Below are 57,671 nucleotides of genomic sequence, written 5' to 3'. Positions count from 1 at the left end.
CTTCCGTTGCGACATAGGCGAGAAAGTTACTCTCCCATAACTGGTAGAGCTCTCGAGCATCACGGTTACCTACGATAGGATTCCATCCGTGATAGGCGGTGAAGAAATCCCCACGCTGGAAATCAAAATCTAAGCAGCGTTCTAGCTCAGGAAAGTGGTTGCCGACATAAGCAAAATCCGTGATGTATTCAATGCTCCATTGGCCATCACTAGACTGACTCAGTGCAATTTCTACCGGATGAAAACCGCCATCTTCGGCACTGTAAGAACTGTCTCGAAAGTTCATGACAACCTCTTTGCTGGTGGCCTGAACTTCACTTTTTGCTTGATGTTCAGAAAGTATGTTAGCGAGTAGGGCATGAAACGGTGTGGAAATCGGAAGATAGGTGGGTTTGAACAAAATGTTAGACATGGTTATGCCTCCTACAAAAATAAGATTCGATTAAGAAGAATCGCCTTGGGTTAGCGAATCATGGTGAGTTGAATATCTTGCAACGCTTGTTTGGCAAGGTGGCGCTCAAATGCGGCGCACCAGCTATAAAACAGGTCTAGCACTGCTGGTTGAGCTAAATCAGCAGAACCGGCATCAGGCTGGTAACACCAACGGTTAGCAAGGTGAAAGTAGAGCTCGACATCCAACGAGTCATGCCTGTCATTCTGATAAGAAAAACTGGCGATAAACGCGATGGACCACAGGGACTCGTTGTTTTCTCTCTTGAACTGTATTTCGACCGGATGTAGGCCCTGGCGAGAGCGGTAATAGTTTGGATCTCGACAGTTGAGGACTATTCGCTCTGCCTCTTGTGGGATGTCAAAGCGGCGAAGTATCGCGCTCAGCGCATGACAAAAGCTGTCAGCTAACTGGATCGTTTGATAGCTTTCCACAATCATAGCCAGCCCCTTTCTGCAAATGACACACTGCTTTTGCCAACGACCACATGGTCCAGCACACGAATATCTACCAGTGATAAGGCGTCTTTTAAGCGCTGAGTAATACGCCTATCGGCTTGTGAAGGATCCGGATCGCCAGAGGGATGGTTATGGGCAAAGATCACCGCTGCTGCGTTAACGTTTAGTGCCTCCTTTAGTACCTCTCTTGGGAAGACACTGGCAGCGTCGACCGTACCGCGAAATAGCTCCTTAAATTCAATTAGCCGATGTTGGTTATCCAAAAACAGTACGGCAAACATTTCGTGCTCATATCCAGCAAGTTTACAGCGCAAGTATTCCGTAGTGTTTTCCGTACGTGCAAAGGTTTCACCGCGCACATAACGCTGTTCAAGGATCTCTGCTGCTTCTTCCAGTACTTGATGCTCATAAGCTCGTTGCGAGAGTAGATAGCGCTGGCGAGGGAAATGAGTCATAGCCTGCTCCTTAATAATAGTGGGAAGGTTCACAGTGATGACATATATCTAAATTGGCTTTGAATATAGGTAAGGGGCTGATTTAACTATTTTTTACAGAGTCAGTTCATCCCATGGGACAACAAGACATAGGAGAACATCCCATGAGATTTTTAAAGCTAAAAGAAGTAATGAAAAAGACCGCGCTAAGCCGTTCAGCAATTTACCGCAAAATGAATGATGGCGAGTTTCCACAGTCGGTGAGCTTGGGAGAAAGGGCTATTGCCTGGGTGGAAAGCGAAGTGGATGAGTGGATGGACTCTTGTCTTAAACAACGATGATGGCGTGATTATACTGCGTCATTTACTATAGCTGAGAGTGTAAGGTGCCTGATTTGTAAATGTGAGTTCTGGTTTGAAACGGTTGATGAGAAATAAGCTGATAACATTATTTGATATGCTATCAGCTTTAATAAGTTAAGCTGTCCTTAGTTTTGCGATAAGGTCAGCTTCTGTTTTAGTAATGTGATAGGTAGACGAAGAATTCGCATATTTGAATTATCCGTTTCAACTATGGCAATCGCGTTTTCCGAATCCAATTGATAAATATCAGAATATGCCGATGCACCATTAACAAGTTGAATTGGTCCTTTCCATGTCACCCCTTCATCGAAGCTAAACCATAAGCCTAGATTTTGCCTGCCATTGCTCCCTGCAGGATTTCCTTGTGGGTTAGTAAAGAGTAAAAAATGGCTACCGTCACTTTGCTCGAATCGAGTAATAGAAGCATCAACGGTACCAGTACTGATATTGCTAAAGACGTTAGCGTTGTTAGCCTCAAGTAGGCTCCACGTGATTCCGCCATCTTTACTCAAAAATTGCTGGCGTGGGCCATAGTTCAGACCATTAACGATCTGGTTAAAATCAAGGCGTGCAGTGAGGAGTAGATCACCGTTTTGGAGTTCAACCATATCAGCTTCACTAGGTTCGAGAGTTTCTAGGATACTCGAACTCTTCCAGCGAAAGGGGATAGGGAGTGTTGAACCGGTTTGCCAGTTTGAACCGCCATCATCACTGTAAATAGACATGACGTTCAAGAAGAAACGATCAAGTACAATGGCTGGATAGATCAAGCGGCCGTTTTGACTACCACTGATATTTTGTTGTCGAGTAAGGATGATGCCATGACCAGGTCCTGGGTTGACGCTGGCATTTCCATACAAACTCATGGTGTTGCCAGTTTTAATTTTTGTCCAACCAAGCTTTTCAAGATCTTTCTCTACTTCAGGTGTTTGCTGTGCCAAATAGAAAGCATCAAACTCTACGAGGTTTTGGCCTTGCTGTGTGAGAGTAATGTTTTGCACATGCAGCCTGCCGTCAATTTGGGCATCCGCATTACCAAACTGAATGTTGTTCTCCTGCGACACTTGACCAGCCCAAATTGTGATTTGCTGACCATCAACGAATAACGTTGTGGTGCGGTGTAACGCCGAATATTGAAGTTCGTAGTCATGGAAAGAGTGTACCTTCGCGCGTTCGGATTGCAGGATAATTGGATCACTAACACCATTTAGATTAGCGACCAGACTGCCTGATTCATCAATACTCAGTGTGAAAGCATATTTTCGGCTACCATCGGCGACTTGTATCTGGTTTGCTGCACCATCAACAATTCGGATCTTAGCGTTTGATTGCCAGTCTTGCTGGCTATTTAGGCTGGTATTTCGGCGATACAGCTCGGAACCACCCCAACCTGCGATCTGGAAACTGCGTTCTTTAACCTGATCGGTAACATCGATAGGCGCTCGCCAGTTCCCTGACGAAACATCATAGACGCTGTAAAAAATACCATTTGGCATCCATGGTTTTATTCGATCTCCGTTTTGAGCGGCATCGGTCGGCCATCGAGCATAAGAGACAAGTACCGTGTTGGTGGAAGGATCATATATAGGCCGAGGATCCGAGAAATCAAACTCATCACTGACATTGATTTGTTCAGTGAGGTTGAGCTCGGCATCCCAAGTTATTCCGCCATCTCGTGAGGTACGAGTGATAATGTCATTGGTATTACTCAGAGCACCGGGATCTCCACTGCCCACACGTTTCTCTGCAAATGCGGTTACCATCCCTGGTGTTACGCTACTTGCTACAATGGATGGTATACGGTCTGGGCCTCTGAAGATAACGTCGCCTTGAATTTCAAACTTAATATCACGATAGGCTGCGACACCATCCGTACTTGATGAGCCATTTCCCCATACAATCATATTTTGTTTTGATACAGTTGGCTGGATGTTGTCACGAATGAGTTTGTTATCAAAATAAAAGCTAGCGGATGGGTTACTTCCTGGATGGAATACCAATTCAAATTTATGGTATTCCGTTGCTGCAGCGCCAGTGGCCAAAACAGTACGCCCAGTTTGCCCTTCAAATTCAACAACCAAGTTACCACTAGTGTCTGATGAAATGATAGGTAAGACACGATGAGTGCCGTTGGCATAATAGTTTGTGATCATTCCACCACTGAGCACTTTCATTTCTGTCGTCATCCGCCAACCGAAACTTGATGCCTGGGCCTGTTGATTAGTAGAGAGAGAATATGTCCATTGAGCTCTCCCCCCATTACCTTGCACCAACCAAGCGGACATTCCATCTGTATTGATTAAAACGCCACTGCCATTATTCGTGTTGTCTTGCATCCATCCCTGTTTGGCAGGGCTGTCAAACTCAGTATCACCCGTTGCGTTATAGTCAAAAAGTGCTGCGTTTGAGCTTGTCGCCATACCGAACATAGCAAGCATTAAAGCGGTTTTCTTTACGTTTTTGAAACGCATATCTACTCCCTTTATATTAGAATCTGTTTCCTTGTGAATCGATACGCTTCTCTGTTGTGAAGTCATCTTGATTGACAAGTCTCCATCGAATGTAAGGCTTGGAAATGTTCACATCTCCAGTTGTAGATTCTCATTAAAAAATATTTTCTTCATTAACGGTGATCGAAAAAAAATAATTTCCACAAATGTTTTTGTGTGTTGTTTAATCGATGAGACATCAACACGTTGCGGTTCTGTTCGTACTTAGATGTTTGTAGTTGGGTTAGAGAAGGCTACTGAAGTCGGAATAGAAGTGACGAAAGTGCAGTTAATGCCTAAAGGTATATAGATTTTTGGGGAGAGCTATTCCAATTATCTCTGCTGAACATTGGAATAGTGAACGATCTGGTTAATAACGGATAGGCATGTATGATCGATAGCTCAGTTGTAGAGCACGCCTTCACTGACTACAGCCAAACTTTCATATTTGGAGTTTAATACAGTAGCGGCGGCGCGATAATTGGGTTTTAGTTGCCCTAAATCATCACAATGGATTGCTTGAGCCGGATAAGACGAGGCCATTCTTAGTGCTTCATCTTCCGCGATTCCCCAACGAATGACATTGGCAACCGATTCATCCATCCCGATGTGTGCTCCCGCAAGATTGCCTCTGCTATTAACCAGTTTATTATCGATGACGCGAATGGTTTCCCCATCCAGTTCAAACTGGTTAGTCACACTACCAAGGCTAGCCATGGCATCGGTAACAATAAGAAGTTTGTCTTTAGGTTTGATTCGCTTAGCGAGTAAAAAGCTTTGTGGATGCATATGAATTCCATCAGTTATGACCGAACACCAAGCATGATCGGTATTCAATGCTGTGCCGACAACTCCGGGTTCACGACTCTCAAAAGGCGACATGGCATTAAATAAGTGGGTAAATCCATCAATGAGAGCTAACTTCTCAGTGGTTAATTGGGCTGTAGTGGCATTACTGTGACCACACGAGAGAGTAACATGATGATCCTTTAACCACTTTAGAGAATCGATGGAGAGGTTTTCAGCCGCGACCGTTACAAGAACTTTGCCTTTGGTTGGCCAGTGAAACTGTGAAAGTTGTTCGGGTGTCGGGGAATAAAACAGATCTGAGTTATGAGCGCCTTTCTTTTCTGGGTTTAACCAAGGGCCTTCTAAGTGAATACCCAATACACCCGAGACTTGATTTTCGATTGCAGCTTGAATGGCATCAAGTGAATGGTTGATGTGTTCCGGTGTTGCACTGATTAAGGTTGGAAGCAGATAGGCGGTTCCGTGAGTTCTGTGCGCTCGGCAGATCGAATCGATACCCGCAAGAGTCATGTCATTATTGAACATGACATCGCCACCACCATTAACTTGTAAGTCAATAAATCCTGTAGCGATTAATGCGTCATCAAAATGTTGATGTTCAATATCCACCGTTAGAGACTCAATAGGAACAATGGAGTGAATGCGTGAGCCTTCCCAAATCATTGCCGCATTCTCATAATACTGAACACCATCAAAAAGCCGTGTAGCTGAAATTGCCTTTAATGTCATTGTTTACTCCTTAAACTGAAATGCTGCTCCGAGTAGGCAAGCATCATAATCGCCATGAGCAGGAGTAACAGGGACGTGAAATACAGACGGTCTAGATTGAATAGCCTTGTTGAGGCGTCCAAGGTAGCCTCCAGCTAGGCCTATTCCACCGCCTAAAACAATCATATCCAGATCTAAGCATGCTTTAAGATTACAGCACAATGTGGCTACTGCTTGTACACTTCTATTGATGATCGCTTCTGCTCTTGGGTTGAAAGCTGCTTGTTGAAATAACTCAATATTGCTCATTGCCTCGATAAAAATGGCTTCGCTTTCTTTTTGAATCGCGTTACCTGAAGCTATGGACTCAACACAACCTCGCTGACCACATCCGCATAATGGGCCTTCAATAGCGACCGACATGTGACCTATGTGTCCCGCTAACCCGCTGTTTCCTTTGTGCAGCTTGCCACCAATGATGATTCCACCGCCAACACCAGTGGAAACCGTAATAAAAGCCATATTTAAGGTAGGATCTTTTAACTGAACAAATTCAAACCACGCTGCTGCTTGGGCATCATTAAGAATTGATACCGGTTTATTAGTGAGTTGCTCTAGCGTTTTAGCTAATGGAAAAGGTACAGGGAAATTAAGAGTTTCTGGATTTATAGATGTGATACCTTCTGGCGTTACATAACCCGTCGTTGAAACACCTACATAATTGATAGAAGGGATCCATTCAGTGACTTTTTCGAGGATCGCCTGAACAAACTCAATGACGTCTTGTACCACAGGGGTTGCCATTTGGTAACGCTGAATAATTATATCATCTTCTACAATCGCTAATGCTATTTTTGTTCCGCCGATATCGATGGCTAGTGTGTGCATTTCCTTTCTCCCGCTGCTTGGGTTGCATTATTAAACCATTGAGTCACTACTTCCAACCGAGTTAGTGCAGAACCAACCGTTACGGCAACCGCACCAGACTCAATCGCTTTCGCTGCTAACTCAGGCGTATTGTATCGACCTTCCGCCATGGTAAAAAAACCTGCTTCAGAAAACGCTTTCACAAGTTGGAAATCTGGAACTGTGGGCTCAATATCTCCGACATAACCTGACAGTGTTGAGCTAATAATTTCAACACCTTGTGAATTAGCCCATAATCCATCCTCGAATGTGGAGCAATCGGCCATCGCAAAACATCCAGTGTTTTTTATGGCTTGCGCAATACATTCTCGGCTTTCAGGACGTGTTCTATTGGTGGCATCAAAAGCAATGACCGTTGCGCCAGCATTCGCTAAGCCATCAACATCTGATACAAAAGGAGTGATTCGAACTGGGCTATCAGGCAAATCACGTTTAACGATACCTATAATCGGAATTGTCACTGCGGCGGATACAGCAGCGACATTATTCACACCTTCAATGCGTAGCGCCTTTGCTCCGGTTTGTTCGACGGCGATCGCCATTGCCACAATGAAATCTATTTTATCGAGTGGGCTGCCTGTTACAGGTTGTATGGAAACGACAGTTTGGCCGTTTAAAAATAGCTTTAACTCTTCGATGTTCAAAAAATTCTTTCTCACGACGGGCCTCATTTTTCTTGTCTAAAAACGTTTTTGATTCCTGGCTTGATGAACAAAAGGGCTCTGGTAACCAAATTTTGTTCGCCATCACACTTTGGGAAAAGGTGGTTTGAAAATAATCTCCACTGCAATGATAATTCATAACGAATATTTTTTTCAAACTAAATAAAATTTTTTTTTGAAAATGGTGAGACAAGGCGTAACAGGGCAGAACAAAGGGAAAAATATGAAAACCATTAACAAGATTACTATCGGATTACTTACTTTGAGTATCGCTGCTTCTGTGAACGCGGCGACGACTTTAAAGATGGGTATGCAAGCCTCTGTGGGGTCTGTGGAGTATTACTCTGCAAAGATGCTCGCTGATACGTTAGAAGAAATGAGCCAAGGAGAGATCAAACTTGCTTTGTATCCAAGCGCCCAGCTTGGTGATGATCGTGCCATGCTTCAGCAATTGACGCTGGGGGATCTCGATATGACTTATGCTGAGTTTGGTCGCATGGGTCTTTGGATCCCACGAGCAGAAGCGGTCATGCTCCCTTATGTTGCGAAAGATTTTTACCATTTACGCCGTATGTTTGACTCTGATTTCGGATTAGGTATTCGTGAAGAGATGTTGACTAAGTTTAACTGGCGAGCGCTGGATACTTGGTATAACGGTACGCGTGAAACAACTTCTAACCGCCCACTTAACTCAATTGAAGACTTTAAAGGTCTGAAATTGCGTGTACCTAATGCAAAACCTAATCTGAACTATGCGAAGCTTTCCGGAGCGTCACCGACGCCTATGGCTTTCTCAGAAGTTTACCTAGCACTTCAAACTAACGCTGTAGATGGACAAGAAAATCCCCTACCAACGATCAAAACAATGAAGTTCTACGAAGTGCAAAAGAACTTGGCGATGACAAACCATATAGTGAACGACCAGATGGTAATTATTGCCGATGCAACTTGGCAGAAACTGTCTGACGAAGAGAAAGAACTGGTTCAAAAAGCTGTGAAGAAAGCGGGTGATGCGCATACTGCATCTGTGAAAAAGCAAGAAGAAGAACTGGTTTCATTCTTCCAAAGCGAAGGTGTAACCGTGACTTACCCAGATCTGGCTCCGTTCCGTGAAGCGATGCAACCCCTTTACAAAGAGTTTGAAAGCAAAATTGGCCAACCTATCGTTGAGAAACTTGCTGCAATGTAAATGGATTGATTAGTCTATGTCTCAATGTTTTAGCTGGCCTTGTTTGGCCAGCTATGGAGTTCAAGATGTTACGTAAGATTGTCAATAATATAGAAGAAATTATCACAGTACCTTTGATGGCCTCTCTGCTAGTTGTATTAACTTGGCAGATCGGTACTCGCTGGTTGCTGAATGATCCTTCCTTATGGAGTGAAGAGCTCGCTAGAGTTCTCTTTATGTATATGTCGTTAGTCGGGTGCGCAATCGCCATCAAGCGAAGTTCACACGTAAACATTACTTTCTTTTCAGACAAACTACCTGAGAAAGTGCGGTTGTGTCTGGTTTTATCATTGGAACTTGCCGTTCTAGTTTCTATTGCTGCCATCATTTACCTTGGGTATCAGCATGTTCAAAGAAATGCTTTCTTTGAATTGATTACTCTTGGGGTTTCAATCAGTTGGATGAACTACAGTCTGCCATTAGGTGGTGTGTTTATGGTGTTCAGACAACTGGAAAAAATATTCCATATTTTTAAAGAGTTGTGTGGTTGTGCAAAACCTGCATCGATGAATGACTCGCAAATCGCTGAGAGGTAGTGACTATGGTTGGTTCAATTTTTGGCTGGCTAGCTCTGCTATTTGCAGGTATGCCCGTTGGTTTCTCGTTAATTTTTGTCGCTCTTGTATTTTTAGTATTAACCAATAGCACAGGTATTAACTTTGCTGCTCAGCAGATGATCGGTGGTATCGATAACTTCACTTTATTAGCGGTTCCTTTTTTTGTGTTAACCGGACACCTAATGAACAGTGCTGGTATTACGGAACGTATTTTTAATTTCGCCAAGTCTCTTGTTGGTCATATTACGGGTAGTTTGGGCCACGTAAATATTATGGCGAGCTTGTTATTTTCAGGTATGTCCGGCTCAGCATTAGCTGATGCTGGTGGTTTAGGACAACTTGAGATTAAGTCAATGCGTGATGCAAAGTATGACGACGATTTTGCCGGTGGTTTGACGGCTGCATCTTGTATTATTGGTCCTTTAGTTCCCCCTTCAGTTCCTTTGGTTATTTACGGTGTTGTGTCAAATACATCCATCGGCGCCTTATTTTTAGCGGGTGCTATTCCGGGTCTTTTGTGTTGTGTCGCGTTGATGGTAATGAGTTACTTCATCTGTAAAAAGCGTGGGTACATGACGCTGCCAAAAGCGACTCGTCGTGAACAGCTAAAATCTTTTAAAGAAGCATTCTTGTCACTCTTAACGCCTGTGATCATCATCGGTGGTATTTTTTCTGGCAAGTTTACTCCAACAGAAGCCGCGGTAGTGTCATCTCTATATGCTTTATTCTTGGGTCTAGTGGTATATAAACAACTTACTCTAAGCAGCTTGGTCGACATTTTAAAAGAGACGGTAAACACTACGGCAGTTGTAGCGTTAATGGTTATGGGTGTAACCGTATTTGGTTGGATCGTTGCACGTGAGCAGTTGCCACAAATGCTTGCAGATTACTTCTTAACAATCAGCGATAACCCGTTGGTATTGTTACTACTAATCAACTTATTGTTGTTGTTCTTAGGTACCTTTATTGAGTCATTAGCCTTACTTCTACTCTTGGTTCCGTTCTTGGTTCCAGTGGCTGCAGCTGTAGGTATTGACCCGGTTCACTTTGGCGTTATGGCAATTCTTAACCTAATGATTGGCATCCTAACACCGCCTATGGGCATGGCTCTCTATGTTGTTTCACGTGTTGGTGACATTCCATTCCATACATTAACTAGAGGTGTAATGCCGTTGCTAGTGCCTTTGTTTATTGTTTTGGCTCTTGTTGCAATTTTCCCACAATTCACCCTACTACTACCTCAAATGTTCTTAGGTTATGGACAGTAGTTTGGCGACTGAAAATTAAATTATTAAGGTAAATGAAATGAAAAAATTAACAGGCCTGATTGCTGCTCCGCATACTCCATTTACAGTGGACAACAAGGTTAACTTTGGTGCGATTGATCAAATTGCTGAGTTACTAATTTCTCAAGGTGTTAAAGGTGCTTACATATGTGGTACCACGGGAGAAGGAATCCACTGTTCTGTTGAAGAGCGAAAAGCGATTGCTGAACGTTGGGTAAAAGCTGCGGACGGTAAACTGGATTTGGTTTTACACACTGGTGCTTTAAGCATTGTTGACTCAATCAACTTAACTGAACACGCGGAAACTCTCGATATTTTGGCAACATCTGCGATTGGCCCTTGTTTCTTTAGACCAGGAAGCGTTGACGATTTGGTAGAATATTGCGCGCAAATTGCTGCGGCAGCGCCTTCTAAAGGCTTCTACTACTATCATTCAGGAATGTCAGGTGTAAATCTGGACCTAGAGCAGTTCTTAATCAAAGGTGAGCAACGTATTCCGAATTTGTCCGGTGCGAAGTTCAACAATTCTGATTTGTACGAGTACCAACGTTGCGTTCGTGTTTCTAACGGAAAGTTTGATGTGCCATTTGGTGTTGATGAGTTTCTCCCTGCAGGCTTAGCCGTTGGTGCTGTGGGTGCAGTAGGTAGTACTTACAACTACGCTGCACCTTTATATCTCAAAATCATTGAAGCCTTTAATCAGGGTAAACATGATGAAGTCGCTTCTCTAATGGATAAAGTGATTGCTATCATTCGTGTCCTTGTTGAATATGGTGGCGTTGCGGCGGGTAAAGTTGCTATGCAACTGCATGGTATTGATGCGGGGAATCCTCGTCAGCCAATCCGCTCTTTAACGGATAAACAGAAAGCAGATGTTATTGCGAAAATGAAAGATGCGGGATTTATATCGTTATCTTGATTCTCATCAATGAGGGGAGCGATGCTCCCTTCATATTTAAGAATCTAGAAACAAATCATCGAGATAGTGTATTAATAGATTCAGGTCTTTGATACTTTATCAGTAGCCAAAATATTGTTAAGGATGCCCCGTGAATTTGCCTAAAAACTTACTGGTTCGGTTGCGATCAAATATTGAGCCGTTAAGTAAAAAACTAAGATTGGTTGCCGACTATGTGATGGAAAACGCACATGATGTTCAGTACCAAACCATTACTGATTTAGCGCGAAATACAAAAACGAGTGAAGCGACGGTTCTGCGTCTCTGTCGAGATATGGGGTACAAAGGCTATTCAGATTTTAGAATGGCATTGGCAGTTGATTTAAGTCAGGCAGCAAACAACTCTCAACCTAAAATTGATGGTGATATATGTGATGTATCAGCACAAAGCGCAGTAGAAAGTCTCCTTGATACAGCAAAGCTAATCGACAGAAAATCATTGAAACGTATTTGTGAACTTATCCATAAAGCTCAGTTTATTGGCTGTGTAGGTGTTGGTGCATCTAGCATAGTTGGACGTTACCTTGCTTACCGTCTCGTTCGAATCGGCAAAAAAGCGATTATGTATGAGGATACCCATCTTGCCTCAATGAGTGCTGGACAGAGTGTTGTAGGGGATGCATGGTTTGCGATATCGAGCTCAGGTTCTACAAAAGAGGTAGTTCATGCGGCAACACAGGCTCATCAACGCGGTGTTCCAGTCGTATCTCTCACGAATATTAGCCATAGCCCACTTTCTTCTATTTCTGATGAAATGTTAGTGGCTGCAAGGCCTGAAGGCCCTCTCACTGGCGGTGCATTTTCTTCCAAAGTCGGTGCATTGTTACTTGTTGATGTTTTGATTAACACACTTTTAGATGTTTATCCTGAATACTCGGCATCTGTATTTGGTACTGCGGAAGTGGTTTTACCTTTAATGGATAGCTAGCGGTTACTAAAGACGTTTTAAACCCATCAATACATCGATGGGTTTTTTTAGCAATATCAATGAAATTATTCTTTATTAATAATTTTTTTATAAAATAAATCTTCAAAAATACACCTGAAATATAAATGATCACGTTGCTCACAGAACATCTGTTTAGAGCATGGATAGCAATAAAAATAAGGACAAATCAATGAACATGAAAACGCTGCTCATCTATACACCTTTGCTTGTTGTAACCACCTTTAGTCATGCTACATCAGACAATCAATGGCCTGACTTACACGCTGGATTTAAAGATGGGATTGGTGTACAAGTCGGAACAAAAATCTATGTAGGGCTTGGTTCTTTGGGGAAAGACTTTTACGCGCTTGATTTAAAAGCGCTATCCCAAGGATGGCAAAAGGTTGCTGATTTTACTGGTGCTGCTCGAAGTGGAGCGACAGCATCTGTGGTGGGGGATGATATTTATCTCTTTGGTGGTTCTGGCAAAGCGGAGCCGTCTGAACCATCGCCCATTTTGTTTGATTCGGTATATCGCTACGATACCAAGAAAGATTCATGGGAAAAAATGAACACTACCTCGCCTGTAGGACTTCTTGGTGCTTCTTCTTATTCGCCAGACAATAAACAGATCCTCTTCTTTGGTGGTTATAACAAAGCCTATTTTGATCGCTATCAGCGTGACACATCAACCACTGACAAGCAAGTAAACCCTGAATTATGGCAACGTATTGTTGATGATTATATGGGAATGAAGCCTACGGATTATAAATGGAACCGAAACGTCATTAGTTATTTGCCTGAAAAACAAGAGTGGCGTGATTTAGGTATGTCTCCATATCTCCCTAATTGTGGTAGCGCAACCGTTATTGAAGGGAACAAAGTGACTCTCATCAGTGGTGAGATAAAGCCGGGTTTACGCACCGCTGAAGTTAAGCAATATGAGTTTGGAATGGATCAACCGTGGCAAAATTTATTGCCCTTACCTGCACCTCAAACGAGCAATATCCAAGAAGGTGTTGCAGGTGCGTTTTCTGGTAAGACAAATGGAGTGACAGTGGTTGCTGGCGGAGCGAATTTCCATGGTGCAAAACAAGCATTTGAAAGCGGAAAAATGTTCGCCCATGAAGGGCTATCTAAGGCCTTTAATGATGATATCTATGTAGAAAAAGATGGCATTTGGTCAACGGTAAATCCACTTCCTGAAGGCTTAGCATATGGCGCTTCATTTACCACATCAGAGGGAGTTTTAATTGTCGGCGGAGAAAAAAGTAGTAAAGAAATAAGTTATAAGGTTTATATGTTGGTTTGGAATGGCTCTAATGCTGAAGTGATAGATTAATTAAGGAGAGTATTATGGCGATCTTATTTAAATTACTCCCTGAGCTTCCAGTAGGAATTAAACACGGAGTAGGTGGAATTATAGGTCACAAATTATATGCAGGGCTTGGTAGTTCTGGAAATGCTTTTTTTGTTTTAGACCTAAAAGATATGAATAGTGGTTGGAAGTCGGCTGCTGACTTTCCAGGAATTGCTCGAAATGATGCCACCTATACAGTCTGTGGTAACAAGCTTTATGTTTTTTCAGGTGCAGGGATAGAGGGTAATAACAGCTTTCCAACTGTTTTAATGGATGGTTATGTATTTGATAGTCAAATCAATCAATGGACTCGGTTAGAGAGAACACTTCCTACCAGCTTTCTTGGTGCATCTTGTTGTAGTATATCACCGACTGAAGTCATTTTTTTCGGAGGGTATGATAAGGATACTTTTAATAATTTCCTTTCTGATATCTCAATAATTGATGTAACAAAAGAGCCTAACAAACATAAAGAGCTTATTACTAGATTTATGTCTCAACCAATAGATAACTATAATTGGAATAGAAAGATTTGGTCATTCACACCATGTAATGAACACTGGTCTGTTCTTGGTGAAAACCCATTTAAGCCTAATTGTGGTTCTGGAATAATTCATAAAAACAATGTTGTAACTTTGATTGAAGGGGAACTGAAGCCTGGTCTGAGAAGTCTGGAGACTAAGCGCTACTTTTTTAAAGAAGGAAAACTGGAATATTCTGAGAGTTGTGCATCTATTGTTGATATAAGTAAAAGTCATGAGGGTCTAGCTGGGCATTTTCTCGGTGAAATTGACAATAATATAATTGTTATTGGCGGAGCATATTTTCTTGGTAGTCAAGACGCTTTTATAAAAGGAAATATATATGCCCATAATGGCCTCATTAAACACTTTAGTTCGAATGTTTGGGTTTTTGATGGTAAAGCCTGGGAGAATAAAGACCAATTAGATGCAGGTATTGCGTATGGCGTTTCTGCTTCAAATGGAAAAGCTATGTATGTTTTAGGGGGAGAGAATTCTAATGGTGATGCAATAACAACATGCTTATCATTATCAATGAATTGATTTTCCATAATTATGCGCCTCGCTATTAGCAAGATTAATGAATATATCAAATGTTTCAATTGAAGTTTATTACGAAGGGGATAATATTTATGCTTTCTTGGACTCTAGCTGACGCCAAATAATAAAAGGGTGCTAGAAATCCTAGCACCCAGGTAAACACGTTATAGGGGGAGTTTACCAAATTACATAAAAGTTAAAGTTTCCCTTCACTGCCACACATATGAATCTTATCCATCACGACTTGTTTCATCGCTGCTTTACCTGGAGTGATATATTTCCGTGGATCATTCGCATCCGGATGCTCAGCAAAATGCTGCTTAACAGCATTTGAGAAGGCGATTTTCAGTTCAGTTGCAACGTTGACTTTGCACACACCTAAGTCAATACAGCGGCGAACCATCTCATCAGGCACGCCTGAAGCACCATGTAAAACAAGCGGAATATCAACCACTGAACGGATCTTGTCCAGACGGTCAAAATCAAGTTTTGGTTCTGCTTTGTACAGGCCGTGGGCTGTCCCAATTGCCACTGCTAATGAGTCAATCCCAGTACGACGCACAAACTCTGCTGCCGATGCAGGATCTGTCATTAGCGCATTGGCACTATCGACGATCAGGTCATCTTCTTGCCCCCCCAAACGACCCAGCTCAGCTTCAACACTCGCGTCAAAGCGGTTGCAGTATTGAACTACGGAACGTACGATTTCTATGTTTTGGTCGAAGGCATGATGAGAGCCATCGATCATCACAGAGCGAATGCCGTGATCCACCTTAGTGCGGATATCCTGCAGATCTTCATGGTGATCAAGGTGCAAAACGAGTGGGATTGAGTGTTTATGCGCAGCTTCTTTACAGATACTAATTAGATAATCGGTACCTGCATAATCGTAAGTGCCAGGTGTGCCAGCAAGGATCACGGGAGAGCCCATCTCTGATGCTGTCTCGACGATAACCTGTACCGTTTCTAAGTTATGGATATTGAACGCAGGAACTGCATAGCCACCGAGTTGAGCACGTTTTAGCATTTCACGAGAAGATATTAGATACATAAAGCCTCCTGACTTGGTACGGGTTTAGTTTCGAATACAAGACGTCCGTTAACCCAAGTTTTTGTAATTGAGAAATCTGATTGAATCGCCACCATAGAAGCGCGTTTACCCATTTCTAAAGTGCCTAATTGATGTTGTAAGCCTAATGATTCAGCTGGGGTCAAAGACGCCATCAGCCACGCTTGCTCAAGTGGAATGTTGAGCCAGCGCTTAATGTTTTGTACTGCCGTTAGCAAGGTCAGTGTGCTACCAGCTAGACTGCCAGAATCTGTTGTGACGACCCCATCTCGCATTTGCACTTGGTATTCGCCGAGGGTGTACTCACCATCTGGCATGCCCGCTGCACACATCGCATCGGTAATTAATGTCATGCGAGTGCCACAGCAACGGTGAGCGACGTCGATGGCCGCAGGGTGAACATGACGGCCGTCGGCGATCATCTCTACATAACTGTTAGGATTAAGAAGTCCGGCACCAACCACGCCCGGATCGCGGTGATGCAAACCACGCATACCGTTGTAGCAATGGACGATGCCACATGCCCCTGCATCGAGAGCCTTCTGAACTTGATCGTAACTGGCATCAGTGTGTCCAAGCATCACTCGCACGCCTTGTTCATTGAGGTAGCGGATAGCCTTCAAAGCCCCCGTCTTTTCGGGAGCCAGAGCGACCTTAAGTAACTGGTTATCGCTATAAGAAATCCAGTCATCAAGCTCTTCAACTGATAAATCTCGAAACCATACTGTAGGGTGTGCGCCACGATTTTTCTCTGTAAAATATGGCCCTTCTAAATACGCCCCAAGAAGCTCAGCACCGTCAACGCCCTGCTGCTTACTTTTCGCAACTTGTTTTAGCGCACATCGAATCTTTGCCACTGGCGCTGTCACGGTTGTAGCAACAAAGGCTGTAACGCCAAGACTTGCAAAGTAACGTGACATAGTATTTAGACTATTATGGTTGGCATCCATGACGTCGCAGCCCTTTGCCCCGTGGACATGACTGTCAATCATGCCAGGGAGCAAACTCACTGCGCCCAAATCTATAAAATCTACATGCTGCTGAGGTTCGAATTGCTCAATAACATCAATAACTCCGTCAACATTAACGGTAATTAAGGCATCGTTAAGCCATTTATCACCATGTAATATTCGCTGAGCACGATAGCTCTGCTTCACATTAGTGTGTTGTTCAGATTCCATATTCTTCTACCGTATCCGCGATTAGCGCTCTTTGTTCTATTTCCGCAGCCAATGAAGTGATTCCTCTATACCCACATTCAACAGCTTGCTTGCGAAACTCGACCAGACTGAGTTCATCTCGTTCAAGTAACATTTCCGCTGCCATCTGCATATTGGTTCCCGTTACCACTTCAATATCGTCTCTTTCCTGACTCAGAAGTGATGCGGTACGAAATGGCGTACCTCCCAGCAAATCAGTCAGGAAAACAATACCTTCGCCAGAATCTATTTCTTCTATCGCCTCTCGAATCGCTTTTTCAAGCTGTGGTGTGGTTGCCTCTTCCGGGAAGTCGATAAACTTAAACTGAGGCTGTTCGCCAATGACTTGGAACACTGCTTTTGCTAGGCCTGAAGCGAAGCCACCGTGACCAGATAAAATTACTGCAATCATTTCAATTACCCTTATTGAGGCTGATTACTCAGCCCCGTTTATTCTGTGGATACAAGTGTTATAGGAAGCCCATAAAGCGACCAACAACACCCAGAGCGACAGTCAGGCCAATCAGTTTGAGTGGACTCCAGCCTCGCTTAACCAAGGCGTACATTGCCAGGGTGTAAACAAGAGGTAAGAATGCAGGCATCAGTTTGTCGATGACGTCTGCTTGCAGTTTTACCACCGCGTCACCCGCGGTGATTTCCGCTGTTGTTGACAGGCGAACATAGGTCGCAACTAACGCGCCGATGACAGTCATACCGACCATTGAAGCAGCGTGACCTACCTTCTTTGTGTTGGCTTTGATCACTGGGATAGCAGCAACACCCATACGGTAGGCGTAATGTGCCAGACCAAAACGAAGACCAAAGTGCACTACGTTAAACAGTACGATAAAGAACACAGCCCCCATGATTGAGCCTTGTAATGCAAGGTCAGCACCGATACCACCACAGATAGGGAGTAGGGTTAGCCAGAACATCGCATCACCGATACCACCCATGGGTGCACCAACTGCAATCTTGGTACTTTGGATACTGTTGATGTTCTGTTTTGAACGTTCCATCGCCAGTACTATACCCATAACGAATGTCACCAAGAATGGGTGGGTATTGAAGAAGCCCATGTGACCTTGCATTGCCTTAGATAGGTCCGCTTTATTAGTGTGAATCTTTTTCAGTGCAGGGAGTAAGCCATATAGCCAGCCCGAAGCCTGCATACGTTCGTAGTTGAAAGATGCTTGGAGCAGTAGTGAGCGCCATGCCATGCGGTTAATGTCCGCTTTGGTTAGCTCTGCGCCAATTTCCTTGTTTTCATATTCATCTTGAGCCACACCTGGAGCGGGTTGCACATCAGCGTTTTGGCTACGGAGGTCGAGTTCGTTGCTTACATTAGATTCCATCATCAAAGTCCTCAGCGGGTGCAGTTACTGGTGTTGGTTCGGTTTTGCGCATAAAGTCGATGATTGCCATAGCCGTTGCAACAGCAGCAATCGCTAGGATTGGTAGTTGTAGCCATGCGGCTGCAACAAAACCAAGAATGAAGTACGGGATGTAGGAATTTTTCATCATGATCTTCATCAGAACAGCAAAACCGATGGCAGGCATGATGCCACCCGCGACACCTAAGCCGTCGATAAGATCTTTCGGTAGGATTTCAACCATCTTTCCTGCGTGTTCAGCTCCAAGGTAGACTGGTAAGAATGCGCATAAAAAGTAGAAAGTACCCAGTACAGCTAATGCCATGTAGTTAACGCGTTCAATACCATTGGTATCTGCATCTTGCGCGTACTCATCACACTTAGACATGACCGCTGACATTGCCGAGAAGAGTAGAGTGATACCCATTTGCACAGCGACCGCAAAAGGTACCGCGACACCAACCGCGACATTAGGCTCAACTTTTGTGGTGATAGCGAAAGCCGTACCGACGATGGTACCGATGATGACGTTTGGTGGCTGAGCGCCTGCAAGCGGTGCAAGACCCATCCAAATCAGTTCTAGCGTACCACCGACTAAGATACCGGTTTGCAAGTCGCCTAAAATTAGACCGACAAGCGGCCCAAGTACTACAGGGCGGTGGAAGTGAGTGAGACCGTTGAATAAATCTAGGCCAGCAAAGAAGGCTAAGATGCCGAGCATCAACGCCTGTAAGAGTCCTATTTCCATGGTTGGTGTCCTTATTATTAGATAAGAGTAAAGAGGTCTGTGGCACTTTCAGTGGGTACACCTTGCATGGTGCATTTCACTCCTAGTGCTTTTAGTTTTTCAAATTCCGCCACGTCTTCAGTTCCGACTGAAACCGTTTTGGCAATTTGTTTTTTCCCTTCTACGTAGTGCATGTTCCCTACGTTGATATTGCTAATGGGTACGCCACCTTCGACCAATTGGCGGAAGTCTTTTGGTGTGCGGCATACAAGAAGAATTCGTTGACGATCAGACGCTTTATGGATGGTGTCGATGGCCTTTTTCACGTTCCAGAAACGGATGGCAATGCCATCTGCCAGCACCATTTCCATCAGGTTTTGTTGAATGGTGTCTTCAGCCACTTCGTCATTGACGACGACCACAATATTTGCATCAGCAAAACCGACCCACTGCACGCCGACTTGGCCATGAACTAAACGCTCATCAATGCGACTTAATACGATATTTGGCATGATTAATTCCTTCTAAAATTCGTTAGTTGTTCAATGGGTAAATGGTGACGCCTTGTACGACGCGGTTTACTTCACCAGTCGGACATGGGTTGTCAGGGCCAAAACCCAGCTGGAGTGATTTTTCAAACGCCAAAATTTGACAGAACAGTACGTAAGGGAAGCAGAGCCATTGATCGCCAAAACCCAATTGGCCAAGTTCAAAGACATCCTCTTCATTGAGTGCGCTTTCTGACATCGCGATGTGAGCTAGTGTTTGTTTGTCGCGACGGATTTCATTGAACAGGTCTAAATCGTACTGACGGGTGTACTCGTCGCTAGAAAATAGTTGGATCACCAGCGCGTTATCGTTGATGCTGAACTTAGGTCCGTGGCGGAAACCCAGCGAAGAATCAAAGGTGGTCATCACTTTGCCAGCGCTCAATTCCAGTGATTTCAATGACGCTTCGCGAGCAAGGCCAGCAAAACCGCCGCTGCCAAGTACAATTAAACGATCATAAGGCTGCTGAGCTATTTGTTTGATGGCTTGCGGCCACTGTTGCAGTTTGTTGTCACATAAGTGGGCTGTGGCTTCGATTCGCTCACGCCATTGTGCAGGCGTTTGATCGCTAAATAGGGTGAATGCCGACATCAACATACAGGTGAAGCTTGACGTCATGGCAAAACTGTTATCGTTTGAGCCTTCAGGCATCAGTAAGCAGTAAGCGTTATCGGCACTTTCGGCATAACGAGCCAATGCGCCTTCGCCATTACAGGTTAAAAAGAGGTGGTGGCAATCAGGAATAAGCTGGTCAACTAACGCTACAGCGGCGACGCTTTCTGGGCTGTTACCAGAACGAGCAAAGGAAACCAATAGTGTTGGTCGGCTGCTATCGAGATACTGTTCTGGATTCGAGACAATATCCGTGGTTGGAATCGATTCGACTTGGAAGCGTAATCCAGCCTGAATAAACGGAACCGCAGCGTCTCCTACGAAAGCAGACGTACCCGCACCTGTTAAAATGATTCGCAGATTAGGTTGAGCTAGCCGTGGATTTAAGAAAGCACTGACGGCATCATATTGCTGCTCTAAAATATCAGCCAATGCACGCCATAGACGCGGCTGGTGGCTAATTTCTTTTGCGGTATGAATGCCATTATGTTGCTCTAGCCATGGCTGTTCGTAGCTTAGAAATAGGTTCATTACATCGTCTCCTTGCAAACTACTACATTGGAATAACAGGCTGCGGAATAGACCTCAGTCACTTCCATGATCTTGTGAATTACAATGTCAGCGGGATGGTTTCTAATTTGTTGTTGAGAAATGGCCTTAGCCTGATTTGGCAGATATTGGCTAAGGATCGTGACTGGCAACGGACTGGCAGTTAGGTTGTCAAATAAAGCCTGCTGCGCCACTTTCACTTCTGGATGAGTCCAGTAGTAGCGAATGCGATCGCTTAAGCTGTAGCTACAATCAAGAAATTGCTGGTGGCCTTTGCTGGCGTAGTGTGAACGCCAGTAGTTAGGTTGTTCGCGCATCACTTGCTCGATGGTGTCTCGCAGGTGTGAGGCATGGTGCGTCCCTAACCACTCTTTTTCCGCTCGGTCGAGTCCATATAACGCTTCTCGCAGGGCAAACGTTAAAGCTGGGCCAACTTTTAAAATCGCAAAGTGATCACGTACAAGTTGGTGGTAAGCCTGTGGGTTTTGGTAGTCAGTGGAATGTGCTTCAAAGACGAGGTTCGGCTGGTTGTCAATCATACGGCTGAGTGATTGGGCTTTTCCACTCTCGTAGTGGTGCACGTTGTGATGGTCAAATTCAACGCCCGGTTGCACCACAAGACCAATGACGCGTGGCCATACATAGCCAAGGCCTAAGTCGCTAAAAGCTTGGTGATGAGCATCCAATGTCGCAAGCGCCTGCTCAGGCTTAGTCACTTCAATGCACTCTTCCTGCAACGATTCAAGCGCGCCGCCCGGAGTGGGTACTTCCGTTCCGACTACATAAACAGGTGCTTCACCGCCAACGCTTTTCCAAGCCCGTTCCGCAACCACACACAGCTGTGCGGCACGCTCTGCCATGAGTTCTTCAGTAAGAGGCAACTGGTCATCAGCACATGGCATAGAGCAGTCGAGGTGAATTTTCTTAAAACCAGCACAAACGTAGTCATAAATCATCTGAGCTGAATATTCCATTGCCTGGCTTGCAGACAGGTTTTGCCAACAGTTTGGGCCAAGGTGATCACCACCCAACACCACTTTATCCGCTGGGAAATTGAGACGTTCAGCTAAAGAGAGTACATGGCTGGAAAAATCTTGCGGTGTCATTCCTGTATAGCCACCAAACTGATTTACCTGATTAGATGTTGCTTCTATTAGCACCAGTTGTTGAGCTTGTGCCGCTTGTTTAATCGCAGCTTCAAGAACTAGCGGGTGCGCTGAGCAAACAGAGTAAATACCCGTTGATTGGCCTTGCTTATGCTGTTCAATTAGAGAAAGTAACGCTTTCATTTTTATTCCTAGTTAATTGTTTGATCGGCAATAATCACTTCAACACCCATCTCAATAAGCGCTCGGTGCGTTGCATGGGGAATATTGATATCGGTTACCAATACATCGATTTGGTTTGCTGCGCGGATCATGCAAAAGCTTTTGCGGCCAAATTTGCTTGAGTCCGTAACCGCAATAACTTGGCGAGCGACTTCGCACATAGCTCGGTTGACTTGTGCTTCTTGAGTGTCCGGTGTAGTCACGCCAGCCTGTAGATCAAATCCGTCCACACCCAGAAACAGTTTGTCAAAAAGGTAGGAGCGAATTTGCTGTTCCCCATGATTTCCCGTTAGTGAACATGACGCGCGGCGAAGGCTGCCACCAACCACATGGAGATCGATATTCTCTAACTTGCTAAGTTGGTAAGCGGTGTTGAGCGCATTGGTCATAACAACGAGCTGCTGCTTGTTAGTTAAATACTGAGGCATGAGACCGATAGTGGTACCTGAGTCCAAGATCACCGCCTCACCATCATTGATGAGTTCGGCTGCGGCTTGCGCGATGGACTGCTTGGCACTTCGATTGAGTTGATCTTTGCGATAAAGAGGCTGATCAAATGCAAAGTTTGGATTGAGAGTTGCTCCACCATAACAACGGAATACACAACCTTCTTTCTCGAGCAAGTTCAGGTCATGGCGAATAGTTACGGCAGAAACATTGTACTGTTCTGCAAACTCGTCCACTTTTCCTGAACCATGGTTGCATATATATGCCAAGATTTGCTGTCTTCGTTCTGCACTGGTCATCTACCAATTCCTCTTTCGTTACATTTCATTTTCTGTATGAAATGTTTCGATTTCCTTTTGATTGGTATTAAAGCAGGACGGGTTGAGGAAAAGTGAAAGCTAGATCACAGTCAGTTTTCTTTCGTTTTAAGCCTAAAAAACCTTTCGATTGACAAGGAGTGAAAGGTTAAACTTTCACTCCTTAACGAAATTTGCACTTTGCAAGTACCATGAAAGCTGACTTTCACTATTTAATAACTGAAAGAAGCAATGAATTTGCCTCAATTGATTAGGTTTCAAAATGGAACCTGCTTGAGATCACAAACTGGAACAACAATGAATTTTTATAACGCAATAACAGATAAACCAGCCGAGGTTTGGCTGGGTCAAAAAGCTACTTTATAAGCTCTAAAATGGCTTTGTGAGGGGGATAATAAGAAACTAGATTATGCGACGATTCGAACATCAACACCCAATGCTGTAAGGTGTTCAACGTAGCTTTGAGGGATACCGCTATCAGTAATTAATATGTTTAGCTGTTCTGGACGGGCAATCAAACAAAAGCTTTGATGGTCAAACTTAGACGAATCTGTTACCGCAATGACGGTTTGAGCAGCCTCTAACATTTTCCGGTTAATATCAGCCTCACCTTGATGAGGTGTCGTAATTCCTGCCAATTTATCAAACCCATCAACTCCCAAGAACACCTTATTGAACCGATAGCCAATGACTAAGTCTTCTCCACCGACACCATGAACTGAGTAGGAATTTTTGCGCATCGTGCCACCAGTCACCATAACAGTGACATTGGTTTTATTGGCAAGGTGATAGGCGATATTGATACCGTTGGTCATGACAACAAGGTCATGCTTAGCGTCAAGATGGTAAGCAATCTGCTCGGTCGTCGATCCTGAGTCAAGAATGACTTTATCGCCATCAGCAATAAGAGATGCAGCGTATTCCCCGAGCTTAGCTTTGATACTACTGTTGAGCTGCTTCTTATCATTCAATGGACGCTCAAAAGCAAACTGATTATTTAGCAGTGCACCCCCATAGCATCTTTTTACACAGCCTTGTTTTTCAAGATAATTGAGATCATTGCGAATCGTAACCTCTGAAACATTATAAAGTTCAGAAAAATGGTTAACTTCGCCTTTCTGGTGATTTTGAATGTAGTGAAGAATCTCTTCACGTCTTTGGGCTGTGGTGGTCATATGGAAATACTCCGACAAGTAAACATTTTACTCTAACTAATTTCTGCAGAGGACCGAAACAAGTGCCTTAATTCATGGTGTAACGCAGTGTCCCTCTAAGATAGGTAATTAGACTCTTCGTTTGTCTCAATGCATTCATCTTTAACTCAATCCCAACCAAAGTGGTTTTCGTATTCAGGGTATTGAATAATGGTTCCTCACGTCTCGCCATTCTCTGAAATCCTTAAGACATCGTCAATCTCGACACCGAGGTGTTCAATCTTGCTTTCGATCTTAACATTGAAGAGCGAATCTAGTGAGCGAAGGGAATGCAGTGCAGTTTATTACGCTCACTAACCTTTCTGTAAAATAAGGTGGTGTTTGATTGAAAACTAGTCCTCAGTAGGTGAATTTGGCGATAATGATTGACATAACTTTGTTCATCGACAATCACGCTTGTACTTGAGTAAGCTGAAGTGATAGCTGACGGTTGGTATGAGTAATGACGAGGATACTATGTGAATCTTGCTTTTTTGAATATTTATGCGTTCTAACAATGGGGGAGCCAGCGTTACGTTTAAATAAATATTATGCTACTGATTTTGTATGTGGGGTTAACTCCGACTGATAAATGTCCAAAAGTGTTTTAGATGGGAAGCTTATGTACAGAAGCAAAAAAAGAATGGGGAGCAACACGCTCCCCATTGTCATTTTTACCGTTGCTGGTGGTATTACTTTTCTGTGATGGCTTCACAGCCTTCAGGAACTGTGATGGTCGATATGTCCTTACCTTCCTGTTGCGCCGCTTTCACATCCATTTTGTATTGAGTGCATTTGCCGATACAGCTCTTTGGCATCACGACTACCTTGCATCGGTAGCCAGCCACGATAGGCCACAAAGAACTGTCCAACCCGAAAATCAAAGTCTAAGTTGCGCTCTAGTTCTGGGTAGTAGTTCCCCATATAAGCAAAGTCGGTGATGTGCTCAATGCTCCATTCTCCTGTCGAGGTTTGGCAAATCGCCATCTCAACCGGATGGAAGCCGCCTTCATCCGCGCTGTATGTTTTATCGCGAAAGTTAAACACCAGATAACGGCTGGTGGTCAGTGCATCATTACTCAGCAAATGAGCGGTGAGTTGCTCACTTAACAGCTTATGCAGTTTCTTTGACACAGGTAGTGTGGATGCCGTAAAGATTAATTTGGACATAGTGAGCCCTCCTTGTTTCAGGATTCAAATAAGAAATACAGAGTGAGAATTATTGGAACGTGCCGACCATCGTCAGTTGCACGTCATCAAAGACATTGCGAGAAAGGTGGCGAGCAAAGGCTTTCATCCATACCGAGAGTAGCTCTTGTACCTCTGGATGGGATAAATCGGTGCTCCCCGCATCGGGTTGATAGCACCAGCGATTAGCCAGATGAAAGTACAGCTCAGGCTCCACGGTTGTGCTGTTGTCATCGGGATAAGAGAAGCTGGCAAAGAACACCACCAACCAAGGGCTTGAGGTTGACTCTCGCTTAAACTGTACCTCTATCGGGTGCAAACCTTGTCGATGTCGGTAGTAACTCATTTGGCGGCAGTTCAGCACGAGTCTCTCGGCGTTCTCTGGGAGAGTGTATCTATTCAACAGTGCTTCCAATGACGCATGTAAAGCGTCATCAATAGAAAGCTCACCGTAATGTTGCTCAATCATAGCCATCCCCTTTCAGCAAACGAGGTGCAGGTATCGCCTGTCACGATATGGTCAAGTACGCGAACATCCACCAGCGCTAAAGAGTCCTTGAGTCTTTCGGTTATGCGTCTATCGGCTTGAGACGGTGTTGAGTCTCCAGATGGATGGTTATGGGCAAATATCACCGCTGCTGCATTCACTTCTAACACCGCTTTCACCACTTCACGTGGGTAAACGCTGGCCGCATCCACCGTTCCATGAAACAGCTCTTTAAACTCAATCAGTCGGTTTTGGTTATCCAGTAACAATAAAGCAAACACTTCACGCTCATAGCTGCCCAGTTTACAGCGCACATACTCTTTGGTGGCATTAGGGTTAGTTAGGGCATCACCACGCACGTAGCGTGTTGCCAGTATCTCAGCCGCATGCTCCAGGATTTCATTTTCCTGATAGCGTTGCTGCTTTTGGTAATCGGACGTTTTGGGATTCATTTCAGGCTCCTGTCGGAATCAATGATGGGTATTCGCATTGATGACATATGCCTGAATATTTTTGGATTAAGTCTTGTCGCGCTAAGGCTTAAAACATAGCCGTCTTTTTTACTCCAGCGCTTTATCCCATGAGGACCACAGATATAGGAGGACGTCCCATGAGATTTTTAAAGCTAAAAGAAGTAATGAAAAAGACAGCACTGAGCCGTCCGGCGATTTACCGCAACATGAATTAGGGATAGTTTCCGCAATCAGTCAGCTTGGGTGATAGATGGATTGCTTGGGTAGATAGTGAAGTTGATGAATAGATGGAAGGATGTTTGCAAGGGCGTTAATTGATGTGCTTGGTTAATATTAATAGCGCTGCTAGAAGTAGCAGCGCAGTACAATCCACCGCGGTGAATCTAGAGACTTAGCTAAATAAAAAAGTTTTAAGTTCTTCAAAGTTGCTAAGCACCAGTTGTTGCCCTTGCGGGTTAGATTTCTGAGTATGGATATCGATGTTATAGGTATCAAGCACATAGCGAATGAGTGACGCGTTGGTCTCTATGCTGAGAGCGCCATTACTCATTGCATAATCTTTTTCTATCACCGCGCGTTGTTTTTCATTTAGGCGAAGGTCGGGTATTAGCTCTACGTTCACTTTGGTATTCCAAAGTTCATCGTCACGTTTACCGTGTATCGCATTATTGTTGATATCGGGAATACCTTGTATGCGGCTTAAAACAAAATCACGATAGCCACCAGCCTGTTCACAATAAGCACGTACATGCCAGCGTAGTGGAGTACAAACAAGAGTATGCGGGGAAATAATGCGCTCAGATTGCTCACCATCTTTTAGCGATGTGTAGCAAATATCGACACGTTTTTTCTCTCGTATCGCCTGCACCAAAGGACGTAATACTTGTGGCGAAATATTGCGTGTTACTGGGCGAACCATAGTGGAATGTTCAAAGCCCATATCGAGCTCATTAAAAGTGACCGTCATATCCTCACTACGCGAAAGAATATGCAAGTATTCATCGGCATGGCCGGAGGTGAGTTTAGGGCTAAAGCTATCACTGGGTTTATAGCCTTTGAGGTACTTATCGTAAACCAAGTTGCCAGGTGAAATCTCCGCAAGATAAGTATTGATGTCTTTGGAAGCTTGTTGACGCCCGATACCAAAGCTCTGGATCAGATGGTTGGTGGTCAAACGCCCTTCCCATAAAGCAATAATCTCAATCATTCGGTATCGAAACAGCAGATCCCATCGAATTGGCCATGCACTCATTGTTAGATTCCTGTCTAGTTATTCGACATGTTCATGTATTCAGTGTTTACCTGTCGCTATTGAAGTCATATTGTTGTGTAAATTGAAAATCGTCAAGACAGTAACCAAAACAATGTAACGCATTGGTGGGTGGCCTTTATGAATTACATTAACAGCGAAAACAAACATAGTTTGTGGGAACTTGAGATTAAAGGTATCCAAGGCCCAATATTAGCTATTGATTATTTGGGACTTTATGGTTCGGTACCTGATGAAGTGCGTACCTCATTGATAAAAAAGAAAATTGTAGTTCACGGTGCTGAAGGTGAAGATTTTATTCAATGTGGTTATTGTGGCCTACCTGTAAGATATCGAGCGCGAAGCGCGACTAGCAGAGCTGCTTTCTATCACAAGCATATCCCAGAGTTAGATGAGGTTGATTGTCCATTTCATAGTGATTACAAAGGGGACTTTGTATTCTCTGAAACTGACGTGCATGAAACGCAATGGCACTTTCGTACAAAACACTTCATTGCCGGCATATTGAGGGAGTCAGGCAAAATAAAGCGCAAATCTGTCCAAGTGGAAAAGTTTGTCTTTGCAGAAAAAGGCACTTCCAATAAATGGCGAAAACCTGATATTTACTTTGAAGACACCAATGGTAATCGATTTGCGATAGAGTTGATTCAAGGTTGGTTAGACCCAGAAATAATTCATGCTCGCGAGCAGTTCTTTTTAGGGGAAAAGGTTAATCTGATTTGGTTGTTCAGTGAAGGTCGAAGCGATTCTATTTTCTATTACATTATGTATGGTACTGCCTTAGAGGCTCACCCCAAAAGTTTTGCTGAGTTTGAGAGCAAAGTGAGAGACATTCAATGTAATGCGTTTGTTTTCTCCCAAGAGGCGTTAGATAAAAGCCAAGAGAGCAGAGAGTTCTGCTTCGAAGTACATTTCCCCGAGTTTGATCTTAAATTAACAGAGCTTTTCTTAGAGATGAGCTATGGGCGCCAAATGGTGGCATTGAGTGATTTAATGTTGTCTCCAGAAAGGCTGCCATATGCAATAAATACAAAATCTGCTTTGTATGGAAAGCAACAAGAACTGTCAGTGGCTCTAGAGGAAAAGGCTCAACGAGAGTCTCAACAGGCAGTAAAACGAATCTATCAAGTGCTTGATCAGATTGTTTCTCGTGGAGAAAAGGGTGAGCTTTCTTTGTTAGCACTTACGCATTTATCAGATGAGATAAATGAATGCTTTGATTATGTATTGCAGGAGTATGATGAACGAAGCTCCCTACTTGAATTAGCTCGCCAAGCAATCGCCCGAGAATGTACTAGGCTTGAAGAGCGACAAAGGAAAGCTGAGCGTATAGACCATGCCAAGGAGCTTAGAGGATTACACCACCAAATAGTTTATGTCCGAAGAGTCCTTAATCAAGGTGTAACAGTTCCAGAGTTAACAGATCTCAGATACCACCTAGCAGATGTTATAAGCAATTATTGGAAAGTTATATCTAGTGATTTGTCTTCTCCCATCTGGCAGCGTTATTTGAACGTTCTTTTGGAAAAAATTGGTGCCCAAACAACTTCACTTGCCAAAGATCTACCGAAGCCATTGGCCATATGGAGCATCACTAATGATCTTCTCAGCTATCCACTCGAGAAACGCATGCAACTGTTCGAGACTCAAAGTTCATTGGGTATCAATATGTCACATCAACTTTCAGCATATTCTCTTCATAAATCACCGCAAGAAACTCAAGAGCTAAAAGACAAATTAGACGAGATTAAACGCCGAACTAAAGAGCAGTTTTTGAACAGGAATTGGAAGGTATTAATGGAGGGCTGGGATTCGGAATATAGCTATTTCGATACTTTTCTTCAAGCGGGAGACCTCCTTTGCATTGAGGAGCCATCAGAACTTCAAGGACATGAACAAGATTGGGTTGAAGATGCGTTAAACAACTTTGTAGGGAGCCTGGCTATCCAGGTAGATGAGCTCTACAAAGCTGCTTTTGAAAGGTCTTACGAGAGAGTCGATAGAATTAGGCTCGGCAAATTGCTGGCGTTTTGGGACTGGCTTGATCAAGGTGGATTTCTCTTCGGTCAACCAGTTTCTGCTGAGAAAGCAGTTGAACTAAGGAAATATCTGTTAGAGCAAGACTACGACGAAAGTAAGATAGGCCGTGTATAAATTTAACGCTCTTAAAGCTGACACAAAGATCAATAACACCGAGCTCTGCGAACTATTCGGTTGTAGCCCACAAGGTGGGATGCGCCGCGCGCACAAAACTAATACTTTGGTGATTGTCTCGAACCACATCAAGTTTATTTATGACGATCGTTGCCAATTTGATGCGGCATGTACTGAGTTTAGTTGTCAGGGGTTAGAACTATCACTTGCTTTGTTTAACTGGGGGCAGGACATGGTCTTTAGGAATGGAAAGCTGGTAGTTGAAGATCGGCGTCAGTACAAGCATTACACGGAGGGTAGTTACAGAGTATTGCTCAGTCGCGGGCGCAGTGGTTTGGTCATAAAGTGTGATGACCAAGAAACGTTCGAATACTTGAAACAATGTGGTATGCAAGTTATGTGATTTTTATCGCGCGTTGTTTGGGTGTTCGTTTAGTCATACAAACAAGTTAAGGAGTGGGGGGGATATGTAGGAGGAGCAATGCTTATGGCTCCGTCAAGTTGAACGGTAGGCCCTTAGAATAAGCTAGTAGCTGCCTTAGGTATATTTGTAAAATCAGGTTATACCTTCGATGACTTGTTTAAACCTGTTTCACATAACACTTTCGTACTACTCTGTTTGACGTTATGAAAGCTCCGTATGTAATGTTGTTCTTAACCTGTTGTTGCTATTGATTTTATTCGCCTTTCGGATGAAAGGTTTGGTTTAAATCATTTTTGAGTTAAACAAATGGAATTACGACGTGTTCTAACTGAGTTAAGAAAGTTTGTTGAAGATGAACATAGAGCAAACTATGAAAAGCTGTATGAAGTCTGGGAGAAACCGCTCACCCAAAAACTTACAAAAGGTGAGTCTCAACAAATTCGTTATGTCCGAAAAGAAGGTCAAAATCACCTGCTTGTTACTTTGGGCCAAAACGAGTCGAGATTTCGTGAAGGGGACATGATATGTCTTCATTTGGGTGAGCCAAGCAAAAAGAGGCATGTACAGCAAGGTACTATCGAAGCGGAAAATGAAGATGAGTGGTTGGTTCGAGTTCATCAAATAGATGATGAGAATCTTCAGGAGATTATTTCCGGTTGTTATGCTGATCCAGACACAATGGATCTAAAACCATTTTATGATAAAGCATTGGATGAAATAGCTGAGTCCAAGCGAGGTAGAGAAATAGTACTACCGTTGCTGGCAGGTAAGTTGGACACAGGCTTTATTTTTGAAGATGATTACGATGAAGCCGCTGACTTTGCCGAAGAGTGTGGTTTAAATGAGCACCAAGCGGATGCTGTAGGTAAAGCTGTTTCCGCTAAGTACCTAGCTTGTATACAAGGGCCTCCCGGAACCGGAAAAACGAAAGTAATCAGTTTGATTACAAAGTTATTGGTAGAGCAAGGTCAACGAGTATTTATGACGTCACATACTCACATGGCAATAAACAATGCGCTTAATAAAATCGCTGGTGAAAACGTTCCAGTGATCAAAGTTGGAGCAAGAGGTTGTACTAAGGGCCTTGATAAAAGTGTTAAGCATTTTGAATATGGCGATGATTGGGAGAACAAACCGGATTCTGGGTACGTAATTGGAGCTACTCCTTTTGCAACGTGTAGTGCAAGGTTAGAGCAATATGACTTCGATACAGTCATTTTCGATGAAGCAAGTCAAATCACTCTTCCATTAGCAATTATGGCAATGAGAAAGGCGAAGCGATTTATATTTGTTGGTGACCACAAGCAATTACCTCCAGTAGTACTTTCGGCCTCTGTTCTTGATGACTGCTCCATCTTTTCGCGGATGATATCTGGTAACCCTAATGTTTCAGTGATGCTTAGCCAAACATATCGTATGTGTCACGCTCTATCTAGCTGGCCTAGTCAAATTTATTATTCTGGGCGTTTAGTCTCAGCTGGCCCCAATGCTACACGCACTTTCAATCTGCCTAATCAGCCTCAAAAGTATGCTGAAGTCTTATCTGCTGAATCTCCTTTTGTATTTATTAAGTCTCCTGCAATAAATGCACGAAATGTTAATAGGCTTGAAGCTGAACTTGTAGTTGATCTTATTGAAACTGCAATTGAATCAGGGCTGAGTGCTAGTGATATAGGTGTAGTAACGCCTTTTAGGAGCCACGCTAAAGCTCTGAAATCTCGACTAGCATATAGGAAAGGTATTTTTTCGTCGGAGACTATTGTTACTGATACAGTTGAAAGAATGCAGGGGCAAGAAAGGGAAATGATCATTATTTCTCTTTGTTCTACAGATCCTCAGTATATAAGTGCTATCGCTGAGTTCTTTTTTCAAGCTGAACGCTTAAATGTAGCGATCACTCGTCCACAAACAAAGCTGATATTAGTTGGCCCTGAGATCTCTAGTTCTTTTCTCCAAGAGTCAAATGACGAGAGCTTGCTCAAAAGAGTTGAAGAATATCGTTCTTTGATTAACTCAGGATATAAATATAATAAATAGGAAATGTTATGGCACAGATGGAATCAATTACGGGCTTAGATCGTAAAGTTAGAAGGCATTTTAAAAAAGTTCTCAGTAGATTGTCAGACGAATTCATTGTCCGAGAACCATTACTGGATGAATCAAAAATTGCACCAATCGTATTGGAAGGACCTTGTAAAAGTTGGTTGATGATTGGTTGGCACGAAAAGCGGCCAAATGAAACTGAGCTTGCTAAATGGAGGCGCTTCAATTCAGATTTACTTTCTAAGGGATATCAACCAATCAAGTATCTTGCCGTAGTTGAGGAGGATTTGAAACACAAGGCAACAAATGAAGAACAGGCTGACAGATTCATCCATATCCACGATCAAAAGGGCTTTTACATAGACGGTGAGAAGAATATTGTCGACCTTTTGACAGAGTCTTCGCTTGAACAGTACTACTGGGTAAAAAAGACACTTTTCCCTGAGTCAGCAATCCATTCTCAATGTACGACCAGGAAGAGCGTTTCAAGAGTAGATAATAAAGCTAGTCTGCAACAGTTTTTCTTAGATTATGATCAAGAATTGGCAACTCGTTTTGACATGCTTGAACAAGCAGACGTAAGCGAAGAAAGTCAAGATGATTTCTCTGTAAGGCTCATTAATGGGGTTGCTGGTAGTGGGAAAACATTGATCCTGATAAATCGTGCTATAGCATTTTGTAAGAAGCACCCCGATAAAAAAGCATTACTTGTTATTCATAACAAGCCGGTCACTTCAGATATTAAGCATAAATTTGAAGAGTGGTTAGGTGGAGCCCCTTCGAACCTGAAGATCGAGACATTTCATCAATTTGCTCTCAATCAACAGAAGAAAGTTGCTAACAATTGGAGGCTCACTCCATTATTTGGCGACAAAGATATAGAACCCCTTCGTTCCCAAATCCTTTGTGATACCAATGAGAGCTACACTCAGTTGAAGTTAACTGATGGACAGATCTGGTCTGAGTTAGAGTACATCAATGAATATCTGATAAAAGATGAGAATGAATATTTAGAGTATGAACGTCAAGGCAGAGGCTTTGCTCTTCAGAAGTCGCAGCGTGTGCATATTTGGAAACTCTACGAGATGGTAGTTCAGACAATGTCTAGTCCTAAAGGATATTTACCAAGCCTTTATATTAAGGACTTAGCTTTACTCGAAGATACCTCTGTGTTGGAAAAGTTTGATCATATTTTGGTCGATGAGGCTCAGTTCTTTGCGCCTTCTTGGCTCCAGCTAGTTAAGATGTCGTTAATTTCAAACGGTGCAATATTTCTGTGTGCAGACCCTAACCAAGGCTTTCTAAAGAGCCGATTGAGCTGGAAAAGTGTTGGTTTCAATGTTCGAGGGCGAACAAAACTGCTCAATTATTCATATCGCACCACTTATGAAATTATGATTGCTGCGAATGCATTGATCGAAGGTATTGAAGATGACACTGATGATTTCGTAAAGCCGGATTTAGAAAGAATGGAGAGAGGGGTCAAACCTCAGTTAATCTATAGTCATACTCTTCAAGATGAAAAGACACGTTTTTTAAATGAGTTAAGTGAATGTTGTAGATCCGACGATATACCTCTTCAGCAAGTCATGGTGCTTTGCAGTGGTAGCTATAGTCCTTGGAGCCTTAAAAGTGATATTGAGAACACTCTAGGTAAAGGAACCGTGGTTAATTACAATGACTGGAAAGACATTAAAGATAATATCGGTGGGAAAATCCGTCTTATGAGTATTAACAGTTGTACAGGAATGGAATCAGGAGTGACATTCGTTCTTGGGGTTGGTGAGTTGATGAATCAAGCTAAAAACATTGATTTAGATGATACTGAAAGAGAGATCGCTCAACAAGAATCCCTTAGAAAACTTTATGTATCAATGACTCGAGCCGGGCAACGACTGGCCTTATTTAGTACCGAGAAACTGCCTGAACGGGTACATGAACATGTAGAGGTTTCTGGTGCTTCATTATATTGATTAGTAAGGCAGATTCAATCAGGTCTACTGGCCTGAAAACGCGGTTATATAGATGATCACTGTTAAGTGGTTAGGAAAAGAGTGGGGTTTTGTGCCTCCCACCCCTTTCTTTTTTACACCACACAATCGTATTTACGAGCTGCATTGACAGCCATACACCCTATAAGGCCGCCAGCTAATATGTACAGCAAAGAGTTCTTCGATTGGTTGCAGTGAGCCAAAAGCAAACCTGCAACAGCACCAAGGCTCGCTCCTTGTAACTGCTCACTGGATGGTTTGTCGTGTAGAACTGTGGAGGCTAAATGCTCACAGTTATTATCTAACACCCTATATTTTCTAGCTTTCTTGATCAATTGTTCTGCTTGATTAAACAGTTTGTTTTTCTTGTCTTCACTTAAATGGCTTAAGACGACTTTCACTAGTTTGCCATTTGCGTACTCTTCTAAAGCACATATCTCTACATTACCGCTTGGAGAGTTGTGAAGTACTTTCCCTTTGCCTAAGTAGATTCCGGCATGCTCCACCAGCAGCTTTGAACGATAAAGCAGGTCACCAATATTAAGTTTATTCTTCATAAATTATCCTTTTTAAATTAAAGTATTTGTATGCAATAAAAACATTGAAATGCGTAAAACGTATATCAATGCATTTAATCTATACCTATGCACTTAATTGATCAAGTGTAAATTTGTTATTGGTGGTGCAAATGCAAGAGAAAATGGTTTCTTACTCATCGATTTTGGGCGTAGTCGTCGCGAACAAACGAAAAGAACTAGGGGTTGAGCAGAGCGTATTAGCTGAGAATATGGGCCTCTCGCAAGCTAGCTACAGTCGCCTCGAGTCTGGAAAGTCAACGTTCTCAGTCGACCAGATGTTTGAATGTGCCAAAGCTCTGGGTATTGATCCTGAGGTGCTATTTCATTCAGTTGTGAATACGGTTAACAATCTTCAGGATAGTGAACAAGTCTCCGTACAAGCCCAGCTAAGAGCTAACGCAACAAAAGCTAAATCTGAAGGGGGGAGCAATGTAGGTACTTTCATTGCGGGAGCGGCCTTGGGAGCATTAATAGTTGGATTGGCTGGCAAGTCCAAATAAACGTAACGGATATCAATGTAACTGATTGTATGTCTTGGTATATTGCCGAAATTAAAAGTCAAAATGGTTAGGGTGTGTAGTGCTTCCAAGTTATCAAGATTTAATGAAGCCAGTCTTAGAGGCTGCGAAGAATGAAGAAGTTAAGCTTAGCAACGTTGTAGACTTGCTAGCGGAGCATTTCAATCTGTCAGAAGACGAGAGAACAGAGCTTCTTCCCAGTGGACGACAAGCAGCTTTTACAAACCGCGTCGGATGGGCCAAAACCTATCTAACGAAAGCAGGGCTTTTGGACTCAACAAGGCGTGGTCATTTCGTGATAACAGAGTTGGGGCAAGATGCTCTAATCAGTGGCGAAGAGATAAATAACCAATACCTTAAACATTTTGATGACTTCAACGCTTTCACTAAGCAAAAAAATGGGGATTCAAGCAAAGTCGAAGAGACAACGCTGTCTAACAATGATGCAACGCCAGACGAAGTTCTGCGCGCGGCCTATAAACAAATCAATGATACGCTAGCCTCGGAAATTCTTGCCCGTACACGTAAAGTCAGCCCCGCATTTTTCGAACAGCTACTAATAGAGCTGCTTCTTGCCATGGGGTATGGCGGCACTGGAGAGGGTATGGCTCACACCTTGGGTAAAAGTGGTGACAACGGTGTTGATGGCGTTATAAATCAAGATCCATTGGGTGTTGACCAGGTATACATTCAAGCGAAACGTTATGCAGAAGGTGCCAACATCAGCTCTAGCAATATTCGCGACTTCTTTGGCGCACTTAACCTCAAGAAAGCACAGAAAGGCATCTTTATTACTACCTCTGATTTCACTCCTTCCGCTGTTCAAACTGCAAAAGATTTAGGCATGCGCATCGTACTGATTAATGGCAAAGAGTTAGCCAAATTGATGCTCCGCTACACCATCGGTAGCCGTGATGAGCAAGTGATTTACTTAAAACGCATTGATGAAGAATTTTTCGAAGGATAATACGTCATGGCAGACTTCAGTAATTTTGATTTCCTAAAATCACACCATGATTGGCTTTTTAAACTAGCAGAGAGCGCAGAAAGAAACTTTGTCCCATTTCCAAATACAGCGTTAGTCAACGTGCGTCAGTTGGGAGAGGCTATTGCACAAACAATAGCTTCACGTGTTGGTGTTGAGTATGGTGCTAACGTTAAGCAAATTGATCTTCTCAAAGAGCTAGATTGCGTTCTGCGTCTTGATGATAACGTTCGAGATGCCTTCCATACGATTCGTAAACTTGGCAATAGTGCAACACATGCTTTTGACAGTGGTACACACAGAGATGCACTAAAAGCTCTGATGGTTGGTCATGCGTTGTCGATGTGGTTCCACATCACTTTCGGTGGCGATGCAGCTAAAGGCTTTAAGATTCAGAAGTTCGTAAAACCAGAAGACCCCTCAGACTATGTTCGCCAACTCGAAGAGCAAGTTGAGAGATTGAAAGTTGAATCTCAGCGAACAGAAGATCGTATCAGAGTCGCTGAAGAACTTAGCAAAGTTGAGGCTGATAAAGCGCAAGCAGAGAAGCAGCGCGCTGAAAAAATGGCCGAGGAAAAGGCGATTTGGGAAGAGCTTGCCGAAGAGCAAGAGAAGACTTTGTCTTCTTATCGCCTTAAGATGGATGAAGCAAATATCCTATATCGCCAAATGTTCCATTCTAAATCCAAAGCGGATCAAGTATCTGAAATTCAAAGAATTGAAAAATCTCTTTTTGAAATGGATGAAGCTGAAACTAGAGTCATTATTGATCAGCAATTGGTGGATGCCGGATGGGAAGCCGATACTGAAAATCTTCGATATTCAAAAGGTGCGAGGCCTGAACCGAACAAGAATAGAGCCATCGCAGAATGGCCCACAAAATCAGGTCCGGCAGACTATGCGCTTTTTATGGGAATGACTCTCGTAGCAACCATTGAGGCGAAAAAATCTGCGAAGAATGTGTATGGCGCAGTTGATCAAGCAAAACGCTATGCAAAAGGTATCCAGCACTTACCAAGCAACGTTGAAGTGACCCAGCACAATGAATTTTTGGTACCAGTGGTGTTTGCCACCAATGGCCGTGCGTATTTAAAACAGCTAAAGCAAGAAAGCGGTATTTGGTTTTTAGACGTCAGAGACAGTACCAATCGTAGAAAAGCCCTCAAAGGCTGGTACACCCCCCCCGAGCTAAAAGAATACTTGCGTCAAACACCTCAAAAAGCCAACGCAGAGTTGGATGAAATGGGTTTTGAGTACGAGTTAAAGCTCCGTGACTATCAAAAAGCAGCCATCCTCTCTGTAGAAAAAGCGATCAAAGATGGAGAAGAAAAGGCGCTGGTGGCAATGGCAACGGGAACGGGTAAGACAAAAACCTGTATAGCCTTGGTATATAGACTGCTGAAAGCACAACGTTTTCGTCGAATTCTGTTCTTGGTCGATAGAAGTGCTTTGGGCGTTCAAGCCTCGGTAGATTTTGGTGAAGTGCGAATGGAAAACCTCAATACTTTCGCAGACACCTTCGAAGTGATGGGCATGGAGCCGGATAAGGCCCCGAAAGCCGTACCTGATGACGACACCAAAGTACATGTAGCGACAGTGCAGGGCTTGGTGAAGCGCATCATGTACCCATCAGAAAATGCTTCAAAACCAGGTGTAGGTCAGTACGATTGTATCGTGGTCGATGAGTGCCACCGTGGATATTTGCTTGACCGAGAACTCAGCGATACTGAGATTAAGTTTCGGGACCAAAAAGACTATATGTCCAAGTACCGAGCTGTTATCGAATATTTTGATGCCTTTAAAGTGGGTTTGACCGCTACACCTGCGATTCACACAGTCGATATATTCGGTGAGCCAGTATTCTCTTACAGCTATACCGAAGCTGTGATTGATGGGTACTTAGTCGATCACTCACCGCCTGTTCGTATTCACACCAAGTTAAATACGGAAGGAATCAACTATCAGGTTAACGAAGAAGTTCAAGTTTATGATCCGCAAACTCAGCAGCTTGATTTGATTCATACGCCAGATGAGTTGGATTTTGATGTTTCGGATTTTAATAGAAAAGTAATCGCCCCAGAGTTCACCAAAGTGATCTGTAAGTGGCTAATCGAAAGCGATTCTCTAAACCCGTACTCACAAGAAAAGTCATTGATTTTCTGTGTAACAGACCGCCACGCAGATGAAGTCGTAGAAGCATTAAAACAAGCGTGTGAAGACTACCACGGCGAAGTTGAAGATGAGGCAATTCAGAAAATTACGGGTGCCTCGGATAAGCCGCTGGAAAAAATACGTTTGTTCAAAAATGACCGCTTACCGAATATTGCCGTAACCGTGGATTTGTTAACGACGGGTGTCGATGTGCCGAGCATCTGCAACCTAGTGTTCTTGCGACGTGTCAACAGCCGCATCTTGTTCGAGCAAATGCTTGGTCGAGCTACGCGCCGTTGTGATGAGATAGGTAAAGAGCGATTCCGCATCTACGATGCTGTAGATATCTACAAACAGCTTGAGAAAGTGAACACAATGAAACCTGTTGTGACCAAGGTCGACATTACCTTCTCTGAGTTGGAGCAAGAGATCACCAAGGGGGCGGATACCAAACTGCAAGAGCTGGCTAAAGATCAATTTCTTGCCAAACTGCAAAGCAAAAAGAACCACTTAACACCACTTCAACAGGATGAATTTGAGCGAATCGTTGGCAAGCCGCCGAAAGAGTTCGCCAAAGAACTGAAAGCAATGAACACAGAAGATGTGGCGAGTTGGTTTGTTAGCCATCCTGGCTTAGGCGAGCTTCTTGATATGAAAGTGCAGGGCGGCAGTGGTCGAAACAAAATAGTGATATCAGACAAGCCTGATGATGTCACTGGCACATCAACGGGCTATGGCAGCGGTCAGAAACCAGAGGACTATTTGAAATCCTTTGCTGCATTCGTAAACGCAAACAGCAACCGAATGGTAGCACTACAAACGGTTATCCAAAGACCATGGGAGCTGACACGAACTGACCTCAAGCAACTCGTTGTAGAGTTGGAAAAAAACGAATTTAGAGAGGAAGAGCTAAAAGTAGCGTGGAAAGAAGTTAAAAACGAGGACATCGCCGCCCGAATTATTGGTTTTATTCGACAAGCCGCAATTGGTGAGGCCCTTATTCCGTATGAGCAACGTGTTGATAATGCCTTGCAGAAAATACTTGCGAGTCGTGCCTGGAAAACGCCACAACGAGAGTGGTTGGAAACTATCGCCGCCCAGATGAAAGCCAACATCGTTGTTGACGAGTCTAACCTCAACGAAGGCATTTTTAAGCAACGCCTTGGTGGTCTCCAACGAGCGAACAAGCTTTTCGAACAGCCCGTAGTTGATGTCCTCGCGCAATTTAACCGTGCTATTTGGTCGGATGATGACCGTAAAGAAACCGCATAATCGGTTACAATACCCAACAATTTAAATGAACTAAGAACAACGATGAGCACACAAGACTTAATCAACAAACTTTGGAGCCTTTGTCATTTACTACGTGACGATGGTGTTACTTACAATGAATACCTTAACGAGCTGACATTCCTCGTTTTCTTGAAAATGGTAGAAGAAACAGGTCAAGAAAAGCTGATCCCCGAGGGGTACCGTTGGGCAGACATTGAAAACTTCAATGCTGCGACTCGCCTTGAAGAATACAAAAAGTTGCTGGTTCATTTGGGCTCGCACGGTTCACTTATCACTAAAGCAATTTTCAACAACGCTTCAACCTGTATTCGTAAACCAGCCACACTGACAAAGCTGGTCACAGAGATAGACAAGCTTGACTGGTACTCGGCTAAGCAAGAAGGCTTGGGCGACATGTACGAAGGCTTGCTTGAAATCAACGCGAGCGAGAAAAAATCAGGGGCAGGCCAGTACTTTACCCCTCGTGTATTGATTGAGGTAATGGTTGAGCTAATGAAGCCAACCCCAAGAGATAAACGTCAAAATCAAAAAGGTGACGTTATCGTTGACCCTACAGCGGGCACTGGCGGCTTTTTGATTGCCGCCCATCAATACATGGAGAATAATTTCGATGTGATGGGGCTGGATGAAGCTGATTACGACAGCTACCAGCATGACACCTTCTTTGGCATGGAGTTAGTGCCCGATACGCGCCGCTTGGCAATGATGAACCTGATGTTGCATGACTTGGCAGTGGACGATGAAAACTCTGGTGTTTTGTACGGCGATACGCTATCGAACGAGGGTAAAGCCTTACCAAAAGCATCGCTCATTCTTGCTAACCCACCATTTGGTACCAAGCAAGGTGGTGGCATACCAACCCGTGATGATCTTGTGCATTACACCAGCAACAAGCAACTGGCGTTTTTGCATGCCATGTACCACGTTATGCTCAAGCCTGGTGGCAGAGCTGCTGTCGTATTACCTGATAACGTGCTATTTGAAGGATCGACAGGTCGTAAAATTCGTAATGACCTGATGGAAAAATGCAATCTGCACACTATCTTGCGCTTGCCTACAGGCATTTTCTACGCAGCAGGTGTTAAGACCAATGTGCTGTTCTTTGATAAGCCAACAAATATCAATCAAGACAAAGGCAACACCAAAAAAGTGTGGGTGTACGACCTTCGTGTCAATATGCCAAAGTTTGGCAAGCGTACCGTCTTGGAAAAAGAGCACTTTGATGAGTTCTACCGTGCTGTGGGCAGGGACCTAACACAAGTTGACGAAAAGCAGCGCCAAGCGTTTATCGATAACCATCAAAACGGTAGTGCTGTCGGTAATATCGATACTTGCCGCTTGCGTGCGTTTACCCGTGATGAGATTAAAGCCAAAGATGACTCGCTAGATTTGGCTTGGATCCGTGATGATAGCTTGGAAGATGCGGCCAGTTTACCAGAGCCTGATGAACTTATTGCCGAAGCGATTGAGGAACTGGTCGGTGCTATCACAGATTTGCAGTCAATTTTGGTGGACCTTGGAGGGGTAGAGGCTTCAGAAGAGGTGATGCTATGACTCTGCCTTCAAACTGGATTCGATCAACCATCGGGGAAGTAACAACCTATGTCCAGCGAGGAAAAGGTCCAAAGTACTCTGAAAAAAACGCATTTCCTGTGATTAACCAGAAAGCTATTCGTTGGAATGGAATCCAAGAAGAGCACTTGAAGTATGTAAGAGAAGACACTTGGGAAAAATATACTGAGGAAAGGTACATCAGAGCTGGCGATATTCTATGGAACTCTACAGGCACTGGTACAATCGGAAGAGCCTGCTTGTTAGATGAAGCAGAAGCAGCAAAAGCGAAAGTAGTGGATAGCCATGTAACAATCGTCCGTAGCAATACTACCAAGGTTATACCTAGCTATCTGTTCTACTGGATTAAATCACCAAAAATTCAATTTGAGATTGCTTCCTTGTATACCGGGACTACAAACCAAGTAGAGTTGAGCAAATCTAAAGTACTTGATACAGAAATTCCATTGGCTCCTTTGGCTGAGCAATCCCGAATTGTCGAGAAGTTAGATTCAATCTTCGAAAAGTTGGGGATGGCTCAGTCCCGCTTAGAAAAAGTTCCTCTGCTTTTAAAACGTTTTCGGAGAGTAGTTATCGAACTTGCTACATCGGGTGAGTTAACAGATGGCTGGAGTTCTGATGGTGATAAAAAATGGCACGAGGCAGAGCTAATCAACTTAATTTTGGCAAAGCCAAGAAATGGAAGGTCACCTAAAGGTGTTGTTGGACCTACTCCTTATCGAAATTTGACCCTTTCTTCAACCACTCAGGGCACATTTATCGAAGGGTGCTTTAAGTATGTGAATTTGGATATCGACAGTAGTTCGCACCTTTGGGTTAAGAATGGTGATCTGCTCATACAAAGAGCGAACAGCATCGACTATGTCGGAGTGAGTGCTTTGTATGAAGGGGAAGATGATAAATATGTATACCCCGATCTGATTATGAAATTCCGAGCCAACTCTAAGGTATTGCCGAAGTACCTACATTTAGCCCTATCTTCAGAAAAAGTACGCAAATATTTTCGAGACAATGCAACAGGTACAGCGGGCAATATGCCCAAAATTAATCAAGCTGTCGTATCAGCTGCACCGATTAGCTATCCGGAGCTGGATGAGCAGGCTGAGATAGTTCGCAAGGTTGGAGAGTTACTTGAACTGGCAAATGCGGTCGAGCGCAAATATGATGCTGCAAAGCTTCGTGTTGATAAGCTCACGCAATCAATCCTTGCACGAGCGTTTCGTGGTGAGCTGTTTGAACCTTTCACTGACAAGGCTGATCGAGTTGCTCAACCGCAATCAGTAGATGTCATTGATGAGCAACCTATAGATCGAGAAGAAACCACGTTAGAACAGGCTGACATAAGCTCCATTCAATCTCAGCTAACACCAAAAACGGTTGATGATAAGAGCGAATTGCTGTCCCAGCTAAAGTCTGCCAAAAAGGCCATGACAGCACAGCAGCTATTTGACAGTGCGTCAGTCGAGACATTTAAAGCCATTGATGAGTTGTTTGTTGAGCTTAAACGCCTTTTAGAGCTCAGTTTGATCGAAAAAGTGGGTGAAGGCGAAAGCTGTCAGTTTAAGGCTGCCAAGTAGTGAAAATAGATTACTTGCACATTCGCAGTGGCTTTAAAAACGTTGAAGACCTAGAGATTGATTTTGACAACAGGCAACTGTTGACCGTCCTTATTGGACGAAACGGTTCCGGTAAATCGAACGTGATTGAGGCGCTAGTTCGTATTTTTCGTGCGTTAGACCTAGGCGATGAACCCGCGCCATTTAGCTATAAACTCAGGTATTCACTGGGAGCATCCCAAGATAGGTGTATCGAAGTAGATGCGTCTCCAGAGTATGGCTCGACGCCAATTCAGCAACACAAAATACAAGTATCGACGTTAGGCGAAAGTGGTCAGTACTCTCTGCCAGAAAGCATATCTTTATCCAAAGTTACACGAGATAAGGAAGGCAATTCAGATTACCTGCCAAAGCATTTGTTCGCTTATTATTCAGGCCCCAGTGATCGCCTGGAAGATTTGTTTAAACCGCACAGGACCAAGTTTTATAACCAACTGCTAAAGAATCAGGTGAAAATCGAGGACGAGGTTCGTCCTCTTTTCTACGCCAAGCCTTTTCACAGTCAGTTTGTGCTGCTGGCTTTTTTCTTAAATCAGCAAAAAGGTGCCGGGCGAGAGTTTCTAGAGGATCATCTAGGCATCACCGCTTTTCATTCTGTCCACTTTGTTTTCCGCAGGCCGACAGAATGGAGCAGCATAAATAAAAAGGACTTATTCTGGGGAGCTAAAGGCGTCGTCAGAGAGTTCCTCAATAGATTGTTGCCACATAGTCTGGGGGCGATAAAAGCAGAACGAGAAGAGTCAACATCATTAACAGGAAGAGGAAAAAACAATGAGTTTGTTCACTTATTTTTGCCTGATCTCTACAGCCTGAAGAAAGTGGCACAAGGGCTAGGGGCTAAGAACTTTTTCAAAATGCTCGAAAGCACCTTGCTGTCTGACCTGCTAAGCAGTGTACACATTAAGGTTCGACTAAAAAATGGGGAAGTCGTGTCGTTCAGCGAGCTCAGTGAAGGTGAACAGCAACTGCTAACTGTACTTGGGCTATTAGAGTTTACTGTTGAGGAAGACTCTTTGTTCTTGCTTGATGAGCCGGATACGCACTTAAACCCTGCATGGGCAGCTAAATATCACTCGTTCCTGAAGCGATTCATACCTAATGATCGTTTTTGCCATATTTTGATGGTCACGCATCACCCGTTGGCTATTGCTGAGCTGAACAAGGAACAAATTCAGGTTCTCAGGAAAGATGCAGATGGGCAATCATTTGCGGAATCGCCCTTTGAGAGCCCTATCGGAATGGGCGTCAATGGCATACTAACCAGTGACATGTTTGACATGGCAACGACGCTGGATCAGCACACTAGTAAAGTGATTGAAGATAGACGAAAACTTCTTGAAAAGGAGATTCTGACCGAGGCAGAGGCTAGGCGGTTGAGTGAACTAAACGACTCACTTGATCGATTGGGGTATAGCTATACACATCCAGATGAAGACTATCGACAGTTCTTAATTGCTCGTAAAAAAGCCATGCAGCAGATGGAGGCAGAAAACAAGGACTCGACAGAGCATCGCCTCAATCTCATTAACGCGATTTTAAAAGACCAAGGATTGATTGAATAGTGCGTTACATAGATCCAAATCTGATTGACCAGTGCAAGCCTGCTAACTGGGACGTTAATTCACAACGATGGGCACAAAGAGTACAACGAGCTGCTGACAAGTCTGCTGAAATTAAATCAATTGGCAGTAAGTGGAGTGACTTTAAACCTAAGTTCATTCGCGAGTTTGGGGATAAATGTTGGTACTCGGAGGTTCCGAGAATAGGTACAGATTTTGATGTCGACCATTTTAGACCCAAAGGTGATGTAAAAATTTCAAAGCAGTCTTATGCTACTCGATTAGTTCATGGGGTAAGCCAAAAGCACCCAGGATACTGGTGGTTAGCATTTGAAGCGAAGAACTATAGGTACGCTTGCATTGAGGCGAACCGGCCAAGAGCGAATGGAGGTAAGCATGATTACTTTCCGCTTATGGATGAAGCAACGCGAGTTTGGAACTGTTGTAATATCGCTGCTCACGGGATGGAGGACGTTAAGCTTTTAGATCCATGTTGTCCAATGGATGTTACCTTGGTTTCTTATGTGCAAAATCCAGGTGCAGTTATGTCTCGCTATAGCGAAATATCGCACCCCGATGAATACTCTCGTGTTCGTGAGAGTGCGAAAAGATATAACCTCAACAGTAAAACGATTAAGGGTGCGAGAAACGAAGTCATCAAGAAAGTGAAGGATTCATTACAGTTCATAGAGCAACACGCATCTCTTCCCCCAGAATCGCAAGCCATAATGAATGGCTTTTTGGCTACAATGGAACAGAACTTGGTTGATGCTTGCAATCGAAAGTCCGCTTTTTCTGCGACAGCCGTAGCCTTTGTTCGCGAGAAAAAGCACGAGCCTTGGTTAGCAAATCTATTGCCACGGCTTGATCTGTCAGATTAAATCACTTTTAACTGCTTAGTTCCTGTTACAGAGAGGCTGCCTCTGGCGGCCTCTTCTATATGCTCGCTCCACCAGCACATCATTGGCTTTCTGCGCTCAAAGTAGTCAGTGCGGTTATAGGCACTGCGGACCTGGTTATCGTCCACGTGAGCCAATGCCGCTTCAACTAAGTCAGGATCAAAGCCTTGCTCGTTGAGTGTAGTACTTGCCAGTGAGCGCAAACCGTGGCTAACTAGCCTTCCAGCAAAACCCATACGTTTTAATGCCATGTTAGCCGTTTGGCTGTTGCAGGGCTTTTTCGGGTCTCTATCCGACGGAAAAACAAAATTGCGATGACCACTTATCGGCTTCATCACTTCCAATAGCGCTAGCATCTGCTCTGTGAGCGGGATGCGGTGCTCTCTTCTTTTTTTCATTCTCTCGGCTGGAATGGTCCAGACTTTCTCTTCCCATTCAATTTCATCCCATCTAGCGCCAGCGGCTTCAGAAGGGCGCGTCATGGTGTGTAATTGCCATTCTAATAAGCAACGAGTTGTGCGTTTAATACTTGCATTAGCTATTGCCCCCATTAGCTCTGGCAATTCATGTGGTGCTAATGCGGCCATATTCTCTTTTTTAGGCTTTTTGAAAGCGGCACGAATACCAGTAAGTGGGTTTGCTAGGATAAGGCCGCAGTTAGTGGCAAAGTTCATCACCTCATTCAAACGCTGAGATAGGCGTTTGACGGTTTCTAAGCTACCTTTGGCTTCAATCGGTTTGAGTAGCTCGATGATTTCCGGAGCCGTGATCGCTTTTATCGGTTTATTGGCGATGTGCGGGAAGATATGCAGTTCCAATGAACGCCAGATATCGATCGCGTAATCGGGAGTGACATCATGCTGTTTGATGGCAAACCAATCTTTCGTGACGTTCTCAAAGGTGTGCTCATGGATCTCTTTATGAACTTGTTGTTGGCGTTTTCGATCGTCTTGTGGATCGATGCCTTGTGCGATCAGCTCTTTGGCAGAAAGTAAGCTTTTTCTTGCTTGTAAAAGGGAGATGTCTGGGTACATCCCAAAGCTTAAGTTAGCTCGTTTACCGTTTGTGGGGCGATAGTAGTTGAAGATCCACTGCTTTGAACCGTTAGGTTTGATTCTAAGTCGCAAGCCATCACCATCGAAAAGATTATATTCTTTCTCTCTAGGTTTGGAGGCTTTGATCTCTTTATCTGTCAGCTTTACTGTGTTTTTTGCCATGATGGGTACACCAGATTAACACGATAAAATCAGTGTACCTTGTAGTGTACCTAAAAATCAAAGCTGCTATGAAATCGCATTGGACGTCGTTGGATGCTAAGCTGTTGATTTTGCTTTATTGCGCGCAAGAAAAAAGACGCCCTAGGACGTCTTTAAACTATGATTTGGTGGAGCTGGCGGGATTTGAACCCGCGTCCGAAAATCATTCATCATTGGTACTACATGCTTATTCGATCTTTAATTTCACCATCAAACTGCGAACCGACACGCTATCTAATGGCTATCCTGAATTAGTTTTAATGCTTTGTCTCTCAGGCGGGAGACGCGGCACGAGCTTGTTTGGTTTTGACTCTCTGTTGTTCCCCGTCTTACGAGCGGAAGCTAGGGCAGAAAGGCTCTTGGCAGGTTATTAAGCTGCTAGTGCGTAGTTTTCGTCGTTTGCGACTATTTTTTTGCGGCTTTTAACGTGGCAAACCGCCCCACGGCATGCACCTCAGACTGCAAAATTCCCGTCGAATCCAGAATCAGCCCCAAGTGTGTTGACGCATACTACCAGAAAACCTTTGTCTGTCTAGCTTTCTGCGTCTAAGTGGTCAAGATTAACGCAATGAGCTCTTCATTACGCGTGCTTTCTCTCTTGCCCAATCTTTTTCTTTTAAATCATCACGTTTGTCATGCAGTTTTTTACCTTTCGCTACACCAATTTTGATTTTCACCCAAGAGCGAGACCAATACAGTGATAGTGCGATAAGTGTCATGCCTTCACGGTTGATGCGTCCATAAAGGTTGTCCAGTTCACGGCGGCTGATTAACAGCTTGCGCACGCGAGTTGGGTTGGCAACCACGTGAGTGGATGCTTGCTGCAGTGGCGTTATTGTCATTCCGGAAACAAAGGCTTCTCCGTCTCGCATGAAAACGTAGCTTTCTGCGATATTAGCTTTGCCTTGACGAAGAGATTTGACTTCCCAGCCTTGGAGCTCCATGCCTGCTTCTACTTCATCTTCGATAAAGTATTCGTGGCGAGCTTTTTTATTTACAGCAATGGTATTGCTACCTGCTTTTGAGTTTGATTTTTTCTTTACCATAATGGCGGCATTATACGGCTTGGTTCGAGCTTAGGAAATCCTTTTATTTGCGTAGGATAAGAATAAAAGTAAAATTGTTACACACCAGACTCTTTCGGTGGTGATGAGGAGAGAATATGAAGCAAGTCAGTCGTTCTGCTTTAGTACCTTTTAGTGCAGAACAAATGTTTAATCTCGTTAATGACGTTGCTCGTTATCCTGAATTTTTGCCAGGTTGTTCTGGTTCTCGCGTTATTGAATCTTCCGATTTGTCGATGGTGGCTTCGGTGGATGTTTCAAAGGCAGGGATAAGTAAGACGTTCACAACGTCGAATGTGTTGGTGGCCAGTGAAGCTATTTTGATGAATTTGGTCGATGGTCCTTTTAAGGCTTTAAAAGGCGGTTGGTATTTTACTGCACTTGATGAACAGGCCTGCAAGGTTGAACTTAAACTGGAGTTTGAATTTTCGAGCAAAATGGTGGAATTGGCTTTTGGCAAGATATTCAATGAATTGACCAGTAATATGGTTAACGCATTTACCAAACGAGCGAAACAGGTGTATCAGTAATGAGTATTGAATCTGAGATGATCCATGTTGAGGTAGTCTATGCATTGCCTCATGAGCAAAGAGTACTGAATTTGGTGGTAGACAAAAACTCAACCGTCGAAACGATAATTCAACAGTCCGGTGTGCTTGAGCTCTACCCAGAGATTGATTTATCAAAAAATAAGGTCGGGATTTTTAGTCGTAACGTTAAGCTAGATTCGACGGTCAGAGACCGTGATCGCATTGAAATTTATCGTCCGTTATTGGCCGATCCTAAAGAGATCCGTCGCAAGAGAGCCGAGCAGGCAAAAGCGCAACAGTAAACGTTGCTGCGGTATTGGATGCAAGATAAAGGGCTCGTTATGAGCCCTGTCCGTTAGTGTCACTCATTGTGAGGTGCGCTCTGGGTATCATTTGTTTGAGCGTGTTTTCGTTCAGTTTACGCCTTCAAAAAACCGTTCGCTAGCAGGGAAATCGCCACTGATTTCCATCAAAGCACCTGAGGTATTAAATGTCGCAATCAGGTTTTTCTGTATCGATTCTTTGTGGCCTTCCGTGTGGTGATAAATGTAATACCAAGTATCGGGATAACCGTTTTCAATAAGCATCGGCGACCCCATGACAAACCTAACCTGTTCTTTGCTCATACCGAACTTGAGTTGATCGACGGCTTGCTGTTCAACGTAGTTGCCTTGGTTAATATCAATACGATAAACGAGTTTTTCTAATAAAGAGCACCCAGTCAGCATTGTCATTGCTAAAGGGACTGCGATTAACCACTTTTTTAACTGCATATTCAAAATTCTTTGCCAATAGGTCGTAAAACTGGACTGATAATAAACAAGCTCGCAGCAGAAGTAAAAAATAGACTGAGCTACGAGCTAGTTGAGACTGCAAATTTTGAGTTTGGTTGCAAACCTAAAAAGAAAAATGTCAGCTTAGGCGGCGATCAGCAGTTCTTTCGCATTAGCAAGGGTAGATTCGGTGATTTGGCTACCCCCTAAAAGGCGAGCAAGTTCAGCGACGCGTTGTTCACTATCTAATCGTTTCATTTGTGTTTCTGTTTTTCCTGCTTTGGCTTGCTTGCTAACAAACAGTTGTTGGTGCCCGCAGCCTGCCACTTGTGGTAAGTGAGTCACACACAGTACTTGAGTTGATTCACCTAATGTTCTTAGCATTTTTCCGACTACCGCTGCTGTCGGGCCACTGATACCAACATCGACCTCATCAAAAATAAGGCTAGGAGTGTCTACTTTTTGAGCGGTGATCACTTGGATTGCTAGAGATATCCGTGACAGTTCTCCGCCTGACGCGACTTTAGCGATAGGCTGCAGCGGTTGACCTGGGTTGGTTGAGACTAAGAAAGTTACTGTGTCAAAACCCAGTGGTGATGGATGCGTTGTTTCATGATTAACTTCGATGCAGAACTTGGCTTTTTCCATGCTCAGTTCGTGCATGCTATTGGTGATTAATTTATCTAGCTCTTTCGCGTAACGGCTACGAGACTTATGCAGTTTGTCGGCACAGGTTGCAAACTGCTGATACTGTTTGGCAACGTTACTTTCCAGTTCTTGTAATTTATCTTCAGAGCAGTCAAGTTGTGCTATTTGTTTGAGCAGATCTTGGTGGTGGTGGTAAAGCGTTTCAGGAGCGATGTAGTGCTTGCGCGATATGGACATCACTTTAGAGTAACGTTCTTCTACATAAGCCATACGTTCAGGATCGACATCGATACTATCCAAATAGTTTCGCAATTCACTGTTGGCTTCTTCGAGTTGGATGATGGCTTCAGCCACCATGTTGGGTAAGGTGGCAAGTTTTTCATCTAACTCGGCCAGTTCAAGCAAGGCGTGGTTGGCTGACTGCAGCAAACTTAGCGCATTGACTTCTTGCCCCTCATAAATAAGCTCAATGGCTTGCTGGCAAGTGGTAGCAAGCTCGCCACTGTTGGCTAAACGTCTGTGCTCTTGTTCGAGTTCGGTGAACTCTTCTTCACCAATCGCCAATTCATTGAGCTCTTTGATTTGATATTCCAGCAGTTGAACTTGAGCTTGGTTTTGTTGACTATTTTCTTTGAGTTGATTGAGCTGATTATCTGCTTGACGCCACATTTGGTAGGCTAAGCGTGTCTCTTTGACAAGATTCACGTGACCTGCATATTGGTCCAGCATGCTCATTTGATACTCACTTTTCATCAGTTGATGATGGGCGTGTTGACCGTGGATGTTGATCAGTAATTGACCTAGAGCTTTGAGTTGTGAAAGAGGCACAGGGCTGCCATTGATGAAGGCACGAGAGCGGCCATCTTTGGTGATGATTCGGCGTAAAATACACTCTTTTTGGTCGAGCAAGTCATTGTCTTCCAACCAGCGCGTGGCGTTGAGGTTATTGTCCAAAATAAAGGCGGCGCTGACTTCGGTTTTTTCTTCACCCTGCCTGACCATTCCTGCTTCCGCACGGCCACCAAGACATAAACTGAGCGCGTCAATTGCAATGGATTTACCCGCACCGGTTTCGCCAGTAATGGTAGTCATTCCTTTGGAAAGCTCTAACTGCAATGATTTAACAATAGCAAAATTATTCACACTTAAATGAGCCAGCATTTCTGTACCTATATAATCAAATAACACTGTATAAGTGAACAGTATAAACTGTTTTTTTATACAGTAAAGATGCCTGTCAGAAAACTATGAGTATTGTAAACTGCGCTGAGTTTAGTGCATGCGACAGGAAGTGATTTATGTTGCTTGATAGCTCTGGCTTTCTAGTGAATTTTACTTCATTCGATGGGGTTAATTAGTTTTGAATTGATTATTAAATGCTCATTAAATAGTTTGACGAGGTTCACAAAAAAGATAGAATACGCAACCTGTATACAATGTAACAAGGTGTAGTAAATGATGAACTCAGCACTTCTTTCGCTATTAGAAAAGAAAAGCACCTCTGAAAAAGGTAAATCCCAATCGACATTGGCTGATAAACTATCGAGTGTCATGGTGTTTGGCGCGACAATCGCCGTAGTTGGTTTGCTAGGGTTAATCTACATTGCATAAATTCACATAAAAAAGACGCTTGATGCGTCTTTTTTATCATCTAGAGAATAGCGCTTACTTGGTCGCTATCACTTCAATTTCCACTTTCGCATCCATAGGCAGGCGAGCAACTTCCACGCATGAGCGCGCTGGAAAAGAGGCTTGGTGGCTTTCAAAGACCATCGTAATTCTCGTCATTAGTGGGTTGCCATTGGTGTAGTGAAACTGACTTAACCGCTGAATGTCGGTAATAGGTTCATCATTGACATAAAGTGGAATACTGCGGTTGCGATACCAAATAAGATCAGCATGCCGATCATTGCGTTGCCACCCGGTGCCATAAATCCTTCTTGACCACCTTCTAAAGTGCGTGATTTACGAGCCAATAACGCTGGAATTAAGCAAGCCCAGATTGTTGCAGCAGCACCCGCATAGCCAATCGCCAGAATAAAGCCGAAAGGGAACAATAAAGAAAGGGTGAGTGGTGGAATAAATGTCACTAGCCACGTTTTAGTTCGACCTTGTTTGTTGTCTTCAAATTTAAACAGGTCTGCCAGAAAATCAAAAACACCTAAGCCTACTCCAATGAACGAAGAAAGAATGGCTGCCATTGAGAAGGTGTTGATTGCGTGCGATACCTTGTCTGAATCAATCACAGAGCCTAACGCTGCTAACAGAACTTCAACGTTACCACCTTGGGCAATCACTGGGCCGAAATTGCTACGTGGTAGGTTACCGTAAATACTGGCCATCCACAGGAAGTACAGACATAGTGCGATAACGGTACCGCCCAAAATGGCGTATTTTGCGCGATGCTCACACCCATAGTAAGAACGCATACTGGCCACTGAGTGATGATAACCAAATGAAGTTAACGCCACAGGTAACATTGCCATAGCGTATGGGGCATAATTGGATTCTTCGTTAATGCGGTCGAAAAGTACGCTAGTATCTATGTTAACGGCTAAACCAGAAACACCAAATACGAAGCTCAGTACCATAAAGGCAATAAGAACAATAGAGATCCTGTCGACTGCTCGAGTAGAGTGCCAAACGAAAAGAGAGAAAACAGCAACAAACAGGACTGATGTGATTTTGTTATTGATACCTAAAACACCTTCTAGAATTAAACCTGAAGATGTGATGTAAGCATAAAGTAAGATACCGCCGACAAAATAAACTGCTAAATTATTAATTCGGTTGACGTTATCGCCAAGGATGTCTTTGGTCACAGTGTTGAAAGACACTTTAAGATCGTAACGCTTGAATGCTTCCAATAGCATCCAACCCGAGAGTGTCATCATGATCATAGTGAAGGTAATTGTGATAAGAGACCAAGTCGTCCAAGCGCCTGCTCCCGCACTCGGTAAACCTAACATTCCGGCTCCGACACAGACGCTTGCTATGATACAAGCTCCGCCTACTAAAGATGGATTATTGTTCATAATCGTTACTCTTGTTTAAGTTTCATGTTGAGGAAAAATCCCGCTAAATTTATAGATTTTGTTTTGCTCGATTTAGAAGGAAATAGCGCGCCAATTAGGCGCGCTTTAGTTAGTGATTATTCAACTTCCTTTAGACGGGCTGTGAAGTGGCGTAGCACTTGTGGCTCGTAGGTAAAATCGAGTCCCTTCACGTTGTGGGCATTCTCTTTTACTTTCCCAAATGCTTCGATAACGAAGTCCATATGCGTTTGAGTGTAAGTAGCACGAGGAATGGTTAGGCGTAACAACTCAGCAGGACAAGGGTGTTGTTTACCCGTTGCAGGATCACGGCCTAATAGTAACGAACCGATTTCTACCGCGCGAATACCGGCTACTTTGTAGAGTTCACAGGCCAAAGCATGAGCTGGGAATTGATGCGAAGGGATATGAGGTAATAGTTTGCCTGCATCAACGAATGCTGCGTGGCCGCCAGCCTGCTGACACACAACCCCAATGGCTTCTAGGCCGTCAACAAGGTACTGAACCTGACCGATACGGTACTCTAGCCAGTCTTGACGCATGCCATCGTATAGACCGACAGCAAGACGCTCCATTGCACCACCTTCAAGACCACCATAAGTAGGGAAACCTTCTTGAATCACACAAAGCGTGCGGCACTCTGTGTAAGTGTCCATCATCGATTCATCTTTGAAACACAACAGACCGCCCATTTGAACCATTGCATCTTTCTTCGCTGACATGGCTAAACCATCTGCGTATTTATAGGTTTCACGAGTGATTTCTTCGATAGTCCAATTTTGATAACCCGGTTCGCGTTGCTGAATAAAGTAAGCATTCTCAGCAAAACGCGCAGAGTCCATGATGACAGGAATATCGTAGCGTTGAGCAATCTCGTATACCGCTTTTAAGTTAGCGATAGAGACAGGCTGACCACCGGCAGAGTTACAAGTAATCGTGCTGACAATGTAAGGTACGTTCGCAGGCCCTGCTTCTTCAATCGCCATTTCCAGTTTCGCGATATCAAAGTTACCTTTGAAATCTGCATTGACAGATGTATCGAACGCATCTTCGGTATAGACGTTTTTCGCCACACAGCAGTTAACCTGAGTGTGACCTTGAGTGGTGTCGAAGAAGTAGTTAGACAGCGCCACCATTTTTGAACGATCGAGGCCTTTTTCTTGCTCACGCTTTTTAATTAGAACAGGAATATAGATTTGCTCTGCACCACGGCCTTGGTGAGTTGGGATAGTTAACTCATAACCGAAGATATCTTTCACCGCATTCGCCAGCGCATAGTAGCTGCGGCTGCCACTGTAAGCTTCGTCACCCATGAGCATTGCTGCTTGCATTCTTTGAGTAATAGAGCCTGTGCCGCTGTCAGTGAGAAGGTCAATAAATACATCGTCACTATCGATAAGGAATGGGTTCATACCCGCTTTAAGGATGGCCTCTTCGCGATATTCACGTGTTGTACGTTTTACTGGTTCAACAACACGAATGCGGAAGGGTTCTGGTAAGTGTTTAAAGTTTTCCATGATAATACCTTTGAATAATTTAATTTTCGTCAGGCGATATTAGTCAACACCCTTTATATATTTAGAGTGAAAAATATCGCGCCAAATAATTAGCGATAAAATTCGAGTGAAATAAATCTATTTGAGAATAACCAAGCAACAACTTTAAATTAATAAAGATGAATGCAAGTATCGAAAAGCGATATAAATAGATTTAGTGTTGATGCTGATTGTTTAATGGATTCGAAAGAATGCAGAAACAACCAAGCAGGCTAGGCGTGTGCAAAAGATGGTAAAATTGAGATTTGATAGTCGTGCGTGTACCAAGCTAGGGAGCTTGACCATAACTTATCTTGAATTTTTAGATTTTTACTCATATCTAAATCCGTGGTGAGTTATAGCTGGTTGACTGATGGAACGATTCTTAACCAAGTTGATTAGTAAGTAAATTGATAGAAATAATAATTGTGATCGAAGTCCTTAACTTGAATATGGAATAAATCATGGCTCACAAATAATCAGCTATAGGATAAGTAAATTTATGATGGAAAATAAATAGAAATTTTAAAACCCATTAAATATTAATGATTCCCTGTAAAAAAGACCTCGATATTATTAATCGAGGTCGACAGTCAATAGAAGGTGAAGAGGTTGGTTTAAAACAATTTACTCGACCAACCCAGTTTCTTTCTTAGCACGTGATAGTAGCTGTAATCTTTAGGATGAATGAGCTTTAGAATATTTGGGCTTTGGTAAATATGCACTTCATCACCGGGGGAAACCGGTAGGGATACTTGTCCATCGCAGCTAACTTCCTGTGTTCCGCGATTATCAGGCGAAACCAGCAGTTTTATCTGGCGGTTGCCATCCACAACTAAGGGGCGGCTTGAAAGGGTATGCGGGAACATGGGAACCAGTGTAATGGCGTTTAAACTGGGGGATAAAATCGGCCCGCCGCCAGAAAGTGAATAAGCGGTAGAGCCCGTTGGGGTAGAAACGATAAGGCCATCGGAGCGTTGAGAAAAAGCGAAGCTATTATCTATATAGACTTCAAATTCAATCATATGTGCAATTTTGCCGGGGTGTAATACGGCTTCATTAAGCGCTGCATTATGGCTTTTGACTTGCCCGTGGCGATGAATTTCTGTTTCCAGTAAGAAGCGTTGCTCTTCTAAATATTCGCCATTGAGTACTGCAAGTAGCCTTGGTTGAAAATCTTCTGGGTTGAGATCGGTCAAAAATCCTAAATTGCCACGATTCACCCCAATCACGGAAATGTCGAAGCGTGATAATACGCGTGCGGCACCGAGCATATTGCCATCGCCCCCAACCACAACCGCAAGGTCTGCTTTTTTGCCGATTTCAAGCAGGCTAGCGAAATGTTCCGCAGGTACACCTTCCAATATTTCGCTGAGACGATCATCAATAAAGACCGGATATCCCATTGAAGTTAGCCATTGATAAAGCTCTTTATGTGTTTGAATGGCTTGTTGATCTCTTGGTTTTCCAATGATAGCGATCACTTCAAATGGTTTTTTCATAAATTTTCCAAACTAATTAGGCTTGAATCAGGATTGTTCATCCCCATAATAAGGGCAAGTTATGCCTTTGTGCGAATTTTTGTGTGCTTAACTTTTTGAACTGTGGAGGTTAAGCGCAAAATAGTTGGATTCTGGAGATATCATGAACAACGAAGAAAACAAAATCAAAGAAGAAGAACTACAGCAAGAAGTAGTGGGTCAAGAAGCTGAAGTCGTTGGTACTGACGCGGATATCGATTGGAACGAACAAGTTGAAGTCGATGAGAAAGAGTCCCAAATTGCGCAATTAGAAGCGGCGCTACTGTCGAGCGAAGCAAAAATTCAAGAGCAAAAAGACTCGGTGCTAAGAGCGAAAGCGGAAGTTGAAAATATGCGCCGCCGTTCAGAGCAAGAGATCGATAAAGCGCGTAAATATGCGTTGAGCCGTTTTGCTGAAGAGTTGTTGCCAGTGTTAGACAACCTAGAGCGCACGATTCAAGCTGCTGACGCTGAGAACGAAGTAGTGAAACCGCTGGTGGAAGGTGTGGAACTGACGCACAAAACTTTCATTGGCGTAGTTGAAAAGTTTGGCCTGAAAGAGATTAATCCTGAAGGCGAAACATTCAACCCAGAATTGCACCAAGCAATGTCAATTCAAGAGAGCCCAGATCATGAACCGAACACTGTGATGTTTGTGATGCAAAAGGGCTATGAGTTGAATGGCCGAGTGATTCGCCCTGCGATGGTCATGGTATCAAAGTAAAGAGTTGCGAAATAAGCCAAATGCTTTATTGGCGTTAATTTATTCAGTGCCAAAGAGAGGTGTACGTCGCCTCTCTTTTTTATGTCGAAATCGATTAATGTCGAGATAGAAACCTTCATTAAGTGATTTCGGGATTGAAAAAGTCGTTATTTACGCTGTTTAGTCGAAATATCATAACTTTTTTCAATTTTGCCCTTGAAAAGGTGCTGAGTGACCTTATTTATTGGGCATACGAGAAACGAACATCCTTGTTTAGTTTGTGAGTAAGGGTTGAAACCCTGTTCTCCCTCCCCCACATAGGGGGTAGCATAAAACAAAAATAGAATTTATTTGGAGATAGCCTGATGGGTAAAATCATTGGTATTGACTTAGGTACTACTAACTCTTGTGTTGCTGTTTTAGATGGCGACAAACCTCGCGTTATTGAAAACGCTGAAGGTGAACGTACAACTGCATCGGTAATTGCATATACAGATGGTGAGACGCTAGTAGGTCAGCCTGCAAAACGTCAAGCGGTAACAAACCCAACCAATACGCTATTTGCAATTAAGCGTTTGATCGGTCGTCGTTTTGAAGACGAAGAAGTTCAACGTGATATTGAAATCATGCCTTACAAAATCGTGAAGGCTGATAATGGCGATGCTTGGGTTGAAGCAAGAGGCCAAAAAATGGCCGCTCCTCAAGTTTCAGCTGAAGTTCTGAAGAAAATGAAGAAAACAGCTGAAGATTTTCTTGGTGAGCCAGTTACTGGTGCCGTTATTACGGTTCCTGCATACTTTAACGATGCACAACGTCAAGCAACGAAAGATGCAGGTCGTATTGCAGGTCTTGAAGTAAAACGTATCATCAACGAACCAACAGCGGCTGCACTTGCTTATGGTTTGGACAAACAAGGTGGCGATCGCGTTATCGCGGTATACGACCTTGGTGGTGGTACATTTGATATTTCAATCATCGAGATCGATGAAGTTGAAGGCGAGAAAACATTCGAAGTTCTAGCAACTAACGGTGACACACACCTTGGTGGTGAAGACTTTGATAACCGCATGATCAACTATCTCGTTGATGAGTTCAAAAAAGAGCAAGGCATCAACCTAAAAACTGATCCACTTGCGATGCAGCGTCTAAAAGAAGCCGCAGAAAAAGCGAAGATTGAGTTGTCATCAGCGCAACAAACAGATGTGAACTTGCCTTACATCACCGCTGATGCTGCTGGTCCTAAGCACATGAACGTGAAAGTGACACGTGCGAAACTAGAATCTCTAGTGGAAGACCTTGTTCAGCGTTCGCTTGAGCCACTGAAAGTGGCGTTGGCTGATGCAGAC

General features: G+C 43.6%; 53 protein-coding genes, 1 other RNA gene and 2 pseudogenes (2 of these 56 only partly in view). 25 read left to right on the top strand and 31 right to left on the bottom strand.

Annotated features, from left to right (window positions below):
* The 3 genes in view from PL85_RS06620 to radC (PL85_RS06610) are tightly spaced (at most 50 nt apart) and all read right to left on the bottom strand, a layout consistent with a single transcriptional unit that may run on beyond the window.
* Positions 1 to 412: the 5' portion of a DUF2787 domain-containing protein gene (locus tag PL85_RS06620; protein ID WP_019281725.1), read on the bottom strand. It extends 35 nt beyond the left edge of the window; the window shows 412 of its 447 coding nt (coding positions 1–412); its start codon is at positions 410 to 412; the stop codon falls past the left edge of the window.
* Between the two features lie 50 nt (positions 413 to 462).
* Positions 463 to 891: a DUF2787 domain-containing protein gene (locus tag PL85_RS06615; RefSeq protein WP_019281726.1), complete on the bottom strand. Its 429-nt coding sequence runs from the start codon at positions 889 to 891 to the stop codon at positions 463 to 465.
* Positions 888 to 1,364 carry a RadC family protein gene (gene radC, locus PL85_RS06610; protein ID WP_115339584.1) on the bottom strand — a complete coding sequence of 159 codons (477 nt, stop codon included), beginning with the start codon at positions 1,362 to 1,364 and terminating at the stop codon, positions 888 to 890. Before radC (PL85_RS06610) ends, PL85_RS06615 begins: the two co-directional genes overlap by 4 nt.
* A gap of 143 nt (positions 1,365 to 1,507) precedes the next feature.
* Here radC (PL85_RS06610) and PL85_RS06605 point away from each other — a divergent pair, with 143 nt between their 5' ends.
* Complete coding sequence (locus PL85_RS06605) at positions 1,508 to 1,684, top strand: AlpA family transcriptional regulator (protein WP_019281728.1); 177 nt, start codon at positions 1,508 to 1,510, stop codon at positions 1,682 to 1,684.
* A 146-nt stretch (positions 1,685 to 1,830) separates the two neighbouring features.
* Here the strand turns inward: PL85_RS06605 and PL85_RS06600 are convergent, their stop codons facing one another.
* From PL85_RS06600 to PL85_RS06585, 4 genes are all read right to left on the bottom strand, one after another.
* Positions 1,831 to 4,176 (bottom strand): sialidase family protein, encoded by a 2,346-nt coding sequence (locus PL85_RS06600; RefSeq protein WP_174223822.1) that lies wholly within the window; start codon positions 4,174 to 4,176, stop codon positions 1,831 to 1,833.
* Positions 4,177 to 4,596: 420 nt separating this feature from the next.
* The gene (gene nagA / locus PL85_RS06595; protein ID WP_115339586.1) at positions 4,597 to 5,733 is read right to left on the bottom strand and encodes an N-acetylglucosamine-6-phosphate deacetylase; all 1,137 of its coding nucleotides are present in this window, start codon (positions 5,731 to 5,733) and stop codon (positions 4,597 to 4,599) included.
* 3 nt (positions 5,734 to 5,736) lie between these two features.
* Entirely contained in the window at positions 5,737 to 6,600 is an 864-nt protein-coding gene (locus PL85_RS06590) for an N-acetylmannosamine kinase (protein ID WP_019281731.1), read from the bottom strand.
* On the bottom strand, positions 6,588 to 7,310 hold the full coding sequence (locus tag PL85_RS06585; protein ID WP_095661261.1) for a putative N-acetylmannosamine-6-phosphate 2-epimerase: 723 nt from the start codon (positions 7,308 to 7,310) through the stop codon (positions 6,588 to 6,590). The genes PL85_RS06590 and PL85_RS06585 overlap by 13 nt, the downstream gene beginning before the upstream one ends.
* A 214-nt stretch (positions 7,311 to 7,524) precedes the next feature.
* On the opposite strand from PL85_RS06585, the gene PL85_RS06580 reads away from it, so the two are divergent.
* The 7 genes from PL85_RS06580 (at position 7,525) to PL85_RS06550 (ending at position 14,682) form a co-directional block, all read left to right on the top strand.
* The gene (locus PL85_RS06580) at positions 7,525 to 8,490 is read left to right on the top strand and encodes a sialic acid TRAP transporter substrate-binding protein SiaP (RefSeq protein WP_019281732.1); all 966 of its coding nucleotides are present in this window, start codon (positions 7,525 to 7,527) and stop codon (positions 8,488 to 8,490) included.
* Positions 8,491 to 8,555: 65 nt separating this feature from the next.
* A complete protein-coding gene (locus PL85_RS06575; protein WP_019281733.1) occupies positions 8,556 to 9,065 on the top strand; it encodes a TRAP transporter small permease in 510 nt (169 codons plus the stop codon).
* 5 nt (positions 9,066 to 9,070) lie between these two features.
* The gene (gene siaM / locus PL85_RS06570) at positions 9,071 to 10,354 is read left to right on the top strand and encodes a sialic acid TRAP transporter large permease SiaM (RefSeq protein ID WP_020327936.1); all 1,284 of its coding nucleotides are present in this window, start codon (positions 9,071 to 9,073) and stop codon (positions 10,352 to 10,354) included.
* Positions 10,355 to 10,391: 37 nt separating this feature from the next.
* A complete protein-coding gene (locus PL85_RS06565; protein WP_019281734.1) occupies positions 10,392 to 11,291 on the top strand; it encodes a dihydrodipicolinate synthase family protein in 900 nt (299 codons plus the stop codon).
* Between the two features lie 130 nt (positions 11,292 to 11,421).
* Positions 11,422 to 12,258, top strand: a complete 837-nt coding sequence (locus PL85_RS06560; protein ID WP_019281735.1) for a MurR/RpiR family transcriptional regulator — start codon at positions 11,422 to 11,424, stop codon at positions 12,256 to 12,258.
* Positions 12,259 to 12,448: 190 nt separating this feature from the next.
* On the top strand, positions 12,449 to 13,600 hold the full coding sequence (locus PL85_RS06555) for an N-acetylneuraminate epimerase (RefSeq protein WP_019281736.1): 1,152 nt from the start codon (positions 12,449 to 12,451) through the stop codon (positions 13,598 to 13,600).
* A 14-nt stretch (positions 13,601 to 13,614) separates the two neighbouring features.
* Positions 13,615 to 14,682: a YjhT family mutarotase gene (locus PL85_RS06550; protein ID WP_019281737.1), complete on the top strand. Its 1,068-nt coding sequence runs from the start codon at positions 13,615 to 13,617 to the stop codon at positions 14,680 to 14,682.
* Positions 14,683 to 14,875: 193 nt separating this feature from the next.
* Here the strand turns inward: PL85_RS06550 and PL85_RS06545 are convergent, their stop codons facing one another.
* The 13 genes from PL85_RS06545 to radC (PL85_RS06485) form a co-directional block, all read right to left on the bottom strand.
* Complete coding sequence (locus PL85_RS06545) at positions 14,876 to 15,730, bottom strand: tagatose bisphosphate family class II aldolase (protein WP_088720988.1); 855 nt, start codon at positions 15,728 to 15,730, stop codon at positions 14,876 to 14,878.
* Entirely contained in the window at positions 15,721 to 16,929 is a 1,209-nt protein-coding gene (gene nagA / locus PL85_RS06540; protein WP_019282482.1) for an N-acetylglucosamine-6-phosphate deacetylase, read from the bottom strand. Before nagA (PL85_RS06540) ends, PL85_RS06545 begins: the two co-directional genes overlap by 10 nt.
* On the bottom strand, positions 16,919 to 17,359 hold the full coding sequence (agaF, locus tag PL85_RS06535; protein ID WP_115339587.1) for a PTS galactosamine/N-acetylgalactosamine transporter subunit IIA: 441 nt from the start codon (positions 17,357 to 17,359) through the stop codon (positions 16,919 to 16,921). Before agaF ends, nagA (PL85_RS06540) begins: the two co-directional genes overlap by 11 nt.
* Positions 17,360 to 17,417: 58 nt before the next feature.
* Positions 17,418 to 18,302, bottom strand: a complete 885-nt coding sequence (gene agaE / locus PL85_RS06530) for a PTS N-acetylgalactosamine transporter subunit IID (RefSeq protein WP_019282484.1) — start codon at positions 18,300 to 18,302, stop codon at positions 17,418 to 17,420.
* Positions 18,292 to 19,068, bottom strand: a complete 777-nt coding sequence (gene agaW, locus PL85_RS06525) for a PTS N-acetylgalactosamine transporter subunit IIC (protein WP_019282485.1) — start codon at positions 19,066 to 19,068, stop codon at positions 18,292 to 18,294. Before agaW ends, agaE begins: the two co-directional genes overlap by 11 nt.
* 17 nt (positions 19,069 to 19,085) lie before the next feature.
* Positions 19,086 to 19,559: a PTS N-acetylgalactosamine transporter subunit IIB gene (agaV, locus tag PL85_RS06520; RefSeq protein ID WP_019282486.1), complete on the bottom strand. Its 474-nt coding sequence runs from the start codon at positions 19,557 to 19,559 to the stop codon at positions 19,086 to 19,088.
* Between the two features lie 22 nt (positions 19,560 to 19,581).
* Positions 19,582 to 20,739 (bottom strand): SIS domain-containing protein, encoded by a 1,158-nt coding sequence (locus tag PL85_RS06515; protein ID WP_019282487.1) that lies wholly within the window; start codon positions 20,737 to 20,739, stop codon positions 19,582 to 19,584.
* A complete protein-coding gene (locus PL85_RS06510) occupies positions 20,739 to 22,046 on the bottom strand; it encodes a D-tagatose-bisphosphate aldolase, class II, non-catalytic subunit (protein WP_019282488.1) in 1,308 nt (435 codons plus the stop codon). Before PL85_RS06510 ends, PL85_RS06515 begins: the two co-directional genes overlap by 1 nt.
* Positions 22,047 to 22,054: 8 nt before the next feature.
* Entirely contained in the window at positions 22,055 to 22,831 is a 777-nt protein-coding gene (agaR, locus tag PL85_RS06505; protein ID WP_019282489.1) for a transcriptional repressor AgaR, read from the bottom strand.
* Between the two features lie 425 nt (positions 22,832 to 23,256).
* Positions 23,257 to 24,024 carry a transcriptional repressor AgaR gene (agaR, locus tag PL85_RS06500; RefSeq protein ID WP_019282490.1) on the bottom strand — a complete coding sequence of 256 codons (768 nt, stop codon included), beginning with the start codon at positions 24,022 to 24,024 and terminating at the stop codon, positions 23,257 to 23,259.
* 765 nt (positions 24,025 to 24,789) lie between these two features.
* Positions 24,790 to 25,212, bottom strand: coding sequence for a DUF2787 family protein (locus PL85_RS06495; RefSeq protein ID WP_019282493.1), 423 nt, complete (start codon positions 25,210 to 25,212; stop codon positions 24,790 to 24,792).
* 49 nt (positions 25,213 to 25,261) lie between these two features.
* Complete coding sequence (locus PL85_RS06490; protein WP_029388286.1) at positions 25,262 to 25,699, bottom strand: DUF2787 domain-containing protein; 438 nt, start codon at positions 25,697 to 25,699, stop codon at positions 25,262 to 25,264.
* Positions 25,696 to 26,169 (bottom strand): RadC family protein, encoded by a 474-nt coding sequence (gene radC / locus PL85_RS06485; RefSeq protein ID WP_115339588.1) that lies wholly within the window; start codon positions 26,167 to 26,169, stop codon positions 25,696 to 25,698. Before radC (PL85_RS06485) ends, PL85_RS06490 begins: the two co-directional genes overlap by 4 nt.
* Positions 26,170 to 26,327: 158 nt before the next feature.
* Here radC (PL85_RS06485) and PL85_RS06480 point away from each other — a divergent pair.
* Positions 26,328 to 26,477 (top strand): annotated as a pseudogene (locus PL85_RS06480) (AlpA family phage regulatory protein).
* Between the two features lie 104 nt (positions 26,478 to 26,581).
* On the opposite strand, the gene PL85_RS06475 reads toward PL85_RS06480, so the two are convergent.
* Positions 26,582 to 27,442: a helix-turn-helix transcriptional regulator gene (locus PL85_RS06475; RefSeq protein ID WP_019282496.1), complete on the bottom strand. Its 861-nt coding sequence runs from the start codon at positions 27,440 to 27,442 to the stop codon at positions 26,582 to 26,584.
* A gap of 138 nt (positions 27,443 to 27,580) precedes the next feature.
* On the opposite strand from PL85_RS06475, the gene PL85_RS06470 reads away from it, so the two are divergent.
* From PL85_RS06470 to PL85_RS06450, 4 genes are all read left to right on the top strand, one after another.
* The gene (locus PL85_RS06470) at positions 27,581 to 29,614 is read left to right on the top strand and encodes a competence protein CoiA family protein (protein WP_115339589.1); all 2,034 of its coding nucleotides are present in this window, start codon (positions 27,581 to 27,583) and stop codon (positions 29,612 to 29,614) included.
* The gene (locus PL85_RS06460) at positions 29,607 to 30,017 is read left to right on the top strand and encodes a DNA/RNA helicase domain-containing protein (protein ID WP_115339590.1); all 411 of its coding nucleotides are present in this window, start codon (positions 29,607 to 29,609) and stop codon (positions 30,015 to 30,017) included. Before PL85_RS06470 ends, PL85_RS06460 begins: the two co-directional genes overlap by 8 nt.
* Before the next feature lie 327 nt (positions 30,018 to 30,344).
* Positions 30,345 to 32,075: a DEAD/DEAH box helicase gene (locus PL85_RS06455; protein ID WP_095661265.1), complete on the top strand. Its 1,731-nt coding sequence runs from the start codon at positions 30,345 to 30,347 to the stop codon at positions 32,073 to 32,075.
* 8 nt (positions 32,076 to 32,083) lie between these two features.
* Positions 32,084 to 34,054, top strand: coding sequence for a UvrD-helicase domain-containing protein (locus PL85_RS06450; protein ID WP_081245444.1), 1,971 nt, complete (start codon positions 32,084 to 32,086; stop codon positions 34,052 to 34,054).
* A gap of 113 nt (positions 34,055 to 34,167) precedes the next feature.
* On the opposite strand, the gene PL85_RS06445 is transcribed toward PL85_RS06450, so the two are convergent.
* Positions 34,168 to 34,629, bottom strand: a complete 462-nt coding sequence (locus tag PL85_RS06445) for a lecithin retinol acyltransferase family protein (protein ID WP_115339591.1) — start codon at positions 34,627 to 34,629, stop codon at positions 34,168 to 34,170.
* 131 nt (positions 34,630 to 34,760) lie between these two features.
* Between PL85_RS06445 and PL85_RS06440 the strand changes: the two genes are divergently transcribed.
* The 7 genes from PL85_RS06440 to PL85_RS06410 all read left to right on the top strand — a co-directional run bounded on the left by PL85_RS06440 (position 34,761) and on the right by PL85_RS06410 (position 45,225).
* Positions 34,761 to 35,150 (top strand): helix-turn-helix domain-containing protein, encoded by a 390-nt coding sequence (locus PL85_RS06440; RefSeq protein WP_019283185.1) that lies wholly within the window; start codon positions 34,761 to 34,763, stop codon positions 35,148 to 35,150.
* A 79-nt stretch (positions 35,151 to 35,229) separates the two neighbouring features.
* The gene (locus PL85_RS06435; protein WP_194570978.1) at positions 35,230 to 36,135 is read left to right on the top strand and encodes a restriction endonuclease; all 906 of its coding nucleotides are present in this window, start codon (positions 35,230 to 35,232) and stop codon (positions 36,133 to 36,135) included.
* A 6-nt stretch (positions 36,136 to 36,141) separates the two neighbouring features.
* Positions 36,142 to 39,576 carry a type I restriction-modification system endonuclease gene (gene hsdR / locus PL85_RS06430; RefSeq protein ID WP_115339592.1) on the top strand — a complete coding sequence of 1,145 codons (3,435 nt, stop codon included), beginning with the start codon at positions 36,142 to 36,144 and terminating at the stop codon, positions 39,574 to 39,576.
* A gap of 42 nt (positions 39,577 to 39,618) precedes the next feature.
* A complete protein-coding gene (locus PL85_RS06425) occupies positions 39,619 to 41,151 on the top strand; it encodes a class I SAM-dependent DNA methyltransferase (RefSeq protein WP_115339593.1) in 1,533 nt (510 codons plus the stop codon).
* Positions 41,148 to 42,746: a restriction endonuclease subunit S gene (locus PL85_RS06420; protein WP_115339594.1), complete on the top strand. Its 1,599-nt coding sequence runs from the start codon at positions 41,148 to 41,150 to the stop codon at positions 42,744 to 42,746. Before PL85_RS06425 ends, PL85_RS06420 begins: the two co-directional genes overlap by 4 nt.
* Complete coding sequence (locus PL85_RS06415; protein WP_115339595.1) at positions 42,746 to 44,347, top strand: AAA family ATPase; 1,602 nt, start codon at positions 42,746 to 42,748, stop codon at positions 44,345 to 44,347. Before PL85_RS06420 ends, PL85_RS06415 begins: the two co-directional genes overlap by 1 nt.
* A complete protein-coding gene (locus PL85_RS06410; RefSeq protein ID WP_078927496.1) occupies positions 44,347 to 45,225 on the top strand; it encodes a hypothetical protein in 879 nt (292 codons plus the stop codon). Before PL85_RS06415 ends, PL85_RS06410 begins: the two co-directional genes overlap by 1 nt.
* Here the strand turns inward: PL85_RS06410 and PL85_RS06405 are convergent.
* From PL85_RS06405 to smpB, 3 genes are all read right to left on the bottom strand, one after another.
* The gene (locus PL85_RS06405) at positions 45,222 to 46,460 is read right to left on the bottom strand and encodes an integrase domain-containing protein (RefSeq protein WP_115339596.1); all 1,239 of its coding nucleotides are present in this window, start codon (positions 46,458 to 46,460) and stop codon (positions 45,222 to 45,224) included. The genes PL85_RS06410 and PL85_RS06405 overlap by 4 nt on opposite strands.
* A 165-nt stretch (positions 46,461 to 46,625) precedes the next feature.
* Positions 46,626 to 46,992: a transfer-messenger RNA gene (ssrA, locus tag PL85_RS06400) on the bottom strand.
* Between the two features lie 67 nt (positions 46,993 to 47,059).
* On the bottom strand, positions 47,060 to 47,545 hold the full coding sequence (gene smpB / locus PL85_RS06395) for an SsrA-binding protein SmpB (protein WP_013857439.1): 486 nt from the start codon (positions 47,543 to 47,545) through the stop codon (positions 47,060 to 47,062).
* 116 nt (positions 47,546 to 47,661) lie between these two features.
* Between smpB and PL85_RS06390 the strand changes: the two genes are divergently transcribed.
* Both PL85_RS06390 and PL85_RS06385 read left to right on the top strand, forming a co-directional pair.
* Complete coding sequence (locus tag PL85_RS06390; RefSeq protein ID WP_088731968.1) at positions 47,662 to 48,093, top strand: SRPBCC family protein; 432 nt, start codon at positions 47,662 to 47,664, stop codon at positions 48,091 to 48,093.
* Positions 48,093 to 48,395 carry an RnfH family protein gene (locus tag PL85_RS06385; RefSeq protein ID WP_010319507.1) on the top strand — a complete coding sequence of 101 codons (303 nt, stop codon included), beginning with the start codon at positions 48,093 to 48,095 and terminating at the stop codon, positions 48,393 to 48,395. The genes PL85_RS06390 and PL85_RS06385 overlap by 1 nt, the downstream gene beginning before the upstream one ends.
* Positions 48,396 to 48,506: 111 nt before the next feature.
* Here PL85_RS06385 and bamE read toward each other — a convergent pair whose 3' ends face one another.
* The gene (gene bamE / locus PL85_RS06380) at positions 48,507 to 48,866 is read right to left on the bottom strand and encodes an outer membrane protein assembly factor BamE (RefSeq protein ID WP_096036150.1); all 360 of its coding nucleotides are present in this window, start codon (positions 48,864 to 48,866) and stop codon (positions 48,507 to 48,509) included.
* A 144-nt stretch (positions 48,867 to 49,010) separates the two neighbouring features.
* Complete coding sequence (gene recN / locus PL85_RS06375) at positions 49,011 to 50,675, bottom strand: DNA repair protein RecN (protein WP_115339597.1); 1,665 nt, start codon at positions 50,673 to 50,675, stop codon at positions 49,011 to 49,013.
* 294 nt (positions 50,676 to 50,969) lie between these two features.
* On the opposite strand from recN, the gene PL85_RS06370 reads away from it, so the two are divergent.
* Positions 50,970 to 51,125 carry a hypothetical protein gene (locus PL85_RS06370; RefSeq protein WP_017047959.1) on the top strand — a complete coding sequence of 52 codons (156 nt, stop codon included), beginning with the start codon at positions 50,970 to 50,972 and terminating at the stop codon, positions 51,123 to 51,125.
* A 54-nt stretch (positions 51,126 to 51,179) separates the two neighbouring features.
* On the opposite strand, the pseudogene PL85_RS06365 reads toward PL85_RS06370, so the two are convergent.
* From PL85_RS06365 to nadK, 4 genes and pseudogenes are all read right to left on the bottom strand, one after another.
* A pseudogene (locus PL85_RS06365) lies at positions 51,180 to 51,281 on the bottom strand (Rid family hydrolase); the annotation flags it as partial.
* Between the two features lie 53 nt (positions 51,282 to 51,334).
* A complete protein-coding gene (locus PL85_RS06360) occupies positions 51,335 to 52,549 on the bottom strand; it encodes an aromatic amino acid transporter (protein ID WP_026028108.1) in 1,215 nt (404 codons plus the stop codon).
* 116 nt (positions 52,550 to 52,665) lie between these two features.
* The gene (tnaA, locus tag PL85_RS06355; RefSeq protein WP_017043367.1) at positions 52,666 to 54,084 is read right to left on the bottom strand and encodes a tryptophanase; all 1,419 of its coding nucleotides are present in this window, start codon (positions 54,082 to 54,084) and stop codon (positions 52,666 to 52,668) included.
* 635 nt (positions 54,085 to 54,719) lie between these two features.
* Positions 54,720 to 55,604 (bottom strand): NAD(+) kinase, encoded by an 885-nt coding sequence (nadK, locus tag PL85_RS06350; protein ID WP_013857433.1) that lies wholly within the window; start codon positions 55,602 to 55,604, stop codon positions 54,720 to 54,722.
* A 142-nt stretch (positions 55,605 to 55,746) separates the two neighbouring features.
* Between nadK and grpE the strand changes: the two genes are divergently transcribed.
* The gene (gene grpE / locus PL85_RS06345; protein ID WP_038148829.1) at positions 55,747 to 56,346 is read left to right on the top strand and encodes a nucleotide exchange factor GrpE; all 600 of its coding nucleotides are present in this window, start codon (positions 55,747 to 55,749) and stop codon (positions 56,344 to 56,346) included.
* A 344-nt stretch (positions 56,347 to 56,690) separates the two neighbouring features.
* On the top strand, positions 56,691 to 57,671 hold the 5' portion of the coding sequence (dnaK, locus tag PL85_RS06340; protein ID WP_013857431.1) for a molecular chaperone DnaK. It continues 927 nt past the right edge of the window; the window shows 981 of its 1,908 coding nt (coding positions 1–981); its start codon is at positions 56,691 to 56,693; the stop codon falls past the right edge of the window.

The organism is Vibrio anguillarum (genome assembly GCF_001989995.2).
Classification (GTDB): Bacteria; Pseudomonadota; Gammaproteobacteria; order Enterobacterales; family Vibrionaceae; genus Vibrio; species Vibrio anguillarum.
This window is presented reverse-complemented; position numbering and strand designations above follow the sequence as displayed.

What these genes read in the sequence shown, in the direction of transcription:
- PL85_RS06615 (WP_019281726.1), bottom strand. Translation starts at nt 891, where the DNA reads ATGATTGTGGAAAGCTATCAAACGATCCAGTTAGCTGACAGCTTTTGT.
- radC (WP_115339584.1), bottom strand. Translation starts at nt 1,364, where the DNA reads ATGACTCATTTCCCTCGCCAGCGCTATCTACTCTCGCAACGAGCTTAT.
- PL85_RS06605 (WP_019281728.1), top strand. Translation starts at nt 1,508, where the DNA reads ATGAGATTTTTAAAGCTAAAAGAAGTAATGAAAAAGACCGCGCTAAGC.
- PL85_RS06600 (WP_174223822.1), bottom strand. Translation starts at nt 4,176, where the DNA reads ATGCGTTTCAAAAACGTAAAGAAAACCGCTTTAATGCTTGCTATGTTC.
- nagA (WP_115339586.1), bottom strand. Translation starts at nt 5,733, where the DNA reads ATGACATTAAAGGCAATTTCAGCTACACGGCTTTTTGATGGTGTTCAG.
- PL85_RS06590 (WP_019281731.1), bottom strand. Translation starts at nt 6,600, where the DNA reads ATGCACACACTAGCCATCGATATCGGCGGAACAAAAATAGCATTAGCG.
- PL85_RS06585 (WP_095661261.1), bottom strand. Translation starts at nt 7,310, where the DNA reads ATGAGGCCCGTCGTGAGAAAGAATTTTTTGAACATCGAAGAGTTAAAG.
- PL85_RS06580 (WP_019281732.1), top strand. Translation starts at nt 7,525, where the DNA reads ATGAAAACCATTAACAAGATTACTATCGGATTACTTACTTTGAGTATC.
- PL85_RS06575 (WP_019281733.1), top strand. Translation starts at nt 8,556, where the DNA reads ATGTTACGTAAGATTGTCAATAATATAGAAGAAATTATCACAGTACCT.
- siaM (WP_020327936.1), top strand. Translation starts at nt 9,071, where the DNA reads ATGGTTGGTTCAATTTTTGGCTGGCTAGCTCTGCTATTTGCAGGTATG.
- PL85_RS06565 (WP_019281734.1), top strand. Translation starts at nt 10,392, where the DNA reads ATGAAAAAATTAACAGGCCTGATTGCTGCTCCGCATACTCCATTTACA.
- PL85_RS06555 (WP_019281736.1), top strand. Translation starts at nt 12,449, where the DNA reads ATGAACATGAAAACGCTGCTCATCTATACACCTTTGCTTGTTGTAACC.
- PL85_RS06550 (WP_019281737.1), top strand. Translation starts at nt 13,615, where the DNA reads ATGGCGATCTTATTTAAATTACTCCCTGAGCTTCCAGTAGGAATTAAA.
- PL85_RS06545 (WP_088720988.1), bottom strand. Translation starts at nt 15,730, where the DNA reads ATGTATCTAATATCTTCTCGTGAAATGCTAAAACGTGCTCAACTCGGT.
- nagA (WP_019282482.1), bottom strand. Translation starts at nt 16,929, where the DNA reads ATGGAATCTGAACAACACACTAATGTGAAGCAGAGCTATCGTGCTCAG.
- agaF (WP_115339587.1), bottom strand. Translation starts at nt 17,359, where the DNA reads ATGATTGCAGTAATTTTATCTGGTCACGGTGGCTTCGCTTCAGGCCTA.
- agaE (WP_019282484.1), bottom strand. Translation starts at nt 18,302, where the DNA reads ATGGAATCTAATGTAAGCAACGAACTCGACCTCCGTAGCCAAAACGCT.
- agaW (WP_019282485.1), bottom strand. Translation starts at nt 19,068, where the DNA reads ATGGAAATAGGACTCTTACAGGCGTTGATGCTCGGCATCTTAGCCTTC.
- agaV (WP_019282486.1), bottom strand. Translation starts at nt 19,559, where the DNA reads ATGCCAAATATCGTATTAAGTCGCATTGATGAGCGTTTAGTTCATGGC.
- PL85_RS06515 (WP_019282487.1), bottom strand. Translation starts at nt 20,739, where the DNA reads ATGAACCTATTTCTAAGCTACGAACAGCCATGGCTAGAGCAACATAAT.
- PL85_RS06510 (WP_019282488.1), bottom strand. Translation starts at nt 22,046, where the DNA reads ATGAAAGCGTTACTTTCTCTAATTGAACAGCATAAGCAAGGCCAATCA.
- agaR (WP_019282489.1), bottom strand. Translation starts at nt 22,831, where the DNA reads ATGACCAGTGCAGAACGAAGACAGCAAATCTTGGCATATATATGCAAC.
- agaR (WP_019282490.1), bottom strand. Translation starts at nt 24,024, where the DNA reads ATGACCACCACAGCCCAAAGACGTGAAGAGATTCTTCACTACATTCAA.
- PL85_RS06495 (WP_019282493.1), bottom strand. Translation starts at nt 25,212, where the DNA reads ATGTCCAAATTAATCTTTACGGCATCCACACTACCTGTGTCAAAGAAA.
- PL85_RS06490 (WP_029388286.1), bottom strand. Translation starts at nt 25,699, where the DNA reads ATGATTGAGCAACATTACGGTGAGCTTTCTATTGATGACGCTTTACAT.
- radC (WP_115339588.1), bottom strand. Translation starts at nt 26,169, where the DNA reads ATGAATCCCAAAACGTCCGATTACCAAAAGCAGCAACGCTATCAGGAA.
- PL85_RS06475 (WP_019282496.1), bottom strand. Translation starts at nt 27,442, where the DNA reads ATGAGTGCATGGCCAATTCGATGGGATCTGCTGTTTCGATACCGAATG.
- PL85_RS06470 (WP_115339589.1), top strand. Translation starts at nt 27,581, where the DNA reads ATGAATTACATTAACAGCGAAAACAAACATAGTTTGTGGGAACTTGAG.
- PL85_RS06455 (WP_095661265.1), top strand. Translation starts at nt 30,345, where the DNA reads ATGGAATTACGACGTGTTCTAACTGAGTTAAGAAAGTTTGTTGAAGAT.
- PL85_RS06450 (WP_081245444.1), top strand. Translation starts at nt 32,084, where the DNA reads ATGGCACAGATGGAATCAATTACGGGCTTAGATCGTAAAGTTAGAAGG.
- PL85_RS06445 (WP_115339591.1), bottom strand. Translation starts at nt 34,629, where the DNA reads ATGAAGAATAAACTTAATATTGGTGACCTGCTTTATCGTTCAAAGCTG.
- PL85_RS06440 (WP_019283185.1), top strand. Translation starts at nt 34,761, where the DNA reads ATGCAAGAGAAAATGGTTTCTTACTCATCGATTTTGGGCGTAGTCGTC.
- hsdR (WP_115339592.1), top strand. Translation starts at nt 36,142, where the DNA reads ATGGCAGACTTCAGTAATTTTGATTTCCTAAAATCACACCATGATTGG.
- PL85_RS06425 (WP_115339593.1), top strand. Translation starts at nt 39,619, where the DNA reads ATGAGCACACAAGACTTAATCAACAAACTTTGGAGCCTTTGTCATTTA.
- PL85_RS06420 (WP_115339594.1), top strand. Translation starts at nt 41,148, where the DNA reads ATGACTCTGCCTTCAAACTGGATTCGATCAACCATCGGGGAAGTAACA.
- PL85_RS06405 (WP_115339596.1), bottom strand. Translation starts at nt 46,460, where the DNA reads ATGGCAAAAAACACAGTAAAGCTGACAGATAAAGAGATCAAAGCCTCC.
- smpB (WP_013857439.1), bottom strand. Translation starts at nt 47,545, where the DNA reads ATGGTAAAGAAAAAATCAAACTCAAAAGCAGGTAGCAATACCATTGCT.
- PL85_RS06390 (WP_088731968.1), top strand. Translation starts at nt 47,662, where the DNA reads ATGAAGCAAGTCAGTCGTTCTGCTTTAGTACCTTTTAGTGCAGAACAA.
- PL85_RS06385 (WP_010319507.1), top strand. Translation starts at nt 48,093, where the DNA reads ATGAGTATTGAATCTGAGATGATCCATGTTGAGGTAGTCTATGCATTG.
- bamE (WP_096036150.1), bottom strand. Translation starts at nt 48,866, where the DNA reads ATGCAGTTAAAAAAGTGGTTAATCGCAGTCCCTTTAGCAATGACAATG.
- recN (WP_115339597.1), bottom strand. Translation starts at nt 50,675, where the DNA reads ATGCTGGCTCATTTAAGTGTGAATAATTTTGCTATTGTTAAATCATTG.
- PL85_RS06370 (WP_017047959.1), top strand. Translation starts at nt 50,970, where the DNA reads ATGATGAACTCAGCACTTCTTTCGCTATTAGAAAAGAAAAGCACCTCT.
- PL85_RS06360 (WP_026028108.1), bottom strand. Translation starts at nt 52,549, where the DNA reads ATGAACAATAATCCATCTTTAGTAGGCGGAGCTTGTATCATAGCAAGC.
- tnaA (WP_017043367.1), bottom strand. Translation starts at nt 54,084, where the DNA reads ATGGAAAACTTTAAACACTTACCAGAACCCTTCCGCATTCGTGTTGTT.
- nadK (WP_013857433.1), bottom strand. Translation starts at nt 55,604, where the DNA reads ATGAAAAAACCATTTGAAGTGATCGCTATCATTGGAAAACCAAGAGAT.
- grpE (WP_038148829.1), top strand. Translation starts at nt 55,747, where the DNA reads ATGAACAACGAAGAAAACAAAATCAAAGAAGAAGAACTACAGCAAGAA.